This is a genomic window from Stenotrophomonas sp. STEN063, assembly GCF_056854515.1.
The window spans coordinates 115,344-173,014 of record NZ_JBXFWF010000001.1 but is presented as its reverse complement, the minus strand read 5'-3'; the positions used below and the strand labels follow the sequence as shown (position 1 = coordinate 173,014).

General features: G+C 63.9%; 51 protein-coding genes and 1 tRNA gene (2 of these 52 cut by a window edge). 28 read left to right on the top strand and 24 right to left on the bottom strand.

Annotated features, from left to right (window positions below):
* The 15 genes from AC1VWL_RS00710 to fliP form a co-directional block, all read left to right on the top strand.
* Positions 1 to 89, top strand: the final stretch of a protein-coding gene (locus AC1VWL_RS00710) for a CDP-glycerol glycerophosphotransferase family protein (protein ID WP_482985380.1). Its footprint begins 1,183 nt before the window's first position; 89 of the gene's 1,272 nt are visible here — the last part of the coding sequence; its start codon lies beyond the left edge, outside the window; the stop codon is at positions 87 to 89.
* A gap of 41 nt (positions 90 to 130) precedes the next feature.
* Positions 131 to 3,607 (top strand): glycosyltransferase, encoded by a 3,477-nt coding sequence (locus AC1VWL_RS00705; protein WP_482985379.1) that lies wholly within the window; start codon positions 131 to 133, stop codon positions 3,605 to 3,607.
* Between the two features lie 231 nt (positions 3,608 to 3,838).
* Positions 3,839 to 4,195 (top strand): flagellar hook-basal body complex protein FliE, encoded by a 357-nt coding sequence (gene fliE, locus AC1VWL_RS00700; RefSeq protein ID WP_296248803.1) that lies wholly within the window; start codon positions 3,839 to 3,841, stop codon positions 4,193 to 4,195.
* A 12-nt stretch (positions 4,196 to 4,207) separates the two neighbouring features.
* Positions 4,208 to 5,851 (top strand): flagellar basal-body MS-ring/collar protein FliF, encoded by a 1,644-nt coding sequence (gene fliF / locus AC1VWL_RS00695; RefSeq protein ID WP_482985378.1) that lies wholly within the window; start codon positions 4,208 to 4,210, stop codon positions 5,849 to 5,851.
* 10 nt (positions 5,852 to 5,861) lie between these two features.
* Positions 5,862 to 6,848 carry a flagellar motor switch protein FliG gene (fliG, locus tag AC1VWL_RS00690; RefSeq protein WP_062171551.1) on the top strand — a complete coding sequence of 329 codons (987 nt, stop codon included), beginning with the start codon at positions 5,862 to 5,864 and terminating at the stop codon, positions 6,846 to 6,848.
* Between the two features lie 53 nt (positions 6,849 to 6,901).
* Positions 6,902 to 7,486: a FliH/SctL family protein gene (locus tag AC1VWL_RS00685; RefSeq protein ID WP_482985403.1), complete on the top strand. Its 585-nt coding sequence runs from the start codon at positions 6,902 to 6,904 to the stop codon at positions 7,484 to 7,486.
* Entirely contained in the window at positions 7,483 to 8,874 is a 1,392-nt protein-coding gene (gene fliI / locus AC1VWL_RS00680; protein ID WP_482985377.1) for a flagellar protein export ATPase FliI, read from the top strand. Before AC1VWL_RS00685 ends, fliI begins: the two co-directional genes overlap by 4 nt.
* A complete protein-coding gene (fliJ, locus tag AC1VWL_RS00675; protein WP_481614655.1) occupies positions 8,871 to 9,323 on the top strand; it encodes a flagellar export protein FliJ in 453 nt (150 codons plus the stop codon). Before fliI ends, fliJ begins: the two co-directional genes overlap by 4 nt.
* Complete coding sequence (locus AC1VWL_RS00670) at positions 9,320 to 10,390, top strand: flagellar hook-length control protein FliK (RefSeq protein ID WP_482985376.1); 1,071 nt, start codon at positions 9,320 to 9,322, stop codon at positions 10,388 to 10,390. Before fliJ ends, AC1VWL_RS00670 begins: the two co-directional genes overlap by 4 nt.
* A gap of 200 nt (positions 10,391 to 10,590) precedes the next feature.
* Complete coding sequence (locus AC1VWL_RS00665) at positions 10,591 to 11,061, top strand: REP-associated tyrosine transposase (RefSeq protein WP_482985402.1); 471 nt, start codon at positions 10,591 to 10,593, stop codon at positions 11,059 to 11,061.
* 174 nt (positions 11,062 to 11,235) lie between these two features.
* Complete coding sequence (locus tag AC1VWL_RS00660; RefSeq protein WP_282266998.1) at positions 11,236 to 11,751, top strand: flagellar basal body-associated FliL family protein; 516 nt, start codon at positions 11,236 to 11,238, stop codon at positions 11,749 to 11,751.
* 9 nt (positions 11,752 to 11,760) lie between these two features.
* Positions 11,761 to 12,777, top strand: coding sequence for a flagellar motor switch protein FliM (gene fliM / locus AC1VWL_RS00655; protein WP_481615379.1), 1,017 nt, complete (start codon positions 11,761 to 11,763; stop codon positions 12,775 to 12,777).
* On the top strand, positions 12,770 to 13,117 hold the full coding sequence (fliN, locus tag AC1VWL_RS00650) for a flagellar motor switch protein FliN (RefSeq protein WP_481615380.1): 348 nt from the start codon (positions 12,770 to 12,772) through the stop codon (positions 13,115 to 13,117). Before fliM ends, fliN begins: the two co-directional genes overlap by 8 nt.
* Entirely contained in the window at positions 13,114 to 13,521 is a 408-nt protein-coding gene (gene fliO, locus AC1VWL_RS00645; protein WP_282267001.1) for a flagellar biosynthetic protein FliO, read from the top strand. Before fliN ends, fliO begins: the two co-directional genes overlap by 4 nt.
* Before the next feature lie 74 nt (positions 13,522 to 13,595).
* A complete protein-coding gene (gene fliP, locus AC1VWL_RS00640) occupies positions 13,596 to 14,318 on the top strand; it encodes a flagellar type III secretion system pore protein FliP (protein WP_481615389.1) in 723 nt (240 codons plus the stop codon).
* Positions 14,319 to 14,354: 36 nt separating this feature from the next.
* Here fliP and AC1VWL_RS00635 read toward each other — a convergent pair whose 3' ends face one another.
* The 4 genes from AC1VWL_RS00635 to lexA are packed head-to-tail and all read right to left on the bottom strand — an operon-like array spanning position 14,355 to position 20,094.
* Positions 14,355 to 17,444 (bottom strand): error-prone DNA polymerase, encoded by a 3,090-nt coding sequence (locus AC1VWL_RS00635; protein ID WP_482985375.1) that lies wholly within the window; start codon positions 17,442 to 17,444, stop codon positions 14,355 to 14,357.
* Positions 17,441 to 18,862, bottom strand: a complete 1,422-nt coding sequence (locus tag AC1VWL_RS00630; RefSeq protein WP_482985374.1) for a Y-family DNA polymerase — start codon at positions 18,860 to 18,862, stop codon at positions 17,441 to 17,443. The genes AC1VWL_RS00635 and AC1VWL_RS00630 overlap by 4 nt, the downstream gene beginning before the upstream one ends.
* 3 nt (positions 18,863 to 18,865) lie before the next feature.
* A complete protein-coding gene (gene imuA, locus AC1VWL_RS00625) occupies positions 18,866 to 19,486 on the bottom strand; it encodes a translesion DNA synthesis-associated protein ImuA (protein ID WP_482985373.1) in 621 nt (206 codons plus the stop codon).
* On the bottom strand, positions 19,486 to 20,094 hold the full coding sequence (gene lexA, locus AC1VWL_RS00620; RefSeq protein ID WP_482985401.1) for a transcriptional repressor LexA: 609 nt from the start codon (positions 20,092 to 20,094) through the stop codon (positions 19,486 to 19,488). The genes imuA and lexA overlap by 1 nt, the downstream gene beginning before the upstream one ends.
* A 159-nt stretch (positions 20,095 to 20,253) precedes the next feature.
* On the opposite strand from lexA, the gene AC1VWL_RS00615 reads away from it, so the two are divergent.
* Positions 20,254 to 21,198, top strand: coding sequence for a GGDEF domain-containing protein (locus AC1VWL_RS00615; RefSeq protein WP_482985372.1), 945 nt, complete (start codon positions 20,254 to 20,256; stop codon positions 21,196 to 21,198).
* A 454-nt stretch (positions 21,199 to 21,652) separates the two neighbouring features.
* Here the strand turns inward: AC1VWL_RS00615 and AC1VWL_RS00610 are convergent, their stop codons facing one another.
* The 11 genes from AC1VWL_RS00610 to serS form a co-directional block, all read right to left on the bottom strand.
* Positions 21,653 to 22,351 carry a YiaD family glycine zipper/OmpA-like lipoprotein gene (locus AC1VWL_RS00610; RefSeq protein WP_303749902.1) on the bottom strand — a complete coding sequence of 233 codons (699 nt, stop codon included), beginning with the start codon at positions 22,349 to 22,351 and terminating at the stop codon, positions 21,653 to 21,655.
* A gap of 137 nt (positions 22,352 to 22,488) precedes the next feature.
* Positions 22,489 to 23,898: a cryptochrome/photolyase family protein gene (locus AC1VWL_RS00605; RefSeq protein WP_482985371.1), complete on the bottom strand. Its 1,410-nt coding sequence runs from the start codon at positions 23,896 to 23,898 to the stop codon at positions 22,489 to 22,491.
* 14 nt (positions 23,899 to 23,912) lie between these two features.
* On the bottom strand, positions 23,913 to 25,343 hold the full coding sequence (locus tag AC1VWL_RS00600; RefSeq protein WP_282267020.1) for a replicative DNA helicase: 1,431 nt from the start codon (positions 25,341 to 25,343) through the stop codon (positions 23,913 to 23,915).
* A 214-nt stretch (positions 25,344 to 25,557) separates the two neighbouring features.
* Positions 25,558 to 26,115, bottom strand: coding sequence for an NADPH-dependent FMN reductase (locus AC1VWL_RS00595; protein ID WP_481615386.1), 558 nt, complete (start codon positions 26,113 to 26,115; stop codon positions 25,558 to 25,560).
* 100 nt (positions 26,116 to 26,215) lie between these two features.
* Complete coding sequence (locus tag AC1VWL_RS00590) at positions 26,216 to 27,070, bottom strand: EcsC family protein (RefSeq protein ID WP_282267023.1); 855 nt, start codon at positions 27,068 to 27,070, stop codon at positions 26,216 to 26,218.
* Positions 27,071 to 27,075: 5 nt separating this feature from the next.
* Positions 27,076 to 27,651 carry an oligoribonuclease gene (gene orn / locus AC1VWL_RS00585; RefSeq protein WP_481615388.1) on the bottom strand — a complete coding sequence of 192 codons (576 nt, stop codon included), beginning with the start codon at positions 27,649 to 27,651 and terminating at the stop codon, positions 27,076 to 27,078.
* Between the two features lie 91 nt (positions 27,652 to 27,742).
* On the bottom strand, positions 27,743 to 28,246 hold the full coding sequence (tadA, locus tag AC1VWL_RS00580) for a tRNA adenosine(34) deaminase TadA (protein WP_482985370.1): 504 nt from the start codon (positions 28,244 to 28,246) through the stop codon (positions 27,743 to 27,745).
* Positions 28,247 to 28,514: 268 nt separating this feature from the next.
* Positions 28,515 to 30,053, bottom strand: a complete 1,539-nt coding sequence (locus AC1VWL_RS00575; protein WP_482985369.1) for a sensor domain-containing diguanylate cyclase — start codon at positions 30,051 to 30,053, stop codon at positions 28,515 to 28,517.
* Between the two features lie 227 nt (positions 30,054 to 30,280).
* A tRNA-Ser gene (locus AC1VWL_RS00570) sits at positions 30,281 to 30,370 on the bottom strand.
* 67 nt (positions 30,371 to 30,437) lie between these two features.
* Positions 30,438 to 31,430, bottom strand: a complete 993-nt coding sequence (locus tag AC1VWL_RS00565) for a LysR family transcriptional regulator (protein ID WP_282267030.1) — start codon at positions 31,428 to 31,430, stop codon at positions 30,438 to 30,440.
* A 553-nt stretch (positions 31,431 to 31,983) separates the two neighbouring features.
* On the bottom strand, positions 31,984 to 33,261 hold the full coding sequence (gene serS, locus AC1VWL_RS00560) for a serine--tRNA ligase (protein ID WP_282267032.1): 1,278 nt from the start codon (positions 33,259 to 33,261) through the stop codon (positions 31,984 to 31,986).
* Positions 33,262 to 33,374: 113 nt separating this feature from the next.
* Here serS and AC1VWL_RS00555 point away from each other — a divergent pair, with 113 nt between their 5' ends.
* Both AC1VWL_RS00555 and AC1VWL_RS00550 read left to right on the top strand, forming a co-directional pair.
* Positions 33,375 to 34,025: an energy transducer TonB gene (locus tag AC1VWL_RS00555; protein ID WP_481614422.1), complete on the top strand. Its 651-nt coding sequence runs from the start codon at positions 33,375 to 33,377 to the stop codon at positions 34,023 to 34,025.
* 102 nt (positions 34,026 to 34,127) lie between these two features.
* Positions 34,128 to 34,628, top strand: a complete 501-nt coding sequence (locus AC1VWL_RS00550) for an energy transducer TonB (protein ID WP_481614423.1) — start codon at positions 34,128 to 34,130, stop codon at positions 34,626 to 34,628.
* Here the strand turns inward: AC1VWL_RS00550 and aroA are convergent.
* The 4 genes from aroA to AC1VWL_RS00530 form a co-directional block, all read right to left on the bottom strand.
* Entirely contained in the window at positions 34,612 to 35,925 is a 1,314-nt protein-coding gene (gene aroA, locus AC1VWL_RS00545) for a 3-phosphoshikimate 1-carboxyvinyltransferase (RefSeq protein WP_481614424.1), read from the bottom strand. The genes AC1VWL_RS00550 and aroA overlap by 17 nt on opposite strands.
* A gap of 175 nt (positions 35,926 to 36,100) precedes the next feature.
* On the bottom strand, positions 36,101 to 37,327 hold the full coding sequence (gene pheA, locus AC1VWL_RS00540) for a prephenate dehydratase (protein ID WP_481614425.1): 1,227 nt from the start codon (positions 37,325 to 37,327) through the stop codon (positions 36,101 to 36,103).
* A gap of 50 nt (positions 37,328 to 37,377) precedes the next feature.
* Positions 37,378 to 38,463 carry a 3-phosphoserine/phosphohydroxythreonine transaminase gene (gene serC, locus AC1VWL_RS00535; RefSeq protein ID WP_482985368.1) on the bottom strand — a complete coding sequence of 362 codons (1,086 nt, stop codon included), beginning with the start codon at positions 38,461 to 38,463 and terminating at the stop codon, positions 37,378 to 37,380.
* A 140-nt stretch (positions 38,464 to 38,603) separates the two neighbouring features.
* A complete protein-coding gene (locus AC1VWL_RS00530) occupies positions 38,604 to 39,416 on the bottom strand; it encodes an FHA domain-containing protein (RefSeq protein ID WP_482985367.1) in 813 nt (270 codons plus the stop codon).
* Between the two features lie 119 nt (positions 39,417 to 39,535).
* Between AC1VWL_RS00530 and AC1VWL_RS00525 the strand changes: the two genes are divergently transcribed.
* From AC1VWL_RS00525 to AC1VWL_RS00510, 4 genes are all read left to right on the top strand, one after another.
* Complete coding sequence (locus AC1VWL_RS00525) at positions 39,536 to 39,811, top strand: polyhydroxyalkanoic acid system family protein (protein ID WP_282267046.1); 276 nt, start codon at positions 39,536 to 39,538, stop codon at positions 39,809 to 39,811.
* 79 nt (positions 39,812 to 39,890) lie between these two features.
* Positions 39,891 to 40,355, top strand: a complete 465-nt coding sequence (locus tag AC1VWL_RS00520; protein ID WP_282267047.1) for a phasin family protein — start codon at positions 39,891 to 39,893, stop codon at positions 40,353 to 40,355.
* 222 nt (positions 40,356 to 40,577) lie between these two features.
* On the top strand, positions 40,578 to 41,396 hold the full coding sequence (locus AC1VWL_RS00515) for a YggS family pyridoxal phosphate-dependent enzyme (protein WP_482985366.1): 819 nt from the start codon (positions 40,578 to 40,580) through the stop codon (positions 41,394 to 41,396).
* Positions 41,397 to 41,491: 95 nt separating this feature from the next.
* Positions 41,492 to 42,514, top strand: coding sequence for a restriction endonuclease (locus AC1VWL_RS00510; RefSeq protein WP_482985365.1), 1,023 nt, complete (start codon positions 41,492 to 41,494; stop codon positions 42,512 to 42,514).
* Positions 42,515 to 42,588: 74 nt separating this feature from the next.
* Here the strand turns inward: AC1VWL_RS00510 and hutC are convergent, their stop codons facing one another.
* Both hutC and AC1VWL_RS00500 read right to left on the bottom strand, forming a co-directional pair.
* Positions 42,589 to 43,317: a histidine utilization repressor gene (gene hutC, locus AC1VWL_RS00505; RefSeq protein WP_481614430.1), complete on the bottom strand. Its 729-nt coding sequence runs from the start codon at positions 43,315 to 43,317 to the stop codon at positions 42,589 to 42,591.
* 42 nt (positions 43,318 to 43,359) lie between these two features.
* A complete protein-coding gene (locus tag AC1VWL_RS00500) occupies positions 43,360 to 44,724 on the bottom strand; it encodes a formimidoylglutamate deiminase (RefSeq protein ID WP_482985400.1) in 1,365 nt (454 codons plus the stop codon).
* Positions 44,725 to 44,790: 66 nt separating this feature from the next.
* Between AC1VWL_RS00500 and hutI the strand changes: the two genes are divergently transcribed.
* The 6 genes from hutI (at position 44,791) to tssA (ending at position 54,190) form a co-directional block, all read left to right on the top strand.
* Positions 44,791 to 45,996 carry an imidazolonepropionase gene (gene hutI, locus AC1VWL_RS00495; RefSeq protein ID WP_482985364.1) on the top strand — a complete coding sequence of 402 codons (1,206 nt, stop codon included), beginning with the start codon at positions 44,791 to 44,793 and terminating at the stop codon, positions 45,994 to 45,996.
* 51 nt (positions 45,997 to 46,047) lie between these two features.
* Positions 46,048 to 47,595 carry a histidine ammonia-lyase gene (gene hutH, locus AC1VWL_RS00490; protein WP_482985363.1) on the top strand — a complete coding sequence of 516 codons (1,548 nt, stop codon included), beginning with the start codon at positions 46,048 to 46,050 and terminating at the stop codon, positions 47,593 to 47,595.
* A gap of 335 nt (positions 47,596 to 47,930) precedes the next feature.
* Complete coding sequence (gene hutG / locus AC1VWL_RS00485) at positions 47,931 to 48,782, top strand: N-formylglutamate deformylase (protein WP_482985362.1); 852 nt, start codon at positions 47,931 to 47,933, stop codon at positions 48,780 to 48,782.
* Positions 48,779 to 50,446, top strand: coding sequence for a urocanate hydratase (gene hutU, locus AC1VWL_RS00480; protein WP_482985361.1), 1,668 nt, complete (start codon positions 48,779 to 48,781; stop codon positions 50,444 to 50,446). Before hutG ends, hutU begins: the two co-directional genes overlap by 4 nt.
* Positions 50,447 to 50,807: 361 nt before the next feature.
* Positions 50,808 to 52,907 carry a CocE/NonD family hydrolase gene (locus AC1VWL_RS00475; protein ID WP_482985360.1) on the top strand — a complete coding sequence of 700 codons (2,100 nt, stop codon included), beginning with the start codon at positions 50,808 to 50,810 and terminating at the stop codon, positions 52,905 to 52,907.
* 221 nt (positions 52,908 to 53,128) lie between these two features.
* Entirely contained in the window at positions 53,129 to 54,190 is a 1,062-nt protein-coding gene (gene tssA / locus AC1VWL_RS00470) for a type VI secretion system protein TssA (protein ID WP_482985359.1), read from the top strand.
* Positions 54,191 to 54,225: 35 nt separating this feature from the next.
* Here tssA and AC1VWL_RS00465 read toward each other — a convergent pair whose 3' ends face one another.
* The 3 genes in view from AC1VWL_RS00465 to tssM are tightly spaced (at most 38 nt apart) and all read right to left on the bottom strand, a layout consistent with a single transcriptional unit that may run on beyond the window.
* Positions 54,226 to 54,981 carry an OmpA family protein gene (locus AC1VWL_RS00465; RefSeq protein ID WP_482985399.1) on the bottom strand — a complete coding sequence of 252 codons (756 nt, stop codon included), beginning with the start codon at positions 54,979 to 54,981 and terminating at the stop codon, positions 54,226 to 54,228.
* 38 nt (positions 54,982 to 55,019) lie between these two features.
* Positions 55,020 to 56,003 carry a type VI secretion system-associated protein TagF gene (gene tagF, locus AC1VWL_RS00460; protein WP_481514726.1) on the bottom strand — a complete coding sequence of 328 codons (984 nt, stop codon included), beginning with the start codon at positions 56,001 to 56,003 and terminating at the stop codon, positions 55,020 to 55,022.
* Positions 56,000 to 57,671, bottom strand: partial view of a type VI secretion system membrane subunit TssM gene (gene tssM / locus AC1VWL_RS00455; protein ID WP_482985358.1) — the end only. It continues 2,054 nt past the right edge of the window; 1,672 of the gene's 3,726 nt are visible here — the last part of the coding sequence; its start codon lies beyond the right edge, outside the window — the gene reads right to left on this strand; it ends in the stop codon at positions 56,000 to 56,002. Before tssM ends, tagF begins: the two co-directional genes overlap by 4 nt.

Genomic DNA, 57,671 nt, shown 5'->3' with positions numbered 1-57,671 from the left:
GCCTGTTCTTCCAGTACCTGGACACCAACAATTCGCAACGCGTGGTGCAACGCATCCATGCAGCGATTGCGGGAAATAATGCTGCCTGATGCCAATGAGCCTTACTCCTTCATCTTCTCCGCTGGTCAGCGTGGTTATTCCAGCATACAAGGCCCGCTGGCTGCTGCAGGCACTGGAAAGCGTAGGTCGACAGACGCATCGCCCACTGGAAATCGTCGTCTGCGACGATTCGGCTGCGGGATACGTACAGACGGCCGTGGATGCCTTTGCTGCACGGGTGGACTTCCCGGTGCGCTATTCGCGCAACCCCGGCCGGTTGTGGGAAGTACGCAGTACCGCGCGAGCGATAAGCCTTGCCGAAGGCGAGTACATCAAGTTTCTGCACGATGACGACGTGCTGCATGAGGACTGCATCGCAACCCTGCTTGAGTCGTTCGAACGGGTCCCAGAACTGGCTTTGGCAACCGCCCGCCGCCAGCTCATCGACGAGGCAGGCATGCCACTGCCCGATGAGCTGCCCACCGCATTCCCCGCCAATCATGACGTACTGGTGGACGGCAGGGACCTGATCGACTTCTTCGGCGACCACACCCTGAATTTTCTTGGCGAGCCAAGCGTCGCACTGTGCCGGCGCGCACCGCTGCTTGAAATGGGCGAACAGCTGGCCGTACTCAACGGCACCCACATGTCCTGGCTGGCCGACGTGACAATGTACGTCAAACTGCTGCATCAAGGCCCGGTCGCCATCACTGCTCGCCCGCTGGTCGACTTCCGTATATCGCGCTTCCAGTTCAGTCAGCGCGGGCGGGACCAGCCCGGCATTGCAGAGAGCTGGCACCAGGCATTCCGCGAGGCCCTGCGTGACCTTGGCTGGTATCGAGGCGGCAACACTCGCGAAGTGTCCATTGCGCCACTTGACGGACACCAACCCGCAGAGAAAGTGGACTTGATCGAAGCATTGGATCAAGCGCTGCTCATATCAAAAGCCCGCTGGCCGCTGCGCGATTGGCAAGCACGACGCCAGCTCAACCAGGCACACCGCCTGCCATTGCAGACCGCCTTGCGGCAGCTACCAGACAGCTGTGTGGAGATCGTGATTCGCGCCGGAGGCCATCCAGCCAGTGCGTTGCGCAGGACACTGGGCAGTTTGCCCTTGCAGGCACGAATCGCCGAGGTCATCGGCATCTGCATTCAGGGTGCCGCCAACGTGCCCGAACATCTCAACGGGCTCCATCGCCGACTCGCAGCGGACACGACGCTGGATGATGCTCTGCGTACCAGTCCTGCTGACTGGGTATTGTTCGTGGATGCAGGCGTCGAGTTTCACGCCTCCGGACTGCGAAGGTTGCTTGCTGAGCTTGCCCACAATGGCGGTCCCATATGCGCCATGTACGCCGACGAGTGGCATGTGGATGCACAGCGCAACTTGGCACCCTCACTGCGACCGGATATCAATCTGAGCCTGCTGCTGGAGAACCCGACGCTGCTAGCTGGGCACTGGCTGTTCCACCGGCCCACTGCGCTGGCGATCGGCGGCATGGATGATGAAGCAGGAACAGCAGCCGAACTCGACCTGATCCTGCGCCTGATCCAGCACGGAGGATTGGAGGGCATCGCGCACATTCCGGAGCCTCTACTCAGCTGTGCCCCACCACATGCCGATCACCCTGCCCACCAGCGCGCGATCACCACCTACCTGCACGCGCGCGGTTATCCCGATGCAACCGTTACGCTGCGTGACGAAGGTCTGTATCGGATCGCTCATGGCCATTCCGGGCGGCCACTGGTCTCTATTATCCTGGTAGTCTCGCAGGACGCCGCAATCGCATCTATCGAACGCTGCGTGATCTCCCTGCTGGAGAAAACCACCTACCCGCATTACGAACTGCTGTTGATCGATAACGGCGCGAAGCCCGACGCCAGTAACTGGATGCGGAAAGTCGAACCATTGGCGGCAGGGAGAATCCGCGCCTTTGCTTTTGACCCTCCGTTGCCGCACGCAGCCGCCTGCAATGTTGCTACTGGGCAGGCAGCAGGTGAGTTCCTGCTTTTTCTCCGCGCGGACGTGGCCATATTGCAGTCGCATTGGCTCGACGCGCTCATGAACCATGCGCTTCGCAGCGAAGTCGGCATCGTCGGCGGCAAGACCATTGCCGCCGACGGCACGATCACCCATGCAGGTCTGGTACCCGGCCTGCTCGCCAGTGGTGGGCGAGCGTTCGCGGGCATGGCCATGGATGCATCCGGCTACATGAATCGCCTGCAGGTGGCGCAGGATTACTCAGCGGTGGCAGACAGCTGTCTGCTGATCAGTAGCGAACTATTCACCGCACTGGAAGGCTTCGACCACGCCGCCTTCGCTGACCACGGCGCCGACGTGGACCTGTGCTTGCGCGCTCGCCAACGCGGTTACCTCACGGTATGGACGCCAGATGCACTGCTCCTGCACTCCGCTCAGCTCGGGCCATTACCCGAGCCTGCAGAGTCGGTGTTGCTGGACCGCTGGCTGCCTATCCTCGCCCATGATCCCGCCTACAACCCCAGCCTGCGCCTGGATGTCGCTGGCGGCTTCCGACTGGGCGAGTCCGAGTTCTCATGGAAGCCATTGCCGTGGCGCCCTGTCCCACGCGTGTTGGCACAACCCGCTGATCCCTGGGGTAGCGGCCAATACCGGGTGATCCAACCACTCGAGGCCTTGAAGTCTGGGGGCCATGTAGAAGGTGTGCTCTATGCAACGCTGCTCGATCCGGTCGAGCAGGCGCGCATCGATCCGGATGTGGTGATCCTGCAGCGCCGCGTCAGCGAGGACGACCTGCGCAGCATCCAGCGCATGGGCCGCTATTCGTCCGCTCTGAAGATCTACGAGCTCGACGACTACCTGCCCAACCTGCCGGCCAAAAGCGCACACCGTGAACACATGCCGCGCGATGTCCTGCGCAGCCTGCGCAAGGCACTCGGGCTCGTGGACCGCTTCGTGGTATCGACCCCGGCGATGGCCGAGGCATTTGCCGGCCTGCATCCGGATATCCGCATTGCCGCCAACCGGCTGCCGGTGAACTGGTGGAAGCAGCTGCCGCTGGTCCGTCGCGACGGCGGCCCACGACCGCGGGTAGGCTGGGCCGGTGGACTTGGCCATACCGGTGACCTGGAGATGATCGCCGACGTCGTCAGCGAATTGGCGCAGGAAGTGGATTGGGTGTTCTTCGGCATGTGCCCGGATCGCCTGCGCCCGTATATCGCTGAGTTCCATCCGGGTGTGGACATTGCGCTCTACCCACGCGCCTTGGCGGGTCTGCAACTGGATCTGGCAATCGCACCACTGGAAGACAACCGATTCAACGCCTGCAAGAGCAACCTGCGTCTGCTCGAATACGGTGCCTGCGCCATACCGGTGGTTTGCAGCGATGTCGGCCCCTACCAGGACCCTGCCCTGCCCGTCACCCGCGTGCGCAACCGACACCGCGAATGGGTGGGTGCCATCCGTGAGCATCTGACCGACACCACTGCCCGCCACAAAGCCGGCGACGCATTGAAGACCGTCGTCCACCGCGACTGGATGCTGGAAGGTGCTGGTCTGGACGAATGGCGCGCAGCCTGGCTGCCCTGACCCACAAATCCATGTCCCGCCTGCTCGACGGCCGCCGGTTCTCCGGCGGCCGTTTCGATCTGTGCTTCAAAACCGGCGCCGGCCTTGAGAGCCCAACCAGCAGCGTCGGGTTTCCGTCACGTACTGCACCACCGCGCGACGCATTCACGAACATCAAGGCCTTCACGGTTCCGGCACGCAACTTGCAGCTGTCCCAGCAGCTCCCCCACACGTTGCCCGGAACCCCGCACGATGTCCCACTCCATCACCTCTGTTCTCTCCCAGATCCGCACGCTGCAGAACCAGGTCGGGCAAGCCGCGCCCCTTGGTGATGTGCCGCGCAGCAATGCGATCCAGGGGCTGGCCGAAGGCAATGCCGTTGCCGCGCCTTCGTTCAGCCAGGCCTTGCAGGGCGCCATCCAGGGCGTCAACGAAGCCCAGCAGAAGTCCGGGCAGTTGGCTGCCGCATTCGAACGTGGCGATGCCAATGCCGACCTGGCCAAGGTCATGGTCGCCTCCCAACAGTCCTCGCTGGCGTTCCGCGCCACCGTGGAAGTCCGTAACCGTCTCGTCCAGGCTTACCAGGACGTGATGAACATGCCGCTGTAAGGATCCGCACGCATGGCACTCGCGCTGTCCAGAGAATCACTGAATCCGGAACGGGCTGGCGCCTGGTTCGACCGTCTGCAGAGCCTGCAGATCACCCGCCGCCTGGGTTTGATGGCAATGATCACGGTTGCCGTGGCAGCCGGTCTGTTCGTTTTCTTCTGGGCGCAGAAGCCGCAGATGATGCCGCTCTACACCGGGCTGGACCAGAAGGCGACCGCCGAAGCCACCGACCTGCTGCGCTCGGCGCAGATTCCGTTTGAGCTGGACGCCACCACCGGTGCCATCAGCGTGCCGGAGAAGAACGTGCACGACGCACGCCTGAAACTGGCCGGCTCCGGCCTGACCGAGAGCGGCCGCCTCGGCTTTGAGATGATGGAGCGCGATCCCGGCTTCGGCGTCAGCCAGTTCGTCGAAACCGCGCGCTACCAGCACGCGCTGGAAACCGAGCTGGTGCGCACCATCAGCAGCCTGCGACCGGTCCGCGATGCACGCGTGCACCTGGCCATTCCCAAGCCCAGCGCCTTCACCCGCCAGCGCGATGTCGCCAGTGCCTCGGTGGTGCTGGAACTGCGCGGTGGCCAGCAGCTGGAACGCAACCAGGTGGATGCCATCGTGCACATGGTCGCCTCCAGCATTCCGGATCTGGCACCCGAGCGCGTCACCGTGGTCGACCAGAGCGGGCGCATGCTCACCATTGCCGACCCCAACAGCGAAGCCGCGCTCAACGCTGCACAGTTCGACCAGGTGCGGCGTCTGGAAGGTTCCTACAACCAGCGCATCCGCGAACTGCTGGAGCCGATGACCGGTGCCGGTCGGGTCAATCCGGAAGTCAGCGTCGACATGGATTTCTCGGTCACCGAGGAAGCCCGCGAGCTGTTCAACGGTGAGCCGCAAAAGGTTCGCAGCGAGCAGATCAGCGAGAACAGCAGCGCCACCGCCGGCCCGCAGGGCATTCCCGGTGCGACCAGCAACACCCCACCGGGCGCCGCTGCAGCACCGCCGGCTACCGCCGCCACGCCGACCGAAACCTCCAAGAACGCCACCCGCAACTACGAGCTGGATCGCACCCTGCAGCACACCCGCCAGCCGCCGGGCCGGGTCAACCGTGTGTCGGTTGCGGTTCTGGTGGACCATGTGCCGCGTGCCGGTGCCAACGGCAAGCAGACCGACCAGCCGCTCACCGCCGCCGAACTGACCCGCGTCGAAGCGCTGGTCAAGCAGGCCGTCGGCTTCAATGCCGAACGCGGCGACACGGTGTCGGTGATGAATGCACCGTTCGTGCGCGAATCCATTCCTGTCGAAGCCCCCAAGTGGTGGGAGAACCCGCAGGTGCGTGATGCACTGCGCCTGGTGCTTGGCGCCATCGTGGTCCTGGCCCTGCTGTTCGGGGTGCTGCGCCCGGCCCTGCGCCAGATCACCAACACGCCCAAGGCTTTGTCCGGTCCGGAAGATCCACTCAGCGCCGACGTCCAGGTTCTGGATGACGGCACCGAGATGCCGGCACTTGCCGCCGACCGCCTGCACCTTGACGGCAAGCCAGCATTGGCACTGCCGGTGGACGCTTATGAAGAACGCCTGCGCATGGCCCGCGAAGCAGTGAAGACCGACTCCAAGCGGGTTGCCCAGGTAGTGAAGGGATGGGTGTCAAATGACTGATGCAATGCCGATGACCGGCGTGCAACGTGCCGCCGTACTGCTGCTGTCGCTCGGCGAGACCGACGCGGCCGAAGTGCTGCGTCACATGGAACCGAAGGAAGTGCAGAAGATCGGCATCGCCATGGCCACGCTCAGCGACGTCACCCGCGAGCAGGTGCAGCAGGTGATGGATGATTTCGGCGCCGAACTGGGCAACAAGACCTCGCTGAGCGTCGGCTCGGACGACTACATCCGCAACATGCTGGTGCAGGCGCTGGGCAATGAGAAAGCCAGCAACCTGATCGACCGCATCCTGCTCGGCCGCAACACCACTGGCCTGGATGCACTGAAGTGGATGGACCCGCGTGCAGTCGCTGACCTGGTGCGCAACGAGCATCCGCAGATCATCGCCATTGTCATGGCCCACCTGGAAACCGACCAGGCCGCCGAAGCGCTGAAGCTGCTGCCCGAGCGCACCCGCGTCGACGTGCTGCTGCGCATCGCCACCCTCGACGGCATTCCACCGAACGCGCTGAACGAACTCAACGAGATCATGGAGCGCCAGTTCGCCGGCAACCAGAACCTGAAGTCCTCGAACATCGGTGGCGTGCAGTGTGCTGCCAACATCCTCAACTTCATGGACGGCGGCCAGGACCAGGCCATCCTGACCGAGATCGCCCGCATCGATTCGCCGCTGGGCAGCCGCATCCAGGACCTGATGTTCGTGTTCGACGACCTGGTGGACCTGGACGATCGCGAAATGCAGCTGGTGTTGCGCGAAGTCAGCGGCGAACGCCTGGGCCTGGCCCTGCGCGGCGCCGACATCAAGGTGCGCGACAAGATCACCCGCAACATGTCGCAGCGGGCAGCCGAGATCCTGCTCGAAGACATGGAAGCGCGTGGCCCGGTACGCCTGTCCGATGTGGAAGGCGCGCAGCGCGAAATCCTCGCCATCGTCAAACGCATGGGCGATGAAGGCACCATCACCCTGGGCGGCGCAGCGGAGGCCATGCTGTGATCAATGCCGTGCGCTGGCACGCCCCGGATCTGAACGCACCGGCCAGCCCGTCGGTGGCGGAGGAGTTTGACCTCGCATCGCTGGAAACCATCGTTGCCGAGCCGGTAGCTCCCGCCTTGCAGCCGCCGACCCTGGAGGAAATCCAGGCAATCCGCGATGCCGCACAGGAAGAAGGCTTCCAGCAGGGGCATGCCGAAGGCTACGCGCAGGGCCAGGCCGAGGTGCGTCGCCTGACCGCACAGATCGAGGGCATCCTCGACAACTTCAGCCGCCCGCTGGTGCGACTGGAAAACGAAGTGGTTGGGGCACTCGGCGAACTGTCGGTACGTATTGCCGGCGCCTTGATCAGCCGTGCCTACGAGGCCGATCCATCGCTGCTCAAGGATCTGATCGACGAGGCGCTGGATACCGTCAGCGGCACCAACCGCGACGTCGAGGTGCGCCTGCACCCGGATGACATCGCTGCAATCAGCAATCTGCTGACCTTGCCGGCCGGGCAGCGCCTGGTACCCGACCACAGCCTCAGCCGCGGCGACCTGCGCGTGCACGCCGAGGCGGTGCGCGTCGATGGCACCCTCGATGCACGCCTGCGCGCAGCACTGGCCACCGTGCTGCGCCGCGCAGGAGCCAGCCAATGAATTCTGCCTCCGCGCCCTCGCCCGCTCCCGCCGACTGGGCTGCCGCACGCAACCTGCGCCTGGCCGCGCGCCTGGATGGCATCTCGCTGGATGCCGGTGGCGGTCACGGCCTGGTCCGCGAAGGTATCCTGCGCCGCGCCGTTGGCCTCACCCTCGAAGCCGTCGGCTGCGAAGCGCCGATGGGCGCCAGCTGCAAGGTGGAGATCATCGATGGTGGCTGGGTCGATGCCGAAGTCGTCGGCTTCTCCGGCGACCGCACCTATCTGATGCCCAGCGCCGAACTGCACGGCCTGTTGCCCAATGCCCGCGTCGTGCCCTCCTATCGCCGGGGTGGCGTCGAGGTCGGCGAAGGCCTGCTCGGACGCGTCATCGACTCCGATGGCGTTCCGCTGGATGGTAAGGGCCCGATCCGCGCAGAGGGCGTGGTGAGCATGGCCGGCGTGTCGATCAACCCACTTGCACGCGAGCCGATCACCCAGCCACTGGACGTTGGCGTGCGCGCAATCAATTCGCTGCTGCCAATTGGGCGCGGCCAGCGTGTCGGTCTGTTCGCGGGCTCCGGTGTCGGTAAATCGACGCTGCTGGGCATGATGACCCGCTTCACCGCTGCCGATGTAATCGTGGTCGGCCTGATCGGTGAACGTGGCCGCGAAGTACGTGACTTCGTCGAATCCACGCTGGGCGAGGAAGGCCTGCGCCGCGCGGTGGTCGTCGCCAGTCCGGCAGACCGCCCGCCGTTGGCGCGCCTGCACGGCGCCTACCGCGCCACCGCCATCGCCGAGTGGTTCCGCGACCAGGGCTTGAACGTGCTGCTGCTGATGGATTCACTGACCCGCTTCGCCCAGGCGCAGCGCGAGATCGGCCTGTCGGTTGGCGAGCCGCCAACCACCCGCGGCTACCCGCCGTCGGTGTTCGCAAAACTACCCGCGCTGGTCGAGCGCGCAGGCAACGGTGCCAAGGGCCGCGGCTCGATCACCGCCTTCTACACCGTGCTCACCGAAGGCGACGATCCGCAGGACCCGATTGCCGACGCCGCCCGCGCCATTCTCGACGGTCACATCCTGCTGTCGCGACGCGTTGCCGACAGCGGCCTGTACCCGGCCATCGATGTCGAGTCCTCGGTCAGCCGCGTGGTCCAGGACATCGCCGACGACGTCTGGCGCGCACGTATCCGCAAGCTCAAGCAGCTGGTATCGGCCTACACGGCCAACCGCGACCTGATCGCCATTGGTGCCTATCAGCGCGGCAACGACCCGCTCACCGACGAAGCCCTGGATCGGTGGCCGGAGATCATGGAATTCCTTGGCCAGGACGTGCATAACGCCGCCGACCTGAGCCACAGCCTCAGTGCATTGCACCAACTGGTAGATAGTGAGACGCCCGCATGAGCCCTAGTCGACGCCTGGACCCGCTGCTGCGCCACGCACAGGACCGTGAAGATGAAGTCGCCAAAGCCCTGGCAGAACGCCAGCAGGCCTTGGACATGCATCAGTCGCGGCTGTCCGAGTTGCGTCAGTACGCAGAGGAATACGCCAACGCGCAACTGGCGACCACCAGTGCCGCGCAGTTGCTCAACCGCCGCGCTTTCCTCGACCGCCTCGACAACGCGGTGGAAGCGCAGAGCAAGACCGTGGACAGCAACCAGGAGCGCGTTGAGGCCGAACGCGCGCGGCTGTTGCTGGCCAGCCGCGACAAAGCCGTGCTGGAACAGCTGGCCGCCAGCTATCGCGCCCAGGAAAAGCAGGTCGCCGATCGTCGCGACCAGCGCGAGATGGATGATATCGGTGCCCGCCGTGTGCGCCTGAAGAACGCCGAGGGTGAGGGAGAAAGCCAGTGAACGTCCTTTCCCCCGCACTCGGCGGTGCCGGCAGCATCGACAGCAGCGGCGCGCGCAGCAACAGCACCGACAAGTCCAGCAACAACGGCTTCGACGCAATGCTCAACAGCAAGCCAGCCACGCAGAAGCCAACAGCCAGCAAGCAAGCCAGCACTGACGCCAAGCCCGCCAGCGAAACGCGCAGCGAAGACGGTGGCAGCGAAACCACTACGGAACAGAGCACCGCCACCGACAGCAGTGCCAACAACGACGACAAGCCCGACACGCAGACCGCGGCGGAAGATGCGCCTTGGCCGCCGTTTGGGCTGTCTGCGATCGTTGCCCCGCCAACCGAGCCTGCAGCGCAGGCGCCAGCGGCCCTGGCAGCCGCGAACCAGGATGAGGCCGCGCCAGCCAATCCGGCGGCGGCGCTCCCTGCCCTGCCAGCGGTCGCGACTGCTGCCTCAGCCAAGCCGGCCACCATCAGCGCTGACGAGGCCAGCGCAGAGTTGAGCCAGCCGTTGGCCGCCGCACCCACGAGCGACGATGCGAACAACCTTAACCTGGACGCCGACACCCCGGCTCCCACCACGTTTGCATCCCTGCTGCACAACCAGGCCTTGCAGGAAGTCCGCGCAAGCGCCCCGGCCAGCAGCATCACCGCACCCACGCCAACCCCGGACCTGAATGCCGGTGACTTTGACGAAGCCATCGGCGCCCGCGTCGGTTGGCTGGCGGAGCAGAAGATCGGCCACGCCCACATCCGCATCAACCCGGAAAACATGGGCGAGATCGACGTCAAACTGCAGCTGGACGGCGACCGCGTCCACGCCAGTTTCAGCAGCGCCCACGCCGATGTCCGCCACGCCCTGGAAAGCAGTCTGCCGCGCTTGCGCGAAATGCTGGGCGAACAGGGTCTGCAGCTCAGCCACGCAGATGTCGGCCAGCAGTCCACGCCGCAGCAGCAGGGCGACAAGGGCGGGACGGGTAGCGAATTGGCATCCGGCAACCAACTGGAAGGCAGCGACCTCCCGGTAACCTCCAGCCACAACCTGCGCATGCGCGGCCTGCTGGATGCGTATGCCTGAGATCACTCTCTTGTGGGAGCGGTGTAAACCGCGAAGCTGATGATCTGAAACATTCCCTGCCTCGCGGCTGACGCCGCTCCCACAAGGCCGACCACTTTTGTGGGAGCGGTGTAAACCGCGAAGCTGATGATCCATCCGCCCATCTACAAACGATCACTGTGCTGACAGCACTTGGGAAGCCGCAGCGCCATCCTGCGTTGATGGCGCTTCCAGCAATCAACCCAAAGCCAGGATCCAAAACCCTCCGCACAGGCCGAATATCCCTACCCGGCCACGCATACCTGCTCATCTTCACAACGCTAGCTCGCCAGCCGCTTTTTCTGGACTTCCAACCAGCCTCGCGCATAGCTCAAGCCTTGTATCACCCCCTACTTTGGCGTGATGCACGGCTATTGGCCTGGGTACTGATGCCAGACCACTGGCATGATCTGGTACAGCTGGGTGCCTGTGCCACTCTCAGCTCATTGGTGCGGAGCATAAAATCCAATACGGCGCGCAGCTTGCCAGAATCGATCAGCCGCCCCGTTTGGGCGCCTGGATTTCACGACCGGGCCGTCCGCAAGGATCAGGATCTGAAGGCGACCGCCCGCTACATCATCATGAACCCGGTTAGAGCCGGGTTAGTGAGCTCGCCGCGCTTCTACCCATATTGGAATGCGATATGGATATGACCCCTCAGCTTTTGTGGGAGCGGTGTAAACCGCGAAGCTGACCATCCGACAGATCGCCAGCTTCGCGGTTTACACCGCTCCCACAAGAACCCACACCACGCGTCAATAGACCGTCACCACCTCCTCCGGCACAGCCCTTGCATCTGACTGGGCAGCAATCCTGAGGAGCTCCACGTGGCCGTTGCCGCTGATAAAAACCGAAAAGCTGAACCCACCAAGGAAGCGGCAAGCAAACCGAAGCGCTCGTTGTTGGTTCCTGCCCTGATCGCCGTGTTTGCTGCTGCCGCAGCCGGTGGCGGCGTCTGGTATTTCACCCAGGGCAAGGACCACGCCGAAGCCAGCAAGGAAGCCAAGCCCAAGACCCCCGCGCCGGCCCAGTACTTCGCGCTGGACCCGGCCTTCGTGGTCAACCTCAGCGGCCCGGTCGATGGCCCGCGTTACCTGCAGGTCGAAGTGCAGTTGATGACCCGTGATCCGCTCGCGCTGACCGCGCTGCAGACCCATGCACCCGCCATCCGCGCCAGATTATTGATGCTGTTCTCGCAGGTCGAGCCCGCACAGATCGCCGACCGCGCCGGCAAGGAAAAGCTGCAGGCCGCCGCGCTGGCCGAAGTACAGAAGCTGATGAAGGCCGAGACCGGCCAGAACAGCGCCGATGAGCTGTTGTTCACCAGCTTTGTGACCCAGTAAGGCGCCACGATGAGCATCAACGACCTGCTGTCCCAAGACGAGATCGACGCCCTGCTGCATGGCGTCGATTCCGGCTCGGTCAATACCGCCGAGCCGGAGGCGGCACCGGGTGAAGCGCGTTCGTACGACTTCGCCAGCCAGGACCGCATCATCCGTGGGCGCATGCCGACCCTGGAAATGGTCAATGAGCGCTTTGCGCGCCTGTGGCGGATCGGCTTGTTCAACCTGATCCGGCGCTCGGCCGAGTTGTCGGTGCGCGGCATCGAGCTGATCAAGTTCGGTGACTACCTGCACTCGCTGTATGTGCCGACCAACCTCAACTTGATCCGGTTCAAGCCGCTGCGTGGCACCGGCCTGATCGTGTTCGAGCCGACCCTGGTGTTTGCCATCGTCGACAACTTCTTCGGCGGTGACGGGCGCTATCCCACCCGTATCGAAGGCCGCGAGTTCACCGCCACCGAAATGCGCGTGATCCAACTGATGCTGAAGCAGACCTTCACCGACCTGCGTGAAGCCTGGGGGCCGGTGATGAACGTCGATTTCGACTACATCAACTCCGAGATCAATCCGCACTTCGCCAACATCGTCAGCCCGCGCGAATACGTGGTGGTCAGCCGCTTCCACGTCGAGCTCGACAGCGGCGGTGGCGACATCCACATCACCTTGCCGTACTCGATGCTGGAGCCGATCCGCGAACTGCTCGACGCCGGCATCCAGAGCGACCGCAATGACCGTGACGAAAGCTGGGCCATCATGCTGCGCGAGCAGCTGGATACCGCTGAAGTTGAACTGTCCAGCGTCTTGGCCAAGCGTCGCATGAGCCTGCGCGAGCTGACCAAGTTGAAGATCGGCGATGTGCTGCCGATCGAAATGCCCAAGCAGGTTCCGCTATGCGTGGAAGGCATCCCGGTATTCACCGGCGAGTTTGGTGTGTCCAACGAACGCAACGCCATCAAGATCACTGCAACCCATCCTCCGGGAAAGCGCCCCAGCGTCCCCGTGATCCAGGAAAACTCCGATGAATGACAACCACTCCCCCGAAGCTGAAAACGGCGCCACGCCGGCACAGTTCAGCAACCTGCAGGCCGACAACAGTACCCACACCGATCTGGACTTGGACGTCATCCTCGACGTACCGGTGACCTTGTCGCTGGAAGTCGGTCGCGCGCGTCTGCCGATCCGCAACCTGCTGCAGCTCAACCAGGGCTCGGTGGTGGAGCTGGAGCGCGGTGCCGGCGAATCACTGGACGTGTTCGTCAATGGCACGCTGATTGCGCATGGCGAAGTCGTCGTCATCAATGATCGCTTCGGCGTGCGCTTGACCGATGTGGTCAGCCCCAGCGAGCGCATCCGGAGACTGCGTTGATCGCATTGCTCGCTTATGCCGCACCGGCCGCCAAGGCGGCCGCGCCGGTCGGCCAGCATGCGGCGAGCGCGCCCGGCCTGTTTGGCGCGTTCTTCACCTTGCTGCTGGTGCTGGGCCTGATCATTGGGCTGGGCTGGCTGCTCAAGCGCATGCCCGGCGGCACGTTCCGACCGGCCGAAGGCTTGAAGGTGGTCGCCAGCATCAATGTCGGTGCCAAGGAACGCGTGGTGGTGGTCGACGTCAATGGCCAGCAGCTGCTGCTCGGCATCACCGCCGGTGGCATCAGCACCTTGCACCAGCTGCCGGAACCGCTGCCGCAAACACCGGCACCGGCCCTGCCCAATCTCAAACAACTACCGAATTTCGCCCAGCTGCTGGCACAGAAGCTGCGCAAGGAACCCTGATGATGTCGGGCCAACGCTCTTACCCACGCGGCTTCAACCCACGCACGCTTTGGCAGCTGCTGATCGTGCTGGCAATGCTGGCATTGCCGCTGTTCGCCTGGGCCGCACCCGGCCCGCAGGTACCGGCGTTGCCGGATGTGAACGTCGGCAAGATCGGCGGCGCACCGGTCAGCCTGCCGCTGCAGACCTTGTTGCTGATGACGGCAATAACCTTGCTGCCATCGATGCTGCTGGTGCTCACCGCCTTCACCCGCGTCATCATCGTGCTCGGCCTGTTGCGTCAGGCACTTGGCACCGGTCAGACGCCGTCCAACCAGATCCTGCTTGGTCTGGCCCTGTTCCTGACCGCGATGATCATGATGCCGGTCTGGGACAAGTCGTGGTCCACCGGCATGGCGCCCTACCTCGATGGTAAGATCGACTTCCAGACCGCCTGGCAGCTGACCACCGCGCCACTGCGCGCCTTCATGCTGGCGCAGGTACGCGAAACCGACCTGATGACCTTTGCCGGTCTGGCCGGGCAAGGCCCCTACGCCAGTCCGGATGCGATCCCGTTCCCGGTGTTGGTTGCGTCCTTCGTCACCAGCGAGCTGAAGACCGCGTTCGAAATCGGCTTCCTGATCTTCATCCCGTTCGTCATCATCGATCTGGTCGTGTCCAGCGTGCTGATGTCGATGGGCATGATGATGCTGTCACCCATGCTGGTCTCGGCACCGTTCAAGATACTGCTGTTCGTGCTGGTGGACGGCTGGGTGCTGGTGGTCGGCACGCTGGCGGCGAGCTTCAACGTGGTGTAACTGCGAACAACGCTTCGAACGCGCTTCAGCGATGCCTCAATGGAAGTCGCGGCTGCGTACATCCAGGCTGCCCAACAGCGGCGACAGATCATCCAGACGGCGTGCGATCAGATGACGCACGCCGTTTTCGGCTTCCAGCCGTCCACTGACCTGCAGCAGCCGTGATTCCAGGAACACCTGCCGCTGGCGCTCGGCCAGCTGCCGCCAGACCACCACATTGATCTGGCCGAACTCATCTTCCAGCGTGATGAAGGTGACGCCGCTGGCAGTTGCCGGCCGCTGCCGGCCGCGCACCAAACCGGCCACCAGCACATTGCCAGTACTGCGCATGTTTTCCAGATCCCTGGAACTACGGCAACGGCGTGCGCTCAGCTGCCGTCGCAGGCGGGCCAGTGGATGCAGCTCCAGCGTGGTTCCCAACAAGGCATAGTCCGCGTTCAGATCCTCGCCGACGCTCGGCATCGGCAAGGCCACATCAGCCTCGGCGGTCGCCGGTTGATCGTCAAACAGCGGTCGCTGGTCTTCGACGCCGGCAATTGCCCAGCGCGCCCGATGCCGGTTACCGACCATCCCGCGCAAAGCCCCGGCATCGGCCAGCAAGGCCCGTGCACGCGCATCCAGGTCGGCCCGCCGGCACAGATCGGCGATATCGGTAAACACCGCCTGCGCCCTCGCCTGTTCGATCCGCAATGCGTCCTCCGCATTGAAACCGCGCACCAGGCAAAAGCCCAGGCGGATCGCCAAGCGCTCACTGTCGCGTTCCCATTCCAGCGAGCACTCCCATCCGCTGTAACGCACATCCAGCGGCCGCGTTGCCACGCCATGCCGGCGCACGTCCTGCAGCAGCTGGTCCGGGCTGTAGAAACCCATGGGCTGGCTGTTGAGCAGTGCGCAGGTGAACTCGGCTGGATGGTGGCATTTCAGCCAACTGCTGGCATAGGCGATCAACGCGAAGCTGGCCGCATGGCTTTCCGGAAAACCATAACTGCCGAAGCCCTTGATCTGCTCGAAGATTCGCTCGGCGAACGCCAGCGGATAGCCGCGCTCCAGCATGCCTTCGGTGAGTTTCAGCCGATGCGGCTCCAGCCCACCGTGGCGTTTCCAGGCTGCCATCGAACGACGCAGGCCATCGGCTTCGCTGGCGTTGTAGCCCGCCGCCACCATCGCGATCTGCATCACCTGCTCCTGGAAAAGAGGCACGCCCAAGGTGCGTTCAAGCACCGCTTCCAATGCTTTGGAGGGATAGCTGATCAGCTCCTCCTTCCTACGCCGACGCAGGTATGGATGCACCATGTCGCCCTGGATCGGCCCGGGACGTACGATGGCGACCTCGATCACCAGATCGTAGAAGGTCCGAGGTTGCAACCTGGGCAGCATCGCCATCTGCGCTCGGGATTCGATCTGGAACACACCGATGGTATCGGCGCGACTGATCATCTCGTAGGTGTCACCGCACTCCTGCGGAATCGTCGCCAGCGTGAAATGCAGACCACGATAGCGTTGGATCAGATCGAAGCAGCGACGCACCGCGGTAAGCATACCCAACGCCAATACATCGACCTTCATCAAGCCCAGCGATTCAAGGTCATCCTTGTCCCACTGGATCACCGTACGCGCCTCCATCGCCGCGTTTTCCACCGGCACCATGCTGTGCAGGGCACGCTCGGAAATGACGAAGCCGCCTGGATGCTGTGACAGGTAATGCGGGAAATCGATCAGTTCGTTGGCCAATACCAGGATGCGGCGCAACAGCGGGCTATCCGGGTCGAAACCGTGTTCGCGCAGGCGCTCCTCTTCCGGAATGCTGTCCGACCAATGGCCGACGCAGGAGGTCAGCTGGGTGATCACGTCGCCTGGCATGCCGAGCACCCGTGCCACATCACGCAGGGCGCCGCGCCCACCGTACTGTGTCGCCACGGCAGCCAAGGCAGCCCGTTCGCGGCCATAACGCGAAAACACGTACTGGATGACTTCTTCGCGCCGCTCGTGCTCGAAGTCCACGTCGATATCCGGTGGCTCATCGCGGTCGTCGGAAATGAAACGCTCGAACAATAGATGGCTGTGCGAAGGATCCAGTTCGGTAATGCCAAGCACGAAGCAGACCACCGAATTGGCGGCCGAACCGCGCCCTTGGCAAACGATGCCGATGCTGCGCGCATAGGCCACCAGGTCATGCACGGTGAGGAAGTACGAGGCGTACTTCTTCTTGGCGATCAGGCCCAGTTCTTTCTCGATCAGGGCCTGTGCCTGCGGCGGAGTACCGTCCGGCCAACGTTTGCCCGCACCACGCGTCACCAATTCCGCCAGCCAGCGCTGTGCGGTGTAACCGGCGGGTACCACCTCGCTGGGATACAGATAGTTGACGGCTTCTTTCAGATCGAACCCGGCGCAGCGTTCAGCGATGCACAGCGTCTGCTGCAACAACTCGGCTGGATAGATCGCCTGCAACGCCTGCAACGGACGCAGATGCCGCTCACCGTTGGCGAACAGCCGCTGCCCGGCCTCGGCAACGGTGACGCGGTGGCGGATGGCCGTCATCACATCCTGCAATGCCCGGCGTCCACGCGCATGCATATGCACATCGCCAGCGGCCACCAATGGCAGCTGCAGCTGCGCGCCCAGTGCCTGCAGCTGCAGCTGACGCGCCTCGTCATCGGCACCGTGGTGCAGTTCCACCGCAATCCAGCAGCGCTGCGGAAACCACTCACGCAACTGCATGCCCTCGGCAGGTTCCGGCTGTGCCGCAGGCAGCCACAAGACCAGCAGGCCGCTGCGGTCAATCGCCGCCAGGTCATCGGCCAACAGCCGGTACTCGCCCTTTTCCGCCCGCCGCCTTGCCTGTGTTATCAACCAGCACAGCGCTTGGTAGCCTGCGGCGTCTTCCACCAGCAGGACCAGCTTGGCCCCGTTTTCCAGTTGTATTTCGCTGCCGACAATCAGCTGCAAGCCGGTTTCCCTGGATGCGCGCCAGGCGCGTACGATGCCGGCCAGCGTGCATTCGTCGGTGATGGCCAACGCTTTGTAGCCATGCGCCTTGGCCCGCGCGAACAACTCCTCCGCGGTCGATGCGCCGCGTTGGAAGCTGAAAGCGGACAGGCAATGCAGTTCGGCATAAGCGGCAGTCATGCGAACCAGCCCTGCAGCATGAAGCCGCCCTCGCCGCCTACCTCGCGCCACGCCCATGCCTGCTGGCCGAAGCGGGTGCTGACCCGGTAGTAATCACGACGCACGTCATCGCCGTCCCACCAGCCACTCTCGATCCGTTCCGGCGCCGACAACAATTCCGGGCTTGCACCCGGCCAAGGCTGTGGCGTGCGCAGCAACCACCCTGGCCGCGCTGGCGACGGCAGGCTGTTGGTTGTTGGGCCTGCAGCTGGGGCAGCCTCGCCACGCCAGGCATATTCGGGGCGATGGTCGGCATGTACGCGCAGGCCGTGCACGGATTGATCACCCAGCCGGGCGCGCAGACGTTCGCGCAATTGTTCCCACGGCATGCTCTGCTGCGGACGGGTATCGAACAGCTCGCGGTGTTCCGGCACAAACGCCGGCAACTGATCGGCACGCAGGCCGAATTGGCGCACCGGTGCCGGTATCCTGGCCTGCTCCAGACGGCTGCGTGCGATCTCGAACAACAGGCTGGCATCACGCTCGGCGGCCAGCAGGCCGATCTCCAGCGTGGTGGTTGGCCGGTCCTCGTGCTCCAGCAACAGCGCAAACCGCTGCACGCTGCCGTCACGGCCGGCAAGAAATGCGGCAAGGTCCGAAGTCAGGCGTCGCAGCGGGAACAGCAAGGCCTGCGAGGATTCCACTTCATAGCCCAGCTCGATGCGCAGTTCGAACACATCCGGCGGCTGATACGGCTGCAGTACAAAGGCCCGCTCGCCGAGCAAGGCATCCAGCTGCCGCAATACATCCGGCGCAAAGCGCCGGTTGATGCTGGCCCGTGGCAAGCCCTGCAATTGTTTGACGGTGCGGATACCCATGCGTGCGAACGCCGCCGAGGCACTGGCACCAAAGCCAGCCCGCGCTACCGGCAGCTGCCCGAGCAATGCGGCCAAGCCAGCCTCATCCACGCTCAGACCATCGCGTGCATTGGTCAGTGCGCGGGCAGCCACCGGGTTGGGTGCCAATGCGATGCGGTGACGGAAACCCAAGGCGTCCAACTCCTGCCGCAGACGCGCCTCGAACTTCGGCCACGGCCCGAACAGCGCCAGGCTGTGCTCGATTTCGATGATCAGCGACTGCGCATACTGCAGGCTTACCTGCGAACTGAATTGATACGCCCAGGCGGCAAGGAAGCGATGCCACTCTGACTGCGCGTCCGGCTCATACGGGTGTATCTCAAACCCGGTTGCCAATGCCTGCGCCGTCACCAGCGACTGCCCCGCCTTCAAGCCCAAAGCTGCCGCTGCGGGATTGACCGCATGCAATACCCGGCGCTGGCTGGGCCCACTGATCAACACCCGCGCGGCCTCCGGCTCAGCGCAGCCCCGCAGCACGCCGTCCATGGCCAGGTGTGGCAACAGGATGCAGGCCCAACGCATGGCTTACTGCCCCCGGGAAAAAGGCAAGGGGCGCGGCGGCACCATGCCACCGCGACACTTCAACACCCGCAGCTGCGCTGGCTGCGCATCGATGGCGATACGCAAGGCAGCTGGCGAAGGATTCCTGGCCGCCTGCAACGGCCGGCTGGCAAAACCCAGCGTCTGCCCTGATTCGGCTGCCACCTGCAGCCGTCGCAAGGCTTTGTCCTCGGCCATCTGCGGCCAGCACAGCACGGCCCCGCAGCTACCCGAACGCAGGCATTGTTCAGTCGCCCATAGCGCATCACGCTGCTCATTGGCCTGCACCACCTGCAACTGGCGCAGGTCGATACCCGCCGCCTGCCAGGCCGGTGCATACGGAACATGCGGCGGTGCCACCAGCACCACGCGCTCACCAGCCTGGGTCAAGCGGGCCAGCGAGGGCCATAGCAGCTGCAACTCACCGACACCTTCGGCCGGCAACAGAATCTCGCTCAGCGCGGACTCCGGCCAGCCACCGGTAGGCAGCGCCTCATCCAGCAGCGCATGACCCGTCGGCTGGCGGCTGGCCGGCAGCGGCGCAGGCCGACCACGCCAGACCCGGCGCTCGTGCAGCAGGCTGTCGAGGGCAACAACCGCGCCCATCAGCCACGTCGGACCAGACCACAGAACACGCCTTCGATGGCGAAGTCCTGATCGTGCTGCACTTCGATCGGCGCATACGCCGGGTTGCGTGGCAGCAGCCGCAGCTGGTTGCCGCTGCGTGAGAGCCGCTTGATGGTCAGCTCACCGTCCAGCCGCGCGACCACCGTCTGGCCGTTGCGCGCATCGCTGCTGCGCCTGACGCCGACCAGATCACCATCGAAAATACCGTCGTCGATCATCGAATCGCCCTGCACCCGCAGCAGATAATCCGGGCGCGCGGCAAACAGGCGCTCATCCAGTGCCAGGGTATCCACCAGCTCCGCATCGGCGCCGATCGGTGCACCCGCCGCGACCCGCCCCAATACCGGCACCTGCAGCAGCTCCGCCCGGGGGGTCTGGCCCGCTGGGCGAATCCCGCGGGCCTGACCCGTAGCCACCTCGATCAGGCCAGCCTCGCTCAAGGCCAGCACATGCTTGCGTGCCGCGCCGCGCGACGCCAAGCCGCAGGCAGCAGCAATTTCAGCCAATGACGGTGCCTGTCCGTGCCCATTCACCTGGTCACGGATATAGCGAAGGATGGCGGCACGGCGCGGGCTGAGGTCAGTCATGGAGTACATTTGTACTCCATCTGCACAAAGCCCGCCAGCGGCTGAGTACCGCTATTCAGGTGAATACGGAAAACACATTGCCGCTGCTATCTTTCGCGCCATATGGACCGGAAAGCTTCCACGAAGTCGTACCCGTCCCTCCCGCAGGCATTGCGCAGCGTGCCGTTGCGTACCATTGCTCCAGTCACCACGCTGGCCTTGTTGTTCTTCGCGACCTGGCTCTGGTTTGACGGGCAACGCATTGCTGCCGGAGTCAGCTGCCTGTTGTCGGCGCTGGCCTTGCTGGCCAGCGTATGGATCCATCAGCGCAAGCCCAGGTTGGAACTGGGCGGCGTATTGCTATGCGTGGCGACGGTGGGCGGCTGCCTGCTCTCCGCCCGGCAGTTGGGCAACGACGCTTTGCCGTGGTCCTACCTGGCCTTGATGTCGAATTTCTTCATCGTCCGCAACCAGGTCGCCACCCCGCTCAACCTGACGCTGGTTGCCGGCCTGTTGCTGATGCCAGACCTGCTGCTGGGGCATGCCCCGCAGTTGCAGGCACTGATCGTCATCGTGCTGGTGTTCGGTTTTGGCTACCACTTCTCCCATCGCCTGCAAGGCGACCGCACGCGACTGGAAATGTTGGCATCGCTGGATACACTGACCGGCGTGCCCAACCGGCGCACGTTGGAAAAATCATTGCAGGCGCATATCGATGGCGTCCGCGATGAACGCTACCGGCAAGGCCTGGTGGTGATCGACATCGACAACTTCAAGGCGGTCAATGATCACTACGGCCATGGCGCCGGCGATACCGCCCTGTCCGACCTGGCCGCGATCCTGCGCTTTGAACTGCGTGAGAACGACCAGGTGTTTCGTTTTGGCGGCGAGGAGTTCGTGATTCTTGCCGATACCGGTAGCCATGAGGCCTTGCTCCGGTTCACCGAGCGCCTGCGCAAGGCGGTGTATGAATCGCTGCGTGGCCCAGGAGGTCGCATCACAATCTCGATAGGAGCGGCGATGTATGCCGGTGAGCAGCGCTGGCAGGATTGGTTCGCGCGCGCCGATGCCGCCTTGTATGAAGCCAAGGGCAAGGGCCGCAACAGCGTGGTGGTGACGGAGTAGCTTTGGCTTTGGCTTTGGCTTTGGCTTTGGTTTTAGCTTTGGCCCTGCCCCCTCCCTTGCGCCGCAGGCGTAGGGGAGGGTTGGGGAGGGGTAGCTTTCGCTTTGCTTTTGCCCTTGCTTCCGCAGTGCGCGCAGTGGACTTTCCGCGAGCCAGAGCCAGAGCCAGAGCAAAAGCCCCCTCATCCGGTGCTGCGCACCACCTTCTCCCGCAAGCGGGAGAAGGGAGCAAAAGCTGTAGCCAGAGCAAGCGCAAAAGCACAGCAAAACCAAAGCCAAGGCAAAGCCAAAACAACAACAGCAACAGCAGCAACAGCAGCAACAGCCTGAACAACAGCCGCAGCAACGGCCGAAGCTACCCCTCCCCCGCCCTCCCCTACGCCTGCGGCGCAAGGGAGGGAGAAAAAAAGGGCCGCTTACGCGGCCCTTCGTTTACAACATCAAGCAGCCGCTTCGATCACGAACGCAGCGGGATCACGCGGATCTCGACGCGGCGGTTCTGCGCGCGACCTGCATCGGTGCTGTTGTCGGCGATCGGATAGGCCTTGCCTGCGCCCAGGGTTTCAATGCGCTCGCGCTGTACGCCCTGTGCCGACAGATACGCCGCTACTGCATCGGCGCGCTCCTTGGAGATGCGATTGTTCACCGCATCGGTACCAATGCTGTCGGTGTGACCGACCACTTCGATCATGGTCTGGTTGTACTCGCTCAAAGTGCTGGCAACACCATTCAGTGCGCCATAGAACTGCGGCTTCAACGTGGTCTTGTTGAAATCGAAGGTGATGCCGTCGGGCAGGTTCAAGGTGATGTTGTCACCGTCACGCTGCACGTCGATACCGGTGTTGGCAGTACGCTCACGCAGTGCGCGTTCCTGGCGATCCTGGTAGTTGCCGATAGCCGCACCGCCGAGTGCGCCGATACCGGCGCCGACCATTGCGCGCTGGCGACGCTCGGTGGCATCGCCGCCGCTGAGCAGACCCGCCGCAACGCCGATGGCCGTACCGATCAACGCGCCCTTGCCGGTCTTGTTCTGCTGCTGGGTCTGATTGCCGTACTGGTCCTGCTGCACATACGAGCCACCGGTAGCACAGGCCGAGAGGACGGCTGCCGCCACCAAGCCAATGGAAAGATTACGAACAACAGTAAGGGTGGTCATCTGAGTCTCCTGATAGGCCGGACTGGCCAGCGTGGATTTGCCGGGCAAGCATAAACATCACGACGCACCACCTGCGTGATCCTCAACCTTCGTCACAGGTGTCCATTCATCTAACTGTCTTGCACGTTAAGCCTGTGTCAGCGACAGCGCTGGTACGCAGCCAAGGCCTCGTCCCGTCCCTTTGCAAGATCCACCAAGGGCTGGGTCGGGTAGCTCGGCGCAAGCTCCGCCAGCAGCTGCGGGAACTGCCAGGGCGCAAACCGTGCTTTCAGCGGCAGCGCGGCCAGTTCCGGTACCCAGCGGCTGATATAGCGCGCATTGGGATCGAACTTCTGCGCCTGCGTCACTGGATTGAACACGCGGAAATACGGCGCAGCATCCGCGCCGGTGCCGGCGATCCATTGCCAGCCCATGCTGTTGTTTGCAAGATCGGCATCCACCAGGGTGTCCCAGAACCAACGGGCGCCCTCCTTCCAGTGCATGCGCATGTGCTTGCACAGAAAACTGCCCACCAGCATCCGCACGCGGTTATGCATGTAGCCGGTCGCCCACAATTCGCGCATGCCTGCATCGACGATGGGAATACCGGTGCGGCCCTGTTGCCAGGCCGCCAGCATCTCCGGCTGCGCCGGTTCCCAGGCAAAACGCTCGAAGCGAGGATTGAGGTTGGTGTCACTGGTCTGCGGGAAGTGGTGCAGCAGATGCCAGGAGAACTCGCGCCAACCCAGCTGGCGGATGTAGCCATCGATATCCGCATCACGGCCAGCACTGCGCATGCCTTCCAGCGCATGGGCGATACGCCACGGCGCGATCTCGCCGAAATGCAGGTGTGGCGACAACAGCGACGTACCCGTGCGATCCGGCAGATCGCGCTGCTCGCGGTAGCCATTGAGCGCACCGTCGGCGAATACCTCCAGCGCCTCCTGTGCACCGCCCTCACCAGGCTGCCAGTGCTCCCAGAAACCGGCATCCCAACCGAGCCGCGGTTCCAGCGCAAGCGCCTGCAAGGGCAAGCCTGACAGCTTTGGCGAGCTCAGCTTGCGCGGCGCTTCGGACAAGGCAGGCAGACGCCAACGGGTCAGCGCGTTGCGCCAGAACGGCGTGAACACCTTGTACGGGCCACCTTGCAGCGTGGCCAGTTCCCAAGGTTCAAACAGCAGATAGCCGTTATGGCTTTCCACCTGCAGTCCCTGCTCGCGCAGGCCACGCTTGATGGCTGCGTCACGCGGCTGCGTGGCAGGTTCGTACTTGCGATTCCAGTAGACCGCTACCGCGCCGCTTTCAGCAATCAACGCCTGCAGCTGCGCCATGCTGTCGCCGCTGCGCAGCAGCAAGGCCGAGCCGATGGCGCGCAACTGCGCGTCGAGCTGCTGCAGCGAATGATGCAGCCATGCGTCGGAAGCCGCTCCGGGCACCCATGCGCCCTCCTCCTGCGGCGCATGGATGTAGACCGGCACGATCTCATGACCGGCTTCAATCGCGGCCTGCAACGCCGGGTTGTCACGCAGCCGCAGATCGCGGCGGAACCAGACAATGGCGGTGGACATGCAGCAGCTCCCGCTTACTCGAATGAACCGACCGAATCGTGGCTCAGGTTGTCAAAGCGGGTGTACTCGCCGAAGAACTTCAATTTGCACGAACCGGTGGGGCCACCACGGTGCTTGCCGATGATGATCTCGGCCAGGCCCTTGTCCGGCGAATTTTCCTTGTTGTAGTAATCGTCGCGGTAGATGAAGACGATCATGTCCGCATCCTGCTCGATAGCGCCGGATTCGCGAAGGTCAGCCATCACTGGGCGCTTGTCGGTACGGGTTTCCAAGGAGCGGTTGAGCTGTGACAGCGCGATCACCGGCACGTGCAACTCCTTGGCCAGGCCCTTGAGCGAACGCGAGATCTCCGAGATTTCGGTGGCGCGGTTTTCGCTGTTGCCCGGCACGCTCATCAGCTGCAGGTAGTCGATCACGATCAGGCCCAGGTCGTGCTCGCGCTTGAGCCGGCGGCACTTGGAACGCAGCACTTCCGGCGACACGCCAGGCGTATCGTCGATGAAGATCTTGGTTTCCTTCAGCATGCGGATGGCGCCGGTGACGCGGCTCCAGTCCTCGTCCTCAAGCTGGCCGGTACGCAGGCGCTGCGCATTGATGCGGCCGTTGGACGAGATCAGGCGCATCGCCAGCTGCGATGCGGACATTTCCATCGAGAATACCGCCACGCCCTTCTTCGACTTGATCGCCGCGTACTCGGCGATGTTCAAGGCGAAGGTGGTCTTGCCCATGGCCGGACGCGCGGCAAGGATGATCAGATCGGTCGGCTGCAGGCCGGCCGTCATCGCGTCGAAATCGTTGTAACCGGTCGGCAGGCCGGTGATGTTGCCGCCGTTCTCGAAGCGGTTGCGCAGTTCCTCGAAAGCGTCTTTCAGTGCGCCAGGCATCGCCACGAAATCGGTGCGACCGCGCGCGCCCTGTTCGGCGATTGCGAAGACCGACTTCTCGGCGGTCTGCAGCAGTTCGGCGCTGTCCCGGCCTTCGGGCTGGAAACCGTCATTGACGATATCGGTGCCGACCTGGATCAGCTGCCGCAGCACCGCCTTGTCGCGCACGATCTCGGCATAGGCACCGATATTGGCGGCCGACGGCGTGGTGCTGGCCAGTTCGATCAGGTACGCGCCGTCGCCGACCATGTCCAGCTTGCCCTGCGACTCGAACCATTCACCCAGGGTCACCGCATCGAACGGACGATCACGCTCGGACAGCTCGCGGATCGCGCGGTAGATCAGCTGGTGGTCGCGCCGGTAGAAGTCCTTGTCGGTCAGCGCCTCGTTGACCCGGTCATAGGCCTCGGGTGCCAGCATCAGGCCACCCAGCACAGCCTGCTCGGCTTCTACCGAATGAGGAGGTACACGCAAGGCATCGATGCGCTGCTCGCTGCGATCGGAGCGGTCATTGCGGTCACCGCGATCGCGGTCGGAACGGAAACCAGTACGGGCGGACATGAAAAGCGTTATTCCTGCAATAAGGCCGTGCGGCCATGGTAGGTGGGCATTGCCCACCGGGATACGTACAAGTCTGTGGATAACCTGTCCACAACCCAAGCCTGCATGGGCGTGGGGTTGGGCTGGCATACAGAAACAAGCACCCGACGCCGTTGCAGCGCCGGGTGCGGATTATCGCATGGGCAGCATCTGCACCGCCCTGCCGACGGTACCCTCAGGCCCGGTGCTGGCGCTCGATCCAGGCCAGGAACTTGTCGACAAAGCCCTGCAGGAACTGGCGTGTGCCATCGTTGCTGATACTGCCATCGGCGTCGATCAACCCGTCCTTGAAGTGCAGGAAGGCCTCCGGCTGCGGCATCACCGCCAGATCGACGAACACCAGCACATTGCGCAGGTGCTGCTGGGCCAGGGCGCTGCCGATGGCACCGATGGAGGTGCCGACCACCGCTGCCGGTTTGCCGGCAAAGGCGTTGTCGCCGTATGGGCGCGAGGCAGTATCGATGGCGTTCTTCAGCACGCCGGGAATCGAACGGTTGTATTCAGGAGTGACGAACAGCACCGCATCGGCGGCACGCACCTGGTTCTTCATGCGCGTACCCTGCGCCGGGAACTGGCTATCGTGATCCTGGTTGTACAGCGGGATGTCACCGATCTGTATGTAGTCAAACTTGACGCGATCACCGGCCAGCTTCTCCAGCGCCAGCGCAAGCCGCCGGTTGATGGATTCCTTGCGCAGACTGCCGACGAAAACCGCGATCTTGTACTGGCTCATGACCACCTCGCTCCGTAGGAAGGACACAGGCTAGCCAGAATGGGCTTCGCAACAGGTGAAGGCAATGCCCTGGCAGACTACCCGCGCAGGAAGGGCCGTATCAAAGACGCAGGCGGCCAGTAATCCCGCCGTAGGCCAGCTTCACCGTATCGAAGCCATACTTCGACTCCAGCCGCTTGATGATGAAATGCCCGCGTGCCATGTCCTGGTAGTAAGCGGTGAACATGGTGTTCAAGGTCGCGCCAGCCACCGCACCGATCACCGGTACCGCCTGCGCGACGAACTTCTCCGATACCACCACACCGAAGCGGGCGGCGATCTTCTCGACGATCCTGGCCAGCCACTTGCCGGCTTCTTTCGGGCCCAACCCAAGCAGCACGCCGTGGCTGCCGCTGATCGCAGTACCGGCCAACTCCGCCGACAGATGACGCATCACCTCGGTGGTGAAGCCACGCGCCAGGTAGTAGCCGGTCTCGCTGGCATCGTCCTGGCCGGAATTGCCACCCAACGCGAACACTTCCAGACAGGCCTGCCTGGTCGCCATCTCGTTCAGATCGAAACCTTCACTGCGGGCGACGTCGGCCACCGCGCGCATGATGATGGTGGTCGACAGCGGCAATTCGATTGCCAGCGCCGGCAGGCCGCCCGCCCCGCCCAGCGCACCGGACGCTGCCGCCGCCAGCTTGTGCAGGCGCGGCGATGCCGGCTTGCCGGGCTGTTTGTCGTCCATCGTCCACAGTGCCGTCTGCGCAGCCTTGTACAAGGCTGCCTCGGTGACACCCTGGATGCGCGAAGACACCGCATTGGGCAGCTTGCGCACCGCGAACTCCAAGGGCCCGCCGATCAGGTTGGCCATCTTGGCGGTGAGCGTGGGCGACTCGAGCAAGCCTACCGCACGCTCCAGATCGGCCAGATCCTGCGCGTTGTCATGCAGACGCAGAGCAAGCTCGTTCATCTGATTCAGCCTGCTTCCGGCAAACCCGCCAGCACGCCCATGAACTTCCGATAGTGGCGCAGCTCGGCAATGGAATCATGCACATCACTCAGCGCGGTGTGGCTGGAGGTCTTGGTGACCCCAGCCGCCACTGCAGGCGACCAGCGCTTGGCCAGTTCCTTGATGGTGGAGACATCCAGGTTGCGGTAATGGAAGTACTTCTCCAGCCGCGGCATCTGCCGGTGCAGGAAGCGCCGGTCCTGGCAGATCGAATTGCCGCACATCGGCGAGGCGCCGGCCTTGATCCAGTCCTGCAGGAAGGCAATGGTCCTGGCTTCGGCCTGGCCAACCGTGGTGGTGCTGTCCAGCACCCGCTGCCACAGGCCGGAGCGCTGGTGCTGGTTGCGGTTCCATTCGTCCATCGCTTCCAGCGTGGCGAGGGAATGGTTGATGGCGAACTCAGGGCCTTCGGCCAACACATTGAGTTGACCGTCGGTGACGACGGTTGCGATCTCGATGATGGAATCGTTGTCCGTATCCAGACCGGTCATCTCCAGATCAATCCAGATCAACCGATCATTGCCCGCGCTGTTGTCCGCCATGTGCTGCCTCATGCTTGGGGCCGGCGGTCAAGCACCGCGCGGCCGGAATATCGAAGCGCACATGATACCCCTGCCCACGGTAGGGGCTGCGTCAAAGATCGCCAGGGGTCAGCAGCGGGCGCCCGCGCTTGGCCCGGAAATAATTGGTCAGGCGCAGGCTGGCCTCCTGTGCCAGCACCCCACCCTGCACCTGCACGCGATGGTTGTGCCGTGGGTCGGCAAGCAGATCGAATACGCTGCCGCAGGCGCCGGTCTTGGGATCGGTGGCAGCAAACACCACGCGTGCGATGCGCGCATGCACCAAGGCCATCGCGCACATCGCGCAGGGCTCCAGTGTCACGTACAAGGTGCTGCCGATCAGACGGTGATTGCCCAGCGCCTTGCCGGCGTGGCGCATGGCCACGATTTCGGCATGCGCGCTGGGGTCATGGTTGGCGATATTGAGGTTCCAGCCCTCGCCCAGCAACGCGCCATCGGCACCCACCAATACCGCGCCAACCGGGATTTCATCGAACTCGCGCTGCGCACGATCGGCCAGCGCCAGCGCGTGGCGCATCCACTGTTCGTCGTTGAGGGCTGGATCAATCTGGGACATGCTGGGAACACGGGAATGGAAGCGGCGCAAGGGTAGCGCAGATGACCGCTGCCTGCTGCTTCACGGCCCGAGCAGCAGGCGTTTGCCTGTGGGAGCGGCGTAAGCCGCGAAGCTGACGTTGCCTGATGAACCGCGTGCTTCGCGGCTGACGCCGCTCCAACAAACAAAGCCGCCCAGCATTGGTTCTGGACGGCTCGAGTAATTTGAATGAACCGCATCGAGGCCAACACGCGGCCTCGCTGCATCTCCGGAACAGGCAATCCTGGTGCTATGAGGTCGTGGCACTCTCACGCTGCTGCATCGAAACCCGGTTCCTGCCACCGCGTTTGGATGCATACAGCATCTCATCCGCTGCCTTCAGCACGGCTTCTATCTCAAAACTGCTCTGCGGCCAGTTGGCCACGCCCAGCGAAATCGTGATCGCGCCGACCTTGGCGATCTTCATCTCCGCCACCGCCACACGCAGACGCTCGGCCACCTGCGCCGCTGTTGCCGAGGTGGTGGAAGGCAGCAGGATCAGGAACTCCTCGCCGCCGACACGCAGCGGAACGTCATAGGCGCGGCAGGCCTCGCGCATGCGCTGCGCAAGCTGCTGCAGGACCGCGTCACCGACGTCATGGCCATAGCCGTCATTGATCCGCTTGAAGTGATCGATGTCGATCGAGATCACCGAGAACGTATTGCCCTGGCTCTCGAAGTTCGCCAGTGCTTCCTCCAGGCGACGGCGGTTGCCCAGCTTGGTCAACGGATCGGTGGTGGTGTCTTCACGCAATTTGCTGAAGCTCTTGTGGATGGCATCCACACCGACCAGCAAGGCCTTCTTGAGCTCGCGCGACTCGAAATACCACGACTTCACCGAGCCAATGTCCTTGGCCGAGGACGGATCTTCCATGTTGCGCGCCCCATCGGCCAACAAGCGCAATGGACGCGAAATCAGTCGCGCGCTCCACAGGACCAGGATCAAGGTCAGAATCGTTGCTGGCAGCGCCCGGTACAAAGTGCTCTGCATCAGCTGGGTCAGGGGGGCGAGCGTGACCTCCTCGGGGCGCTGGGCGACGATGCCCCAGCCGGTCGAGGCGACCGGCGCGTAGCCAGCCAGCATTTTCACGCCTTGTGAATTGACCGCATGTCCTTTCCCGGCCTCGCCCGAGGCAACGCGGTCGACCACGGTGTTTTTCTCCACGAAATCACCGATCCGGTCCGGATTCGGGTGATAGATGATGCGCTTCTGCTTGTCGACCACGAACAGGTAGGACCCATCCACGTAGAAGTGCTGCCCGAGCAGGCGATCAAGGATGTTTTCCTTCTGCAGGTAGATCGCACCACCGATCGCACCAAGATAGCGGCCGGACGGCGAAACTATCGGGTGATTGATGAAGACGATGAAATTGCCGGTCGCGGACTGGTACGGCGCGCTGATCAACGGCCGCTTCTCACGCAAGGCAGTCTTCACCGCCTCGCTGCTGAGTACCCGCCCCTGCAATCCCAAGGTTTCGGGAGAGGTCGCAAGCACCTTGCCGCCGGCGTCGAAGATGGTGATGGAATTGAAGCTCTTGCTCATCATGCGCAGGCGCGCGGCTTCTTCCCCCAGCTGGGAGACATCGTCCATTTTCATCGCGAGCAGCTGCGCCGTGTAGGCCAGTTGCAGCTGGGACGCCTGCAGGAAGTCCTCGGTGCTCTTGGCCAGCTTGTTGGCGTAGGCGTAGTTACCGTCCAGCGTCGTGTCCACCAGCTGCTGCCGCTGCACGGTGTAGCCTGCATAGAAGGTGTTGGCGAACGGCACCAGTGCTCCGATCAGGGTGAGCACCAAAATAAGTTTTCGTAAATCCATGGATCCCAACGCGGACGCTTGAAGGTGTTGCCGCGACGAACCCACGCATGCCCGGGCGCGCAGCTCCCCCAAGCTGTGTTCATTTTACCAGCGGAACTGTCTGGTTTGACCGAAACCGGTGTCATTCCGCTGCGAGCAGCTGGCCAGGTGACCTGCCGTCACCCACAAAAAAGCCGCTGATGTCAGCGGCTTCTCTGGATATCTGGCGGGCAAAGTGGGATTCGAACCCACGGAAGGTTTGACCCTTCGCCGGTTTTCAAGACCGGTGCCTTAAACCGCTCGGCCATCTGCCCGTAACGTAGTGCTTCCTCGGATAACGCTCCGGGGCGCGCATTCTCGCATGCCTGCGGGGTTTTTTGTTCAACCAGCTTCGATTGCCAGCGAACCGGCCATCGACGCGCGGATCTTTTCCTTGGCCCGCTCGCAGGCACCGCCACAGTGCAGGCGTGAAGCCTCCAGTTCGGTTGGCAGGTGCTCGGCCAGGAAGTCGATGAACACCCGCACCGCCGGCAACAGCCCGCGCCGCGAGGCGAACACTGCATGGCAGATGCCCTGCGGCAGCGACCAGTCCGGCAACACCACTTCCAGCTCGCCGTTGCGCACGGCCTCGGCGCAGACAGTTTCCGGCAGCATGGTGATGCCAAAACCATCCTTGACCATCGCCTGCAGCAGCGGGAAATCGAAGCCGGCCACGCGCGGCTGAAGCTCGACCCGGCGCACTTCACCACCCGGCCCGTGCAGCTCCCAGCGCTGGCGCGCCTCGTCTTCGCTGATGCTCAGGGTCACGTGGTTGCCCAGGTCTTCCGGCGATGCCGGCCGCCCTGCCCGATCCAGATATGCCGGGCTGGCAACCAACAGTTCCTGCACCTGGCCGAAGCTGCGCATCACCAGGCTGCCGTCGTCATCCAGGCGCGAACGCACGCGCAGGGCGACGTCGTAGCCTTCATTGATGATGTCGACGCGGCGATTGCTGATGTTCAGCTGCAGCCGCACCTTCGGATACTGCTCGAGGAACTTGGGCAGCAGCTTGGGCAACTGCATCTGCGCCAGCGACACCGGCACGCTGGCACGTACCAGTCCGCGCGGCTCGGCGCTCAGCCTGTCCACGACCTCGCGTGCAGCCTGTGCTTCGGCCAGCATGGTCTGCGCATGCCGATGCACGCTCATGCCGACATCGGTGACCGCGAAGCGCCGCGTGGAACGCTGCAGCAGGCGCACACCAAGATCGGTCTCAAGCTGGCTGATGCGCCGGCTGAGACGTGACTTCGGAATGCCCAGCGCCCGCTCGGCGGCAGCAAAACCGCCATGGTCGACCACCATGGCGAAGTAATAGAGGTCGTTGAGGTCCTGCATGGATTGAGCCCATCATTGGAACGAACCGGTAAATTTAATCACCTTTGTCCTGTATTTACAAATCAGACCCCAAACAGTCCTGATTGGAGGTTCAGGGTGTCGGTTGCCAAACGCTGTCGACGGCCATTCATTTTTGAAGGCCAAAGCGTCCGGGGGCGGCACGCTGTTGTAGGAGCGGCGTCAGCCGCGAAGCTGGCGATCCTTGTGGTCGACGGTTTTCGTGCAATTTCTGCGCTGCTGGCTTCGCGGCTGATGCCGCTCCTACAAGGCGCTACAGCTTTGCAGCGTTGGGGGTAGCGATTGAAGCGCCATCGAGCAGGCTTCTGCCGAGCATGGCTCGGCACTACCAGTGCTTGGCTGCCTGCTTTTGTGGGAGCGGCGTGAGCCGCGAAGCCCGGAATCCTTGCGATTGCGGGCTTTTCTGCAATTCCAGCTGATCTAGCTTCGCGGTTTACACCGCTCCCACAAGGGTCAGGAGCCTTGTGGGCACGGGCACCGATGCGTTATCGGGCAGGCCGTTGCCGAGCATGGCTCGGCACTACTCAGCCCGCGCTCAGGCGATGCGTTCAGCGCCACCCATGTACGGACGCAGCACTTCGGGAATGGTGATCGAGCCATCGGCATTCTGGTAGTTCTCCATCACCGCGATCATCGCCCGGCCTACGGCCACGCCCGAGCCATTGAGGGTGTGCAGCAACTCTGGCTTGCCGGCGGGATTGCGCCAGCGCGCCTGCATGCGGCGCGCCTGGAAATCACCACAGTTCGAGCACGAGGAGATCTCCCGGTAGGTCTGCTGCGACGGCAGCCAGACTTCCAGATCGTAGGTTTTGATCGCCGAGAAGCCCATGTCGCCAGTGCACAGCAGCACCTTGCGGTACGGCAGGCCCAGCTTCTGCAGCACCGCTTCGGCGCAGCCGGTCATGCGCTGATGCTCGGCTTCGCTGTCTTCGGCGGCGCACACGCTGACCAGCTCCACCTTCTCGAACTGGTGCTGGCGGATCATGCCGCGCACGTCGCGACCGCCGCTGCCAGCTTCGGAACGGAAGCACATCGAATGCGCGGTCATGCGCAACGGCAGACGCTCGGCGTCGATGATCTCGTCGCGGACGATATTGGTCAGCGGCACTTCCGAGGTCGGGATCAGGTAGCGGGTGGATTCACCCAGCGCAGTCTTGAACAGGTCTTCCTCGAACTTGGGCAGCTGGCCGGTGCCGCGCAGCGAGTCGGCGTTCACCAACACCGGAACATTGGTTTCTTCGTAGCCATGCTCGTTGCTGTGCAGGTTCAGCATGAACTGACCCAGCGCACGGTGCAGGCGGGCGATCGAGCCGCGCAGCACGGTGAAACGCGCACCGGACAGCTTGGCGGCGGTTTCCGCGTCCAGGCCGTTGTTGCGGGCGCCCAGCTCTACATGGTCAAGCACCGGGAAATCGAACTCGCGCGGGGTACCCCAGCGCAGCTGCTCGACGTTCTCGCTCTCGTCCTTGCCGGCCGGCACATCGGCGGCGGGCAGGTTCGGGATACCCATCGACAGGGTCTCGATCTGCTCGCGCAGCACGTCAAGCTGCGCCTCGGAGCTCTTCAGCTCATCAGCGAACGCGGCCACTTCGGCCATGATCGCCGACACATCCTCGCCCTTGGCCTTGGCATGGCCGATCGACTTGGAGCGGCTGTTGCGCAGGCTCTGCAGCTCCTGGGTGCGCACCTGGATGCGCTTGCGGTCAGCCTCCAACGATTCGAAGGCGGCCACATCCAGCACGTAGCCGCGCGTACTGCGCAGGCGTTCGGCAAGTTCGGCGGGCTGCTGGCGAAGAAGGGCTGGATCAAGCATGGCTGGGCACTGTGTACGGGTGTGAGCCATAGATTATCGCGCGAACTGCGTCTGTCTGCCGCGTGATTCACCTTTCCTGTGCAAGAATCGGCCTGATCCACACGGTCAAGACCATGTCCGCCCCAAGCTCCCGCTCCGACCAGAACTTCACGTTTCACCTGCCCCGCAGCAGTTTGAAGATCGCCGGTATCGCCTTTGGCGTAGGCATATTGCTGTTCCTGGTGGTCTGGCTCAATGCCCGCCGCCAGAACGAGTTCTACCGCGCCGATCCGGCTCAGCCGCAGGCCAACAGTGCGGTACTGGCGCCCCTGCCGGCGCCATTACCTGCCGGTGCCGGTGCCAGCGACATGCCCGATGCGCGTCCGGAGGCCGTGGAAGAAACCCCGGAACTGGTGGAAACCGCGCCTGCCCCGCCGCCGCAACCCATCGCCGAGACGGCACCGGTTGAGACCCCGCCCACAGCGCCAGTCGCTGCAGCGGCTCCCAGCGACCAGCCGGTGCCACTGCCTGACCAGAGCCCTGCCCCGGAATACCCTGCAGCGGCGTTGCGCCGTGGCGAAAGCGGCACGGTGATCGTGCGCGTGGATGTCGATGCCAGCGGCGCGCCGCTGGACGTGCGGGTAATCCAGCGCAGTGGCTCGCGCGAGCTGGATCGTGCCGCGCAGGAAGCCGTTCGCAACTGGCGTTTCCAGCCAGCGCAAAGCAATGGCCAGCCCATGCAGGGCAGCCTGGAAATCCCGTTCGACTTCAAACCGGCGCCTTAAGCTGAACCCCGGCTCCCCAACGGGGCCGGTTCATGCCAAAAGTCATTCGCCGTTTGGGAGTGCAGGACCAGACTTGCTGCGTAGACGTTACGCAGAGCCCCCATGTCGATGTCCAGCATCCCGCACCAGCACAGCGCAAGCCATGATCCAGCAGCAGCACGCCCGCACGGCGTTGCTGTAGCTTGGCTGTGGGGCCTGTTGGCGGTGGCGGTACTGGGTATTTTCAGCTTGGTGGGCTACCGCAGCCTGCAGACACCAACAGAAACCGGCCCGGTGTCGATCACCACGGCCGATACCACCACGGTGGTCAGCATTGCCGGCAATCGCGATGCCGAGCCACTGCCCAGCAATCCAACGCCGGACTACCCTGCCGCCGCGCTCAATGCCGGGCTCGAAGGCGACGTGATCGTGCGCCTGCAGATAGATGCCAACGGCCGGGTCAGCCAAGCGATGGTTGTCGGACACGAGGGCGGCGTGGATCCAGCGCTGGATCAGGCCGCCATCCAGGCGCTGCAGCACTGGCGCTTCCAGCCCGCGATGCGGGATGGTCGCGCCATCAACAGCGTGGTGCAGGTACCCGTCGAGTTCAGGACCGGACGCTGAGCCCGAAACCGGCGCCGCTGGCCAGGCTGTCAAAGCCCGGGAACGAGGTCGCCACGTTGGCGACATCATTGATGCGCACTTCACCGGTGCTGAGCTGACCGGCAATGGCAAAAGCCATCGAAATGCGGTGATCGCCGTGGCTCTCGATGGTGCCGCTGCCCAGCGGACCACCGAAAATGGTCGCACCATCCTCAGTTTCGTCCACGCGCAGGCCCAGGTCACGCAGGCCGGTGGCCATCGCCGCAAGACGATCGGATTCCTTCACCCGCAGTTCGGCCGCACCGCGCACCACGGTCTGGCCTTCGGCGGCAGCGGCAGCCACGAACAAGGCCGGGAACTCGTCGATCATGTCCGGTACCAGCGCCTCCGGAATCTCAGCGCCCTTGAGCTGGGCATAGCGCACAACCAGATCTGCGACCTGCTCGCCACCGTGCTCGGCATGGTTCTCCTCGGTGATGTCCGCGCCCATCAAACGCAGCGCAGCCAGCAGGCCGGTGCGACGCGGATTCAAGCCGACCGAACACAGTCGCACTTCCGACCCGGGAATGACGCTGGCCGCAACAATGAAGAACGCCGAGGACGAGAAGTCCGCCGGCACTGAAATGTCGGTCGCGCGCAGGCGCTGGCCGCCGCGCAGGCGCGCCTTGCCCGGTGCGAACTCGATCTCCACGCCGAATGCACGCAGCATGCGCTCGGTGTAATCGCGGGTTGGATGCGGCTCGACCACTGATGTCTCGCCTTGCGCATACAGGCCAGCCAGCAGCACCGCCGACTTGACCTGCGCACTGGCCACCGGCAATTCGTAATCGATGCCGTGCAGTGTCTGGCCACCATGGATATGCAGCGGCGGCGTTCCATCGTCCTGGGTATCGATGCGTGCGCCCATCTGCGCCAGCGGCCCGGTCACCCGGCGCATCGGCCGCTTGGACAGCGACGCGTCACCAACCAATGTGGTGTCGAACGGCTGTGCGGCCAGCAGGCCTGCCAGCAGGCGCATGCCGGTGCCCGCATTGCCGCAGTCCAACTCACCGTGCGGGGCTTTCAAGCCATCCACGCCCACGCCATGAACGATCCGCTGCGACGCCGACGGCGTTTCAAAACGCACGCCCATCTGCTCGAAGATATGGGCGGTGGCGCGGGTGTCCTCGCCTTCCAGGAAACCATCGATATGCGATACGCCATCGGCCAACGCGGCGAACATCACCGAACGGTGCGACACCGACTTGTCACCGGGAATGGCGAGCGTGCCCTGCAGGGCGGAACCTTTGCGTGCAATCCAGTAGGGCTGGGAACTCATGCGGTCTCTCTAGTATTCAGTGCGCCAAGGCGCGTCAGCAAACCCTTCTCCCTCCGGGAGAAGGTGCCCGAAGGGCGGATGAGGGTGCGGGAGCACATGGCTGCAGCGAATTGAAGACTCTCGGCCAGCCAACCCTCACCCCAACCCCTCTCCCGCAGGGAGAGGGGCTCGAAACTCAAGGCACGGCGACCGGGTAGGAGCCGAGCACCTTGATCTGCGCCGAATGCGACTTGAGCTCGGCCAGCGCGGCCTGCATCGATGCGTCTTCGATATGGCCGGCCAGGTCGATGAAGAAGCCGTACTCCCACTTGGCCTGGTGCGACGGCCGCGATTCGATGCGGTTCATGCTGATGCCATGGCGCGCGAACGGGCTGAGTACGTCGAACAGCGCGCCCGGCTTGTCGTGGATGAAGACCAGCACCGAGGTACGGTCATGGCCCGACGACGGGAACAGCTGGCGGCCGATCACCAGGAAGCGCGTGGTGTTGTCGGCGTCGTTCTGGATCGGCTTGGTCACCACCTTCTTCAAGCCATACACATGCCCTGCACTTTCACCGCCGATGGCCGCCGCGTCTTCCGCATTGCGGGCGCGTCGGGCACCTTCGGAGTTGCTGGACACCGGCACTTTTTCGGTCTTGGGCAGGTTGGCACGCAGCCATGCCGAGGTCTGCATGAAGGCCTGCGGATGCGCGTAGATGCGCTCGATGTCCTCGATGCGGCCAGTGCGCGAGAGCAGGTACTGCTGCACGCGTAGTTCGACTTCGCCACAGATCTTGAGGTTGGAGGTCAGGAACATGTCCAGGGTGATCTGGATCGTGCCCTGCCCGGAATTCTCCACCGGCACCACGCCGAAATCGGCGTTGCCGTTTTCCACTTCCTGGAAGATTTCTTCGATATTGGCCAGCGGCAAACCCAGCGCCGAGCGGCCAAAGTGCTTGTGCGCGGCCTGCTGGGTGAACGAGCCTTCCGGGCCGAGGTAGCCGATCTTCAGCGGCTCCTGCTGGGCCAGACAGGCCGACATGATTTCGCGATAGACGTGCACCAGCACTTCGTCACTGAGCGGGCCCTCGTTGCGGTCCACTACCATGCGCAGCACCTGTGCTTCGCGCTCCGGGCGGTAGTAGTCAACGGCTGCCGCCAGCTTGCCCTTGGCCTTTCCGACCTGATGGGCGAAGTTGGCCCGCTCGGCGATCAAGGCCTGGATGCTGCGATCGATCTGGTCGATCTTGGCGCGCACATCCGACAGTACCGGCTTGGCGACGGCCAGGGTCTCGGTGACCGCTTTCTTGCTGGCGGCGGTCTTCTTAACCGCAGCAGGCTTGCTCGCGGCTTTCTTGGCGGCAGGTTTGGCTGCGGTGGCCGGCTTGGCCTTGCTGGCGGTCTTGCTTGGCTTGGTCGCCATGGAATCGTCTACCTGTTACTGGCCGGCGCAGTGCGCACGGCGGGATTGGTTCAACCGTTGCGCTGCTGGAAGTCACGCATGAATGCTGCCAGCGCCTGCGCGCCTTCCAGCGGCATCGCGTTGTACAGCGAGGCACGAATGCCACCGACCGCTTTGTGCCCCTTCAGCGCCAGCAGGCCGGCCGCCTTGGACTCGCTGACGAAACGCGCATTGAGCTCGTCGCTGGGCAGGAAGAACGGGATGTTCATCCGCGAACGCACGGCCGCGGCCACGTCGTTGCGGTAGAAGCCGCCGGAGCCATCAATGGCGTCATACACCGCCGAGGACTTTGCCAGACTGAGCCTGGCGAAGGCTTCAACACCGCCTTGGGCCAGCATCCACTTGAACATCAGCCCAGCCAGGTACCAGTTCCAGGTCGGCGGCGTGTTCAACATCGAATCGCGGGCGACATGCGAGCGGTAATCGAAGATATCGGCACGCGGCTGGCCGGCGCGTTCCAGCAGGTCGCGGCGGATGATGACCACGGCAATGCCCACCGGGCCAAGGTTCTTCTGCGCGCCGGCATAGATCACGCCATAACGCGACACATCAATCGGCTCGGAGGCGATCGACGAACTGAAGTCGGCGATCAGCGGCACGTTGCCCACATCGGGTACGTCGCGGAACTCGATGCCGTGGATGGTTTCGTTGGCGGTGATATGCACATAAGCAGCATCGTCCGACAGCTGCCACTGCGAGCGCGCCGGGATATCCCGATAGCCACTGGCCTCACCGCTGGCGGCGATGTTGACGTCGACATAGGGCTGGGCCTGCTTGACCGCGGTCTTGCCCCAGTGGCCACTGACCACGTAGTCCACGCGTTGGCCCGGGCTGGCGAAATTCAGCGGCAGCAGTGCCTGCTGGGTGGTGGCACCGCCACCGAGGAACAGCACCGCGTAATCGTTGGGAATACCGATCAGGCGGCGCAGATCAGCCTCGGCCTCGGCCGCCACGGCCATGAAATCGGCGCTGCGGTGGCTGATCTCGACAATGGACGCACCTACGCCATTCCATTCCAACATCTCCGCCTGCGCCTGACGCAGGACCGATTCCGGCAATGTCGCAGGGCCGGCACTGAAATTGAATGCGCGCGTCATGTCACACCTGTTGAGCAGAACCCCTAGTATGCCGCAGCGCAACAGCCTTGGGCCATCCGGAAAAGGTTGCATCTGCACCCATTCCGGGCCGCTGTTTCAGCGCGGCCCATGCGGCGGGACAACGCCACCGGAACCGGTGCTCAGCGTGCCCCGAACAGCAACAAGGCGCTGATCGCCGCACCCAGCAGCAAGGCACTGAGCAGCAGCCACGGCCAACGCCGCGGCAGCCTGGGCTTGGCCGGTGCCAGCGTCGATGGCTTGAGCGCGACCGGCTCGTCATCCTCCTCCAGCGGGAACGCCACACTGGCCGAGGCCGGGCCCAGCGGAATTTCCAGCACAAAACGGTGGTTGCCTTCGAACACCACCTGATCGCCGGCCTGTAGCCAGCAATGGCGGGTGTTCACACCGTTGACCAGGCTGCCGTCAGCCGAGCCCAGATCGCGCAGCAGAACCTTGTCACCGTGCCGCTCGAAACGCGCATGACGCGCGGCGAAGGCCGGGTCGTCGATGAGAATGTCGCTGGCCGGATCACTGCCGATGACGCGCGGCGTGTCCAGGGTAAAGCTGCGGCCGTGATGGCGCCCACCTACCCCGCGCAACAGCACCCGCAGGTCGTCGCCAGCATCAGTCGGGGCTTCAGGGGGATGCGCCACCTGCTCACAGTCGCCACGCAGCAGCATTTCCGCGCCGTCGGCATATACCGAATCGCCTGCGCGCAGCAGCGCCATGCGCCGCACCGGACGGCCGTTGACGTGGATGCCGCGGCCGCCATTGGCAACCTGCAACCAGACCCCGCGCTGATCGGTACAGAACTGCGCCAACAGCAATGGGCCAACACTGCCGTCGCCCAACCGGACTTGACCCGAGGCGTGGCGCACAATGCGCTGGACACCCGGCATCAATGACTGATCCGGCTGCTGACGATTACTGAAATGGACTTGCAGAGTGCGCACCGGCAGCAGACTAGCAGGTCATCCGGTCATGCAGAAGGTGTACGCAAGGCTTGGACTACGCCGCGCCGGTCCGCACAATGGCGCATCTTTCTTACAAACAGCAGTCCAGGCCATACGCCATGTCCACCATTGATATCCAGCACGCCCATTCCCTGTCCGATGACAAGGCCCGCACCGCCATCGCCGAAGTCGCGGAAAAACTGCAGGAGCGCTTCGACGTGGCCACCCGCTGGGACGGCCCGGTGCTGCACTTCAACCGTTCCGGCGTGGACGGTGCCATCGAGCTGCTGCCGGGTGCGGTACGGGTCAAGGCCGAGCTTGGCTTCCTGCTGTCGGCAATGAAAGGCATGGTCGAGTCCGAAATTCAACGCGTGCTGACCGACAAGCTCGGCTGAGCGGGTACCGTCACACAACTCGAGCCGCCAAGCCGTTACGGTGTAGCTGACCTCTTCAACCCCGCACAGGAGCATCGTCATGACCACCTACGAGCAACGCCCGGAAGACGAGGACGACACCACTGGCGCGCAAGGCCAGGCCGAGCGCTTGACCAGGAAGGTGACCGAGTCGGCCCAGCAGGTCTGGCTGGCAGGCCTGGGCGCGCTGTCGCGTGCGCAGGCCGAGGGCAGCAAACTATTCGACACCCTGGTCAAGGAAGGCCAGGACAGCGAAGCCCGTTCCCGCGAGCAGTCTCGCAAAGGCGAAAGCCTGCGCGATACCGTGGAGAACACCCTGGGCCAGGCCCGCGAGCGCGCCGCCGGCACCTGGGACAAGGTCGAAAAGTCGTTTGAAGACCAGGTCCACAACGTGCTGCGACGCATGGACATCCCCTCGCGCTCGGACATCGAGGCGCTGAACGACCGCCTGGACGCCCTCAACCGCCGCCTTACCCGGGCCGAGAGCCGCGCCGCGCACGACGGGCAGCACGCTGAAGATCAATGATGTTGCAAAGCAGCATTGGTTGAGCAAGAATCAATCACCCGCCAGCAGTACCGCGCCGTAAGTCTCCCTCCCCTCACGGCATCGGATGGCGGGTTTTTCATGCCTGCGATTTGCCCAGGCGGCCGAAATCCGGGTTTCGAACCTGCCAGCGAGCGATAATCCACTGTTTACCGCGCCGCTCACGCAAGCAGCAGACGGCGGCCGCAAACGCTGGAGACACGCATGCACACCCCGCACCCGGATCCTGATCCCGGTACCCAGACCCGGCACGCCCTGCACGGCCACTACCCACGTGCCGAGACCGCGGATGACTTCCGCCGAAATCTGGCGCTGGTCCGCGAGCGCATCGATGCGGCCTGTCAACGTGTCGGCCGCGATCCGGCCGGCGTGCGACTGCTGCCGGTCAGCAAGACCATCGACGAAACCCATATCCGCCTGGCCTATCAGGCCGGTTGCCGCGTGCTGGGCGAGAACAAGGTGCAGGAGGCCCACCACAAGTGGGAGGCCATGCAGGATCTGGGCGACCTGCGCTGGTCGGTGATCGGACACCTGCAGACCAACAAGGCCAAGCTGGTGGCGCGCTTCGCCGACGAATTCCAGGCCCTGGACAGCCTGCGTCTGGCCGAAACCCTTGAACGTCGGCTGCAGGCCGAAGGCCGCTCGCTGGACGTGTTCGTGCAGGTGAACAGCTCCAACGAGGCCAGCAAGTACGGGCTGGCACCCGAAGCGGTCGCCGGTTTCCTGCAGGCCCTGCCGCGCTCTGGCGCGTTGCGGGTCCGTGGCCTGATGACCCTGGCCCTGTTCTCCGCCGAGCCGGCGCAGGTCCGGGCCTGCTTCGTTCGTCTGCGTGAGCTGCGCGATCAGCTGCGCCAGCACGCACCTGCCCACATCGGGCTGGATGAGCTGTCGATGGGCATGTCGGGGGACTTCGAGATCGCCATCGAGGAAGGTGCCAGCGTGGTCCGGGTCGGTCAGGCCATCTTTGGCGCGCGGGCGCTACCCGACAGCCATTACTGGCCGGCGACAACGCCTGCGGATTAATTCACGGGCGCAGTTCAAAAAGGCGAAGTCAGCCTGCTCTTACGGTCGTCAGGGAAGATAGACTGGGCGCCATCTATAGGCTTTCAGGTATGTCGATGTTTTCGTGGATTCTGGCCCTGTTGCTTGCGTTGCTCTTGTGGGGCCTGGCTTCTGCATACCTCTGGTTGGTCGCCCGCCGTCAAACCGAGCGCCAGCATGGCCTGGCGGCATTGGCTGGCATGCGCTGGCGCGAGTTTTCCCGCATCGTGCACCAGGCCATGGCCGAGCAGCGCGACCTGCAACCGCTGACCGACGACGATGAAAACGACCGCGGCACCAGCAGCGATTTCCTGCTGCAGCGCGGCGGCCAGCGCTGGCTGGTGTCGTGCAAGCACGGCCGCGCCTACCGCTTTGATGCGACTGCCATCCATGAGCTTGCCTCGGCCATCAGCCTGACCGGCGCCGCTGGCGGCCTGCTGATCACCGAAGGCCACGTTGAGCGCGACGGCCTGGCCGAGGCGGAAAAGCACTCGATCGAAATCATCGATGCGCGTCAGTTGTGGGAGCTGCTCAAGCCCTACATGCCCACCGAAGCGCACGAAACGGTCACCGGCATCGCCCGCCGCGAAGCGGTCCGCCACACAGGCATTGCCGGATTGGCGGCAGCGACCCTGGGCCTGCTGGCCGGCATGGGCTACATGACCATGCAAGGAGATTCCCCAGCAGCCGCACCGATCGACACGACACCGCAGGTTGTCGCCGAACCAACTGCCGAACCGGCAGCTCCAGCTCCAGCTGCAGCCGAGCCTGCCGCTGAGCCCAGCAAAGCCAAGCCTGCCGCCGCCGCAGCGAGCGCCCCCCACCCGGGCGACCTTGTGCAGGACCCGGACGCCGCCACCTTGCTGCGCTACCAGCAATCCGTTTCAAAAGCCCTGGCCGGCACTTCCGGCGTGGTCAGCGGCATCTGGTTGACCCGCTCCACCCTGTCGGTGGAACGCAGTGGCGATGACGCCCAGGTGTGGCCGCTGATCTGCCAGCAGCTGCAGCGCTACCCGGCGCTGCGCACTACCCGCGTGCAGCTCAACCCTCGCCCCGGCGTGGATGAGCCAGTGCGCTGGCGGCAGTGCAGCACCATCTGAGAGTCAGCAGCTTCCAGCCAGGCCATCGGCTCGGCTGGAGATTGAATCGGACGGATTGAATCAGACGCGCAGAATCAGCGGGCGCCCGGTGCGAAGCGGGCAATCAGGTCGTAGGCATCGCCCAGGAACATCTGCCGCACCCAGGTGATGGGCAGTTCGCCACGCCAGGTCTGGCGGTCAATGACCAGGCAAGCCGTGCCCACCGCAACCTTCAGCAACGCAGCCTCCTCGGCGGTCGCGGCCACCGCGCTGATGCGATGCTGGCCGCGCGTCCATGACACGTTCTGCAGCAGCCAGCTGCCCGGCGCATGGATGGAGAAATCCACCTTCAAGGTTTCCGGCACCGCTTCGGGATTGATCAAGCGGCGCTCCAACGCCAGCGGCTTGCCGTCGGCCAGGTGCAGGCAGCGCATCGCCAGCAACTTGCCGTCACCTACCAGTTGCAGCTCCTCGGCCGAGGTTTCCCTGGCCTTGCGGTGCGCGCGTTCCAGCAACTGGAAACCGTATTCATGGCCGCGGTCGGTAACCGCCACCTCGATGTCGGGGATTTCCAGCGCCACCTGCTCCAGGTGCGGCGGCTGCCGTGCAACGAAGGAACCTGCGCGACGGCGGCGTTCGATCATGCCGCTCTCCGCCAGCGCGGTCAGGACCTTGTTCACCGTCATCCGCGAGCAACCGTACTGTTCCATCAACTCGTGTTCGAACGGAATACGGAAGCCAGGCTCCCATTCGCCGCTGAGGATGCGGCCTTCGATGTCACTGCGGATGCGGTGATTGAGGGTGGGAGCTTTCTTGCCCTTCACTCGGGTTTCCTGAAAGAGACGGTGTCTGGCCGATAACCGACCTTAGCCCAGTATCCGCGCAAGCGCGGCACGGTAACGCGCGCTGATCGCATCGCGGTTCACGTGGCGACCATCGCGGACCAGGGCCCGACCGTTGCGCCAGACGCTGCGAAGGGCGCCATTACGTGCGGCGAACAGCCAGCTGTCAAGCAAGGCGTCACCGCTGCGATTGAGCAGGGCCGGATGCTCGGCATCCAGTTCCAGCAGATCAGCAGCAGCACCCACGCTCAACCCCGCCTGTACACCCAACGCCTGTGCGCCCCCTTCCCCTGCCTGCTGATAGAGCCAGCGGCCACTGGACAGATCGCCCGGCGAAAGTACATTTCGGCCCCGTAGCTGCAGGCGCTGGCCGTACTCGAGCAGACGCAGTTCCTCGGCTGCATCGATGAGTACATTGGAATCGGAACCGACGCCGAAACGACCGCCGGTCCGCACGAACTCGCGCATCGGGAACAGGCCGTCGCCAAGATTCGCCTCGGTGATCGGGCACAGTCCTACCACCGCCCCACTGTCCGCCATCAACTGCACTTCCCTGTCGTTGACGTGGGTAGCGTGCACCAGGCACCAGCGCGCATCGACAGCGGCATTTGCATACAGCCATTCGACCGGTCGCTGGCCGCTCCAGGCCAGGCAGGCATCGACTTCGCGGGTCTGCTCGGCAATATGGATATGGATCGGGCCCGGCGCCAATGCAACCAACGCCTGCAGCTCATCCGGTGTGCTTGCACGCAGGCTGTGCGGGGCCAGCCCCAGCACCGCGTCGGGCGTGTCTGCCAGGGCGCGTTTGCAGCCTTCAAGCAGGTCCGCAAAACCATCGATGTCGTGCAGGAAGCGCCGCTGCGCCGGCGTCGGCGCGGCTCCGCCAAAGTCGCTGTGCGCGTAGAACACCGGCAGCAGGGTCAGGCCCAGACCGGTGTCATCCGCCGCCGCCGCAACCCGTACCGACATTTCTGCATGGTCGGCGTAACGGCTGCCGTTTTCGGTGTGATGCAGATAGTGGAACTCGCCGACGCGGGTGAAGCCGCTTTCCAGCATCTCCATGTAGGCCTGCGCGGCAATGGCCTGGAAGGTTTCCGGGTCCAGCCGGTCCAGGAACCGGTACATCAGCTCGCGCCAGCTCCAGAAGCTGTCGCCGGAGCGCCCACCAACCTCGGTAAGCCCGGCCATCGCCCGCTGGAAGGCATGACTGTGCAGGTTACCCAGGCCCGGCACCACCACGTCCAGACGCTGCGACTGGCCGTCCCAGGCTTCGCCGGCAACCACTGCGGTGATTCGGCCGGCGACACTGTCGATGCGCACATCCTGCGCCCAGCCCTGCGGCAACAAGGCGTGGGCGGCGTGGAAACGAACCGTTGGGGCTGGCTTGATCGTTGTCACTGGACACTCTCCGATGGTCGCCGTTATTGTATATACAAATAGGCACGGAGAGGGACAATGCGCTGCGACACGCTATGGCACAACGCCAACCTGATGACCCTGGACGACGCCTCGGGCGGACTGGGCAACATCCGCGACGGTGTTGTCGCCGCCCGCGATGGCCGCATCCTGCATGTCGGGCCAGCAGCAGATGCCCCTGCATTTGAAGCCGATAACCGCATCGACTGCAATGGCCGCTGGATCAGCCCCGGCCTGATCGACTGCCATACCCATCTGGTCTATGCCGGCAACCGCGCAGGCGAGTTCGAGCAACGCCTGCAGGGCGTGACCTACGCACAGATTGCCAAGGCCGGTGGCGGCATCGTTTCCACCGTCAGCGCGACCCGCAATGCCGACGAAGCGGCCTTGATCGAGGCCAGCCTGCCCCGCCTGGATGCGATGCTGGCCGAAGGCATCACCACCATCGAGATCAAATCCGGCTACGGCCTGACCCTGGCCGACGAACGCAAGCAGCTACGCGTTGCGCGCGAACTGGGCGTGCTGCGCAAGGTGGAGATCGCGCCGACCTTTCTTGGTGCACATGCCGTGCCGCCAGGCTATGAGGCTCAGGCTTACATCAACGAAGTCTGCGCGGTGATGATTCCGGCAATCGCCGCGGAGGGGCTGGCCGATGCCGTCGACATTTTCTGCGAGAACATCGCCTTTTCGCCTGCGCAGGCGCAACAGGTTTTCGACGCCGCCAAACAGCATGGGCTGGCAATCAAGATCCATGCAGAGCAGCTGTCCAACCAGCACGGTGCGGAATTGGCCGCACACAATGGCGCGCTGTCCGCGGACCACATCGAACACCTGGATGAAGCAGGCATTGTCGCGATGCGCGCCTCGGGCACGGTCGCCGTGCTGCTTCCGGGCGCCTACTACTTCACCCGCGAGACCGTGTTGCCACCCATCCAGGGCCTGCGTGACGCAGGCGTACCGATGGCGCTGGCCACCGACAGCAACCCGGGCACCTCGCCGCTGACCAGTCCACTGCTGACGATGAACATGGGCGCCACGTTGTTCCGCATGACCGTGGCCGAGTGCATCGCCGGCTTCACCCGCGAAGCCGCGCGTGCCCTTGGCCGCGGCAACCGTATCGGCAAGCTGATGAACGGCATGGACTGCGATCTGGCCATCTGGAACATCGAGGCACCCGCCGACCTGGTCTACCGGATCGGCTTCAACCCCTTGCATGCCCGCGTCTGGCGCGGGCAAACCGTTTGAACGTCCCCCGCTTCAATCTCGCACTTTGAACCTCGCACTGCTGGAGCACGCATGAGCACTACCTTGACCCTCCTCCCCGGCCACGTTCCGTTGGCGCAATGGCGGCAGATCTATCGCGGCGCCAACGTGCGCCTGGATGAATCCGCCCAAGCCGCGGTACTGCGCAGCGCACAGGTGGTGGATGCCATCGTCGCCAAGGGCGAGCCGGTCTATGGCATCAATACCGGCTTCGGCAAGCTGGCCAGTGTCCGCATCGAGCGCGAGGACCTGGAAACCCTGCAGCGCAATATCGTGTTGTCGCATGCCGCCGGTGTAGGCGAGCCGATGCCGGTCGATGTCGTGCGACTGATGTTGGCGCTGAAGTTGACCAGTCTCGCGCAAGGCGCATCGGGCATTCGCCCGCAGACCTTGGCGCTGCTGGAAGCAATGTTGCAGAAGGATGTGGTGCCGGTGGTGCCCTGCCAGGGCTCGGTTGGCGCCTCCGGCGACCTGGCACCGCTGTCGCATCTGGCCAGCGTGATGATTGGTGTTGGTGAAGCCTTTGTCGGCGGCGTGCGGATGTCCGCCGAAGCTGCCTTCGCGCAGGCCGGTCTGCAGCCGTTGGTGCTGGGCGCGAAGGAAGGCCTGGCGCTGCTCAATGGCACCCAGTACTCGACCGCTTATGCACTGGCCGGTCTGTTCGAGATCGAAGTGGTGTTCCAGGCCGCACTGGTTACCGGTGCGTTGTCAGTGGAAGCCGCCAAGGGCTCGGACACCCCGTTTGATCCGCGCATCCACAGCATTCGCGGCCAGCGCGGGCAGATCGCCACCGCCGCAGTGCTGCGCGAGTTGATGCAAGGCTCGGCAATCCGCGAATCGCATCGCGACAATGACGTGCGCGTGCAAGACCCGTACTGCCTGCGCTGCCAGCCGCAGGTGATGGGCGCCGCACTGGACGTGATGCGCCAGGCCGCCACCACTCTGGAAATCGAGGCCAATGGCGTCTCCGACAACCCGCTGGTGTTCACCGACACCGGTGAAGCACTGAGCGGCGGCAACTTCCACGCCGAGCCGGTGGCATTCGCAGCAGACATGCTGGCGATGGCGGTCTGCGAGATCGGCTCGATCAGCGAGCGCCGCACCGCCATGCTGGTCGACCCGGCGCTGTCCGGCCTGCCGGCCTTCCTGACCCCGAAGCCGGGCCTGAACTCCGGCTTCATGATCCCGCAGGTGACCGCGGCAGCACTGGTGTCGGAGAACAAGCAGCGCGCCTATCCGGCCAGCGTCGACTCGATCCCGACCTCGGCCAACCAGGAAGATCATGTGTCGATGGCTGCGCATGGTGCACGTCGACTTATCGCTATGGCTGAGAACGCTGCCAATGTCATTGGTATCGAACTGCTTGCTGCAGGCCAGGGCTGTGATTTCCATGCGCCGCTGCGTTCGAGTTCGGCGCTGGAACAGGTGCGTTCTACCCTGCGTGCGCAGGTGCCTACTCTGGTGGACGACCGTTACTTCCACCCGGACATGGTTGCTGCGACTGCATTGGTACGCGCGGGCGCGTTGACGGCTGGCCTGGGTGTGCAGTTGCCGGGTGTTGATGTGACTGACAAGGCCTGATTGAAGCGTATGCAGAGCTGCCGGCTAGCGTTGGGGCTTTATCGCGAAGAGCGCCCTCATCTGCCCTCCGGGCATCCTCTCCCGCTTGCGGGAGAGGCGACAGCGAGCAGCGCTGCAATCTTCCAGACCAGGCTCAGTTCGCCGCGAGCTGCGATGCAAGCCCTTCTCCCGCCTGCGGGAAGAAGAGCCTGCCCCCGCGAAGGCGGGGGTGGCGCAAAGCGCCGGATGAGGGGGGCTTTTGACCTTCACCGTGTAAAGCGCCCCCCTTCTGCCCTTCGCGCATCCTCCCCCGCCAGCGAGGGAAGAACATTGCCCCCCCTACCCCAGGAATCCCCATGACGAACGCCACTGACTGGCTGCAGATCCACCACGGTCACGCTCCGCTTGTCGTCAGCTTCCCGCATACCGGCACCGAACTGCCTGCTTCGCGCGTTGGCCATTTCGTGTCGCCGTGGCTGGCACGCCGTGACGCCGACTGGTGGGTGCACGAGCTCTATGCCTTCGCCAAGGCAATGGGCGCGACGACGGTACGCACCGCCATCTCGCGCTCGCTGATCGACGTCAATCGCGACCCATCCGGTGCCTCCCTGTACCCAGGGCAGAACACCACCGGCCTGTGTCCGCTTACCACCTTCGACAACCAGCCGCTGTACCGCGCCGGGCATGAGCCCGATGACGCGGAGATCCAGTATCGGCGCGAAACCTGGTTCGACCCCTACCACGCGGCACTGGCCGGCGAGATCGCACGCCTGCGCGCGCAACATGAAACCGTGGTCGTCTACGACGCGCACTCGATCCGTTCCCTGATTCCGCATCTGTTCGATGGCGAACTGCCGCAGTTCAATATCGGCAGCGCTGGCCCCAGCGGCGCGCCGGATACCTCCTGCGACAACGCGCTGACCGACGTGGTCGAGAACCTGTGCGCCATGAGCGGCATGAGCCACGTGCGCAACGGCCGCTTCAAGGGTGGCTGGATCACCCGCCACTACAGCAATACCGCCAACGGCGTGCATACCCTGCAAATGGAACTGGGCTGCCGCGGTTACATGCACGAACCCGCACCCGAGGACGTGGACGAGCACAGCTGGCCCACGCCCTACGACCCCGAACACGCAAGCCCCGTCCGCAACACCTTGCAGCAAGTGCTTGGCGCTTGTCTGGAATTTGCTACCAGGAGAAATGCATGACCCGTCACGACCCCTCCCGCAACCCGCGTGCACCTCGCGGCAATACGCTCAACTGCAAGTCCTGGCAGACCGAAGCGCCGTTCCGCATGCTGCAGAACAACCTCGATGCCGAGGTCGCCGAAGACCCGACCTCGCTGGTCGTCTACGGCGGTATCGGCCGCGCCGCACGTGATTGGGAAAGCTACGACAAGATTCTGGAAACCCTGAGGCGCCTGGACGACAACCAGACCCTGCTGGTGCAATCCGGCAAGCCGGTCGGCGTGTTCCCCACCCACCCGGATGCACCGCGCGTGCTGATCGCCAACTCCAACCTGGTGCCGCACTGGGCCAACTGGGAGCACTTCAACGAGCTCGATAAGAAGGGCTTGATGATGTACGGGCAGATGACCGCCGGCAGCTGGATCTACATCGGCAGCCAGGGCATCGTCCAGGGCACGTACGAGACCTTCGTCGAGATGGGTCGCCAGCACTACGGCGGCAGCCTGAAGGGCAAGTGGATCCTCACCGCGGGTCTCGGCGGCATGGGCGGCGCACAGCCGCTGGCCGCGTCGCTGGCCGGTGCCAGCAGCCTGACCATCGAATGCCGCCAGAGCAGCATCGACTTCCGCCTGCGCACCCGTTACGTCGATGAGCAGGCCAGCGACATCGACGACGCCTTGGCACGCATCGCCAAGTACACGGCGAGCGGTGACGCCAAGTCGATTGCCCTGCTCGGCAATGCTGCCGAGATCCTTCCGGAACTGGTACGCCGCGGCGTGCGTCCGGACTGCGTCACCGACCAGACCAGCGCCCACGATCCGGTGCACGGCTACCTGCCGATTGGCTGGAGCGTGGAGCAATGGCTGGCCGAACAGCAGGCCAATCCGGAAAAGGTCCGCGATGCCGCCAAGGCTGCGATGCGCGTGCACGTTGACGCCATGCTTGCCTTCCACGCTGCTGGCATACCGACTGTCGATTACGGCAACAACATCCGCCAGATGGCCTTCGACGAAGGCTTGCAGAATGCCTTCGATTTCCCCGGTTTCGTACCTGCCTATGTGCGCCCGCTGTTCTGCCGCGGCATCGGCCCGTTCCGTTGGGTGGCACTGAGTGGCGACCCGGAGGACATCTACAAGACCGACGCCAAGGTCAAGGAAATCATCGCAGATGATCCCAACCTGCACCGTTGGCTGGACATGGCGCGTGAGCGCATCAGTTTCCAGGGCCTGCCAGCGCGTATCTGCTGGGTTGGCCTTGGCCTTCGCCACAAGCTCGGCCTGGCCTTCAACGAAATGGTGCGCAACGGTGAACTCAGCGCGCCGGTGGTGATTGGCCGTGACCATCTGGACAGTGGCAGCGTCGCCTCGCCCAATCGCGAAACCGAATCGATGAAGGACGGCTCGGATGCGGTCTCCGATTGGCCACTGCTGAACGCCATGCTCAATGTCGCCGGCGGCGCCACCTGGGTAAGCCTGCACCACGGCGGCGGCGTTGGCATGGGCTACTCGCAGCACTCCGGCGTGGTCATCGTCTGCGACGGCAGCGAGGCCGCCGACCAGCGCATCGCACGCGTGCTGTGGAACGACCCCGGCACCGGCGTGATGCGCCATGCCGATGCCGGCTACGACATCGCCATCAACTGCGCCAAGGAGAAGGGACTGGATCTGCCGGGCATCCTCGGCTGACCGAGCGCCTCTGGCCGTGAATGCAACGGGCAGGCCTGTGGCCTGCCCGTTGTGCTTTCCGTACTGAGGTCCAACGGGTTCGTGCCTGCCATGAGCCGGGCTGCCGCAACGCATCCAAACCCGGCATCACCCGCTTGTTGCAAGCCTGCGACCGACACAGACCTGCCGTTACGCGCATCCATGCGATGTGCTATTGAAGGCCAACGATCAAACCGATGGTCTTGCCATGCGTGGCTTGCTTGCCCTACTCCTGTTGCTCGGCGCGGGAACTGCCTCGGCCCTTGCCATGTCGCCCCCCGTGTCGGCGCGGCCTCAACCCGCCGATGTAGATACCGCAATGCCCGGGCTTGCAAGGCTCACCTTGAACCGCCTGCCCCACGGCGACGAGCAGCAACTGCTGGATACCCGTTTCCGACTGCAGATAGTCGCAGGCCAATACCTACAGGCGATCGAAAGCATTCACAAGCTGCGCGCATTGCGCAGCGATCCACCTCAGCAGCCACCGTTGTATCTCCAGTACGAGATCTACGCGAGCGCCAAACAGCTGCAGCAAACGCAACGGATCAGTTTCGCAGACGCATGGAAACGGCGTTTTGCAGACTACTTCCAGCAGCTCGATGACCCGACCGCCCTGAAGGCCGAGTTCGCCTTCGGCAGCAACCTGCAACGCCTGCGTGAACAGCGGGACAGGCTGGTCGATGCCACCGACAGTGTCACGACACTGAACGACGAGCAAGCCACCGCCCTGCTGCGTGCATGGCAGGTGCATGCCGCATACGCGGACTTTCTGCCGCTGGTGCCGCAGGCGATCAGTGAAGACGACGCGCGGCGTTACAGCATCGACCGCAACATCAGCATCACCACGCCCGATGGCGCACGCATCTCCGCCATCTCCGTGCATCCAGCCAAGGCCCGCAGACTACCGGTGCTGCTGACCTTCACCATCTATGCAAACGACGACTGGGCCTGGTCCGATGCCAAGACGATGGCTGCACACGGCTATGCCAGCGTGGTTGCCTACAGTCGCGGCAAGGGCCGCAGCCCTGATCCGATCCGTCCGTATGAGCACGACGGCAGCGATGCCGCAGCGGTGATTGCCTGGGCCGCTGCCCAACCATGGAGCAACGGCAAGGTCGGCATGTATGGCGGCAGCTACAGCGGTTTTACCCAATGGGCAGCACTCAAGCGTGGCGCACCAGCGCTCAAGGCCATCGCCACCTCGGCAACCACCGCACCCGGCATCGACGTGCCGATGGAGGGTGGAATCTTCCTGAATTTCATCTATCCGTGGCCGTTCTACACAACGAACAATACCTCGTTGGACGACGCCACTTATGGCGATAGTGGTCGATGGAATGCGCTGAACAGCCGTTGGTATCAAAGCGGCCAGCCCTATCGCGAGCTGCCAAAACTGGATGGCACAGCGAACCCCTTGTTCCAACAATGGTTGCAGCACCCAACCTACGATGCTTACTGGCAGGCAATGATTCCGCAGGGGCGCGAGTTCGCCGATATCGGCATTCCGGTACTGGCGACAACCGGTTACTTCGACGGCGCCCAGATCGGCGCCCTGCACTATTTCCGTGAGCACCTGAAGCAGCGCCCGGACGCCGATCACACGCTGCTGATAGGCCCCTACGAGCACTTCACCATGCAGACTGGCGTGCCGGAACAGGTGCAGGGTTACAGTCCGGATCCGGTGGCGCGCGTCGACCTGCAGGCGCTGCGGCTGGCATGGTTCGACCACGTGCTGAAAGGCGCCGCCAAACCAGCATTGCTCAGTGATCGGGTCAACTGGCAGGTGATGGGCAGCAACCGTTGGCGACACGCGGCAACGCTGGAAGCCATGCCTACGCGCCAGCAGCGCCTCTACCTGGTACCGGGAAACGACGGCACTCAACAGCTGGCCGCTGAAGCGGCTCCGGCGCGCAGCAGCCTGCAGCGCGTCGATTTCCGCGACCGCAGCGATGCGGGCTGGCAAGCGCCACGCGATGTCATCAATCGGACGCTTGACCCGCATGCCGGGTTGGTCTTCCGCAGTGAGCCGCTGGCGCGGGAAACCGAACTGGCAGGCGCGTTCAGCGGCATGCTCGATTTCAGCCTCAACAAGCGCGATGCCGATGTGGCGCTTGCCATCTACGAGCTCACCGCCGATGGCCAGTATCTCGATCTCGCGTATTGGCTGCAGCGGCTAAGCCATGCGCAGGATCCAAGCCAACGCCAACTTCTCGCACCCTCTCAACGTCATCGCGTACGCGTTGCCAATACCCGCCTGATCGGCCGCAGACTCGCTGCAGGGAGTCGCGTTGTGGTCACCTTGGGAGTGATCAAACAGCCGGACCGGCAGCTCAACCTCGGGAGTGGCAAGGACCCCAGTGACGAAACGCTGGCCGATGCCGGCACGCCGCTGGAGATACGCTGGTATGGCAGCAGCCATATCGACCTGCCCGTTCGCGATTGAAGACCAGCGCTCGCGTTGAGTGCCCTGCTGAAAGTTCGGACATACATGGCAATTGCCGGCGATGTTCAGATGATTCCTGTAGCCACGGCGCAGGACCGGATGCAGACAAAAGCTGAACGAGTGCAGGCAGGCCCGGCCGGTTCCAGACCTGCAACCGGCCTCTACATTCTCTTGCCCATCGCCGGGCTAGAATCGGCCAGTAACCCACAATGAGATTTGCCATGCTGGATCAGGATGCCCTGCTGGCCCCGATTGACGGACACGCTGCGACCGGTGAAGACCTGTCGTTTTCGGCCGAGTTCGATCGGATCATCGAAAACCGTCGTGCCGACGACCCTACCCTGGACCAAGGGGCGTGGCAGACCGACATCAAATACGCCGATTGGGGCAGCGTGCTGCGCGACTGCAACCAATTGCTGCAGACCCGTACCAAGGACCTGCGGCTGGCCGGCTGGCTATGCGAAGCAGCAACCCAACAAGACGGCTTCAGCGGCCTTGCTGCGGGCTTCCGGGTCACCGCAGGCCTGTGCGATCGCTATTGGGATGAGGTGCATCCCGTGGCGCACGACGGCGACTACGAAGAACGCATCGGCAACCTGAGCTGGCTGCTGACCAACACCTCGCAGTGGCTGCGTGCGATCCCCATCGCCGTCGCGCCACAGGGCCGCTTCAGTCTGGCTGATTTCGAGCATGCGCATGCCAGCAATGGCGACGATTCCGATGGCCGTCCAAGCCTGGACGTTCTCGAAGCGGCGCGCCGCAGCACGTCGCACGATGTCTATCGGCAGCTGGTTGCCGCCCTGCCCGACTGCAGCCAGGCGCTGGATGAGCTGCAGGCCGCCGTGGACAGCCGCCTGGGCATGGATGGTCCGAGCTTCAGCGCGGTACGCGAACAGCTGGACCACCTGCAGCGCACGGTCCGGCGCTTTGCCCGCGAAGCCGGCATGTTGCTCGATGGCGAAGTGGATGATCCTGCTGATGACGCTGGCGACACGTTCAACGCGTCCATCGCTGCTACCGAGCCAACAGTGAACAGCGCCGCGCCACGTGGCCCAGCAGGAGCTCCGACCAGCCGCAAGGAAGCCTTGGCACAGCTGCGTCAGGTGGCCGAATTCTTCCGCCGCACCGAACCGCACAGCCCTGTCGCCTATCTGGCCGAGAAGGCCGCAAGCTGGGGCGAGATGCCGCTGCATGTCTGGCTGAAGCGCGTCATCAAGGACCACACAACACTCGAGCAGATGGAAGAAATGCTCGATGTCAAAAACGAGAACGACGGGCTTTAAGCCCGTCGTTCTCTTTCAGAACTGATAAAGCGCTTTTACTGGATCTTGAACTCGATACGACGGTTGCGCGCGCGGCCGTCATCGGTGACGTTGTCGGCCACCGGCTCATCCGGCCCCTTGCCGAGCACATCCATATGCGTGCTGGGAATGCCCTTGGACATCATGTAGCTCTTCACTGCAGCTGCACGCGCATGGCTCAAGGAAAGATTGGATGCGCGCTGCCCCACATTGTCGGTATGGCCAATGATCAGGAAGCGGCTGTCCGGCATCTGCGCCATCTTGGCGACCATCTCGTCGAGGATGCTCATGCCGAACGGCGTCAACCTGGCGCTGCCGCTCTGGAATTCAATGATGCGGTTGGCCAGCGTTTGATCCAGCACGCCCTGCTGTGAACCCACCTTCAAGGCATTGTTGACTGTGTAGCTGGTGTTGCTGGCCAGGCTGAGATCACTGGCCACCTGCTGGCGCAGCGCTTCATTGGCCACCTCGCCGGTGACGCGTACGGATTGGCCGTTGACCTCAAGCTTGCCCGGCGACACGCGCTTGAGCCCGGGATTGATCATCCCGGCAACATAGTCACCCCAGTTGGGTGGCGTGGCGATGCTTTCGACCTGGATACGATCCACAACGCGCTCTGCGCCATAGACCGCCCGCAGATTGTTGAGCAGTTTGGCCTTGGTGGCCTGATCAGGCACCACACCTTCGATTATCACTGGCCGTTCTGCTGCCGACGGCGCCGTCACGGTTGCCGACGGTGCGGTCTGCGCGAACACAGGCGTGGTCACCAACATCAACGCAGCGATATAGCTAACTTTGAACAAATGCATCGTCAGGTTCCCAGGAAGGTCTCGCCGAACAGCCGACGCGCGGTGACCAATGCAAGGTCATCGCGTTCGAGGAAGCTGCCGAAGCGGTTCAAGTTGTAGTCGCCGTGCAGGTAGTCGTCCACCCACTCCGAATGCTGCAGGTGAATCAGATAGTCGCCAGCTTCGGACGGATCCAAGGCCGCGCGCAGTACCATGCGATCCGCGCCGTTGAAGCCGATCACCATGTTCGGCTTGGCATCGTTGCGGATCAGCACCGCCAGCTCGAAGTCACCGCGGCTCACGAAGCTGGATACCAGGTCCAGCCAGAACGCGGCCACCAGCGGCCGGTAGGCCGGGTCGCGCACCAGCGGCAGCACCAATGCCTTGTCGATGTTCACCTCGCCACCGCTCAACACGGGCTGCAACAGCAGACCCAATGCCGGCAGCATCTGCCGCAACGAAACCTCACCATGCCCTGCCTCACGCAGGCGCTGCTCGAAGCTGGCGATGGTGGTGCCTTCGAGGAAGTCCTGGAAGCTGGCGTTGTAGTCGGCCGGATCGGTGCTGATGCTGAAGCGAGCATCAGCCAGCTGGCTCAGCGCCTGCGTTGCATCGGCATCTTCGTTCGCCTGCCGTGCCAAACGGGCAAGTCCCGACCATGCGTTGGACAGCGCCAAGGGGCTGCGGCCGATGAAGGGCAGCGGCTCGGGTGCCTCCAGCCGCAATGCTGACAGCAGCGGGAAGCGACGTTCAGAGGCATCGCGACTGGCCAGGAAGTGGCCGCACACAAGCATCTTGCTGCGCGAGCCGAGGAAGGCGTAATTGATCTCCGGCGCCTCGTCGTAACGCTGCTTCCAGTCCGGGCTTTGGCTCAACAGCTCCAATGACTCGCCAGCCCAGCGATCGAGCCAGCCAAGCAACTGGTGATTATCGGCGGCGCGCACGAAGTCACCGCGAGACGGCACCTTTCCGAAGTAGGAAACCCCGGCACTGACAACGCGACTCATCGTGCACCTCCCGCAGCCTGCTGCGGCGCCGCTGGCGCACTTGCAGGTGCTTGCCCGGCAGGCGCAACCGGTGCCGCAGCGGCAACAGGCACGCCACCTGCCACCCGCTCCGGCAACTGCAGGCCACGCTGCCAATCACTGCCATCGGAACCCGTGCCAGCACGGCGCACCACGCGCATCTCCACGGTCACGGCAACGCCGCTGCCTTCCCAGGTGATACGGCTGGAATCATCAAGGCGTTCGTACTGGCCTTCGGACATCAGACGCTTGAAGCCGTTCGAGCCCGGCGCGTTGAACACCTCCACTGTGCGGCCATCACCCGTAACCGCCGAAATCTTCACCCCAGGAATCTGGCCTGCGTTCGGGTATTGCATGGTGGTCCACTGCGGCGGCGTGTTGCGATAGCGCAGCTGCTGGCCATCGATCTCGATGGTGTATTCCACCGCACCGGTTGCAGGCGACGGCAACAACTCAAAGATCGTCGTGTCCTGGGCAGCGCCTGCACCCGCGCCACTTACCCAATTGCCATAGTTGGCGACCAGTTCGGAAGACAGGTTGATACCGATGCCTGCCCAACGACGCGCTTCAAGCAAGGGTCCACGCTGGAGGACCAAAGCCCCCATCGCGTCCTTGTTGAAGGTGGCGATGCTGCCGCTGGCACCGAAGATGGCGGCGATGTCGCTGGCCGCAGCATCCACATCAGAGTTCAGGTTGAACGGATACTGCTGGCCGATGCGCGCCTTGAAGGGATCGTAGACCTGGGCCTTCCAGGTCTTGTTGACCTCATCTTCGGTCGGCGGCACCAGAGCTGCGAACGTCTGCGTCAACGGACGCAGCAGCAATGGGCGCAATGCTTCGCGTTGCTTCTCGTCCAGCCCGTTCAAGACCTGCTCGTCGACCAGCGCCAAGGCCACGCTCAGCTCGGAGCCTTCATTGCTGAAGGTGTCCTGCATCAGCTTGCGTGCGCCAACGCCCACGTCGCCTTGCGACTTGATGGCATTCAAGCGTGCCCGCAGCTTGCCCAAGGTATCGAAGTAGGCAGCAATTACCGCCGGCTGATCGCCGCGCGGCATGGTGAGCCGAGCGATGCCTTCAAACGCCTTGCCAATCGGCCCCACCGGCGCGGCAGCGGCGGCCGCAGCCGGGTCCTTGCGCAGGATGGTGCGCTGGAACCACGCCACGAAGCCCTTTCCGGACTTGCTGGAACGCGCCTGTGCAGGCGGGTTGTCCCAGATGGTTTCCTCGTTGATCTTCTCAAGCAGGGTACGCAGCGGCGAGTTGCTGGCATCACCAAGCCGGTTGATGCGCGCCGTGGCCTCGTCAAAGGTATTGAACTCGGCAACACTCAGGCCGGCAACGAACTTGCCCCACTCGCGTGCGTACTCCTGCTTGTACATCGTGACCAGTTCACGCGACACGTGTTCCGGGCTACCGGCCAGCGACAGGTCGCTTTGTTCGGTCGTGCCCAGCACCCAGTCGGTAGTGCTCAGCTGGGTATTGGCCGCTTCCTTGATCGCATCCTGCACATAGTCTTCCCAGGCCTTGCGGCTGAAGGCACCCGAGATGGCGTAACTGCCATTGATCAGGCGCGCATTGCGCTCCTCGCCCACCAGGCCATCTACCGTCACCGTGCCAAAACGTGCACCGGCACGTGCCTTGATCTGCGCG

Excerpts from the sequence above, each read along its gene's own strand:
- fliE (WP_296248803.1), top strand. The coding sequence starts at position 3,839 with ATGTCCCACTCCATCACCTCTGTTCTCTCCCAGATCCGCACGCTGCAG.
- fliF (WP_482985378.1), top strand. The coding sequence starts at position 4,208 with ATGGCACTCGCGCTGTCCAGAGAATCACTGAATCCGGAACGGGCTGGC.
- fliG (WP_062171551.1), top strand. The coding sequence starts at position 5,862 with ATGACCGGCGTGCAACGTGCCGCCGTACTGCTGCTGTCGCTCGGCGAG.
- fliI (WP_482985377.1), top strand. The coding sequence starts at position 7,483 with ATGAATTCTGCCTCCGCGCCCTCGCCCGCTCCCGCCGACTGGGCTGCC.
- fliJ (WP_481614655.1), top strand. The coding sequence starts at position 8,871 with ATGAGCCCTAGTCGACGCCTGGACCCGCTGCTGCGCCACGCACAGGAC.
- AC1VWL_RS00665 (WP_482985402.1), top strand. The coding sequence starts at position 10,591 with ATGGCGCTTCCAGCAATCAACCCAAAGCCAGGATCCAAAACCCTCCGC.
- fliM (WP_481615379.1), top strand. The coding sequence starts at position 11,761 with ATGAGCATCAACGACCTGCTGTCCCAAGACGAGATCGACGCCCTGCTG.
- fliN (WP_481615380.1), top strand. The coding sequence starts at position 12,770 with ATGAATGACAACCACTCCCCCGAAGCTGAAAACGGCGCCACGCCGGCA.
- fliP (WP_481615389.1), top strand. The coding sequence starts at position 13,596 with ATGCTGGCATTGCCGCTGTTCGCCTGGGCCGCACCCGGCCCGCAGGTA.
- AC1VWL_RS00635 (WP_482985375.1), bottom strand. The coding sequence starts at position 17,444 with ATGACTGCCGCTTATGCCGAACTGCATTGCCTGTCCGCTTTCAGCTTC.
- AC1VWL_RS00630 (WP_482985374.1), bottom strand. The coding sequence starts at position 18,862 with ATGCGTTGGGCCTGCATCCTGTTGCCACACCTGGCCATGGACGGCGTG.
- imuA (WP_482985373.1), bottom strand. The coding sequence starts at position 19,486 with ATGGGCGCGGTTGTTGCCCTCGACAGCCTGCTGCACGAGCGCCGGGTC.
- lexA (WP_482985401.1), bottom strand. The coding sequence starts at position 20,094 with ATGACTGACCTCAGCCCGCGCCGTGCCGCCATCCTTCGCTATATCCGT.
- AC1VWL_RS00610 (WP_303749902.1), bottom strand. The coding sequence starts at position 22,351 with ATGACCACCCTTACTGTTGTTCGTAATCTTTCCATTGGCTTGGTGGCG.
- AC1VWL_RS00605 (WP_482985371.1), bottom strand. The coding sequence starts at position 23,898 with ATGTCCACCGCCATTGTCTGGTTCCGCCGCGATCTGCGGCTGCGTGAC.
- AC1VWL_RS00600 (WP_282267020.1), bottom strand. The coding sequence starts at position 25,343 with ATGTCCGCCCGTACTGGTTTCCGTTCCGACCGCGATCGCGGTGACCGC.
- AC1VWL_RS00595 (WP_481615386.1), bottom strand. The coding sequence starts at position 26,115 with ATGAGCCAGTACAAGATCGCGGTTTTCGTCGGCAGTCTGCGCAAGGAA.
- AC1VWL_RS00590 (WP_282267023.1), bottom strand. The coding sequence starts at position 27,070 with ATGAACGAGCTTGCTCTGCGTCTGCATGACAACGCGCAGGATCTGGCC.
- orn (WP_481615388.1), bottom strand. The coding sequence starts at position 27,651 with ATGGCGGACAACAGCGCGGGCAATGATCGGTTGATCTGGATTGATCTG.
- tadA (WP_482985370.1), bottom strand. The coding sequence starts at position 28,246 with ATGTCCCAGATTGATCCAGCCCTCAACGACGAACAGTGGATGCGCCAC.
- AC1VWL_RS00565 (WP_282267030.1), bottom strand. The coding sequence starts at position 31,430 with ATGCAGGACCTCAACGACCTCTATTACTTCGCCATGGTGGTCGACCAT.
- serS (WP_282267032.1), bottom strand. The coding sequence starts at position 33,261 with ATGCTTGATCCAGCCCTTCTTCGCCAGCAGCCCGCCGAACTTGCCGAA.
- AC1VWL_RS00555 (WP_481614422.1), top strand. The coding sequence starts at position 33,375 with ATGTCCGCCCCAAGCTCCCGCTCCGACCAGAACTTCACGTTTCACCTG.
- AC1VWL_RS00550 (WP_481614423.1), top strand. The coding sequence starts at position 34,128 with ATGTCGATGTCCAGCATCCCGCACCAGCACAGCGCAAGCCATGATCCA.
- aroA (WP_481614424.1), bottom strand. The coding sequence starts at position 35,925 with ATGAGTTCCCAGCCCTACTGGATTGCACGCAAAGGTTCCGCCCTGCAG.
- pheA (WP_481614425.1), bottom strand. The coding sequence starts at position 37,327 with ATGGCGACCAAGCCAAGCAAGACCGCCAGCAAGGCCAAGCCGGCCACC.
- serC (WP_482985368.1), bottom strand. The coding sequence starts at position 38,463 with ATGACGCGCGCATTCAATTTCAGTGCCGGCCCTGCGACATTGCCGGAA.
- AC1VWL_RS00525 (WP_282267046.1), top strand. The coding sequence starts at position 39,536 with ATGTCCACCATTGATATCCAGCACGCCCATTCCCTGTCCGATGACAAG.
- AC1VWL_RS00520 (WP_282267047.1), top strand. The coding sequence starts at position 39,891 with ATGACCACCTACGAGCAACGCCCGGAAGACGAGGACGACACCACTGGC.
- AC1VWL_RS00515 (WP_482985366.1), top strand. The coding sequence starts at position 40,578 with ATGCACACCCCGCACCCGGATCCTGATCCCGGTACCCAGACCCGGCAC.
- AC1VWL_RS00510 (WP_482985365.1), top strand. The coding sequence starts at position 41,492 with ATGTTTTCGTGGATTCTGGCCCTGTTGCTTGCGTTGCTCTTGTGGGGC.
- hutI (WP_482985364.1), top strand. The coding sequence starts at position 44,791 with ATGCGCTGCGACACGCTATGGCACAACGCCAACCTGATGACCCTGGAC.
- hutH (WP_482985363.1), top strand. The coding sequence starts at position 46,048 with ATGAGCACTACCTTGACCCTCCTCCCCGGCCACGTTCCGTTGGCGCAA.
- hutG (WP_482985362.1), top strand. The coding sequence starts at position 47,931 with ATGACGAACGCCACTGACTGGCTGCAGATCCACCACGGTCACGCTCCG.
- hutU (WP_482985361.1), top strand. The coding sequence starts at position 48,779 with ATGACCCGTCACGACCCCTCCCGCAACCCGCGTGCACCTCGCGGCAAT.
- tssA (WP_482985359.1), top strand. The coding sequence starts at position 53,129 with ATGCTGGATCAGGATGCCCTGCTGGCCCCGATTGACGGACACGCTGCG.
- AC1VWL_RS00465 (WP_482985399.1), bottom strand. The coding sequence starts at position 54,981 with ATGTTGGTGACCACGCCTGTGTTCGCGCAGACCGCACCGTCGGCAACC.
- tagF (WP_481514726.1), bottom strand. The coding sequence starts at position 56,003 with ATGAGTCGCGTTGTCAGTGCCGGGGTTTCCTACTTCGGAAAGGTGCCG.